The sequence below is a fragment of the Pseudarthrobacter ribosi genome, assembly GCF_055412865.1.
Map to the genome: position 1 here is coordinate 1 of NZ_JBVAYZ010000008.1, position 54,254 is coordinate 54,254.

Annotated in this window: 59 protein-coding genes and 1 pseudogene (1 of these 60 running past the window's edge); 29 read left to right on the forward strand and 31 right to left on the reverse strand. The window is 66.7% G+C overall.

Features of this window, described 5'->3' with window-relative positions; translation table 11 throughout:
• The 3 genes and pseudogenes from ACZYZ5_RS10240 to ACZYZ5_RS10250 all read left to right on the forward strand — a co-directional run.
• A pseudogene (locus ACZYZ5_RS10240) lies at positions 1 to 253 on the forward strand (hypothetical protein); the annotation flags it as partial.
• Entirely contained in the window at positions 246 to 1,373 is a 1,128-nt protein-coding gene (locus ACZYZ5_RS10245; RefSeq protein WP_463901498.1) for an XdhC family protein, read from the forward strand. The pseudogene ACZYZ5_RS10240 and the gene ACZYZ5_RS10245, both read left to right, overlap by 8 nt.
• Positions 1,374 to 1,446: 73 nt before the next feature.
• Entirely contained in the window at positions 1,447 to 1,998 is a 552-nt protein-coding gene (locus ACZYZ5_RS10250) for a DUF5134 domain-containing protein (RefSeq protein WP_463901499.1), read from the forward strand.
• A gap of 15 nt (positions 1,999 to 2,013) precedes the next feature.
• Here the strand turns inward: ACZYZ5_RS10250 and ACZYZ5_RS10255 are convergent, their stop codons facing one another.
• From ACZYZ5_RS10255 to ACZYZ5_RS10270, 4 genes are read right to left on the reverse strand one after another with little or no spacing between them, the layout of a single operon-like run.
• Positions 2,014 to 3,060 carry a glycine betaine ABC transporter substrate-binding protein gene (locus ACZYZ5_RS10255; protein WP_463901500.1) on the reverse strand — a complete coding sequence of 349 codons (1,047 nt, stop codon included), beginning with the start codon at positions 3,058 to 3,060 and terminating at the stop codon, positions 2,014 to 2,016.
• Positions 3,061 to 3,870 (reverse strand): ABC transporter permease, encoded by an 810-nt coding sequence (locus ACZYZ5_RS10260; protein ID WP_463901502.1) that lies wholly within the window; start codon positions 3,868 to 3,870, stop codon positions 3,061 to 3,063.
• Positions 3,871 to 3,914: 44 nt separating this feature from the next.
• Positions 3,915 to 5,195 carry an ATP-binding cassette domain-containing protein gene (locus ACZYZ5_RS10265; RefSeq protein WP_463901503.1) on the reverse strand — a complete coding sequence of 427 codons (1,281 nt, stop codon included), beginning with the start codon at positions 5,193 to 5,195 and terminating at the stop codon, positions 3,915 to 3,917.
• Positions 5,188 to 5,847 carry an ABC transporter permease gene (locus ACZYZ5_RS10270; RefSeq protein WP_463901505.1) on the reverse strand — a complete coding sequence of 220 codons (660 nt, stop codon included), beginning with the start codon at positions 5,845 to 5,847 and terminating at the stop codon, positions 5,188 to 5,190. Before ACZYZ5_RS10270 ends, ACZYZ5_RS10265 begins: the two co-directional genes overlap by 8 nt.
• Positions 5,848 to 6,300: 453 nt before the next feature.
• Here ACZYZ5_RS10270 and ACZYZ5_RS10275 point away from each other — a divergent pair, with 453 nt between their 5' ends.
• Positions 6,301 to 6,921 carry an L-threonylcarbamoyladenylate synthase gene (locus ACZYZ5_RS10275; protein ID WP_463901507.1) on the forward strand — a complete coding sequence of 207 codons (621 nt, stop codon included), beginning with the start codon at positions 6,301 to 6,303 and terminating at the stop codon, positions 6,919 to 6,921.
• An 11-nt stretch (positions 6,922 to 6,932) separates the two neighbouring features.
• On the opposite strand, the gene ACZYZ5_RS10280 is transcribed toward ACZYZ5_RS10275, so the two are convergent.
• Together ACZYZ5_RS10280 and ACZYZ5_RS10285 are read right to left on the reverse strand one after the other, a co-directional pair.
• Entirely contained in the window at positions 6,933 to 7,226 is a 294-nt protein-coding gene (locus ACZYZ5_RS10280; protein WP_463901509.1) for a hypothetical protein, read from the reverse strand.
• 195 nt (positions 7,227 to 7,421) lie between these two features.
• Positions 7,422 to 8,006 (reverse strand): helix-turn-helix domain-containing protein, encoded by a 585-nt coding sequence (locus ACZYZ5_RS10285; protein WP_463901511.1) that lies wholly within the window; start codon positions 8,004 to 8,006, stop codon positions 7,422 to 7,424.
• Positions 8,007 to 8,128: 122 nt separating this feature from the next.
• On the opposite strand from ACZYZ5_RS10285, the gene ACZYZ5_RS10290 reads away from it, so the two are divergent.
• The 5 genes from ACZYZ5_RS10290 (at position 8,129) to ACZYZ5_RS10310 (ending at position 12,777) form a co-directional block, all read left to right on the forward strand.
• The gene (locus tag ACZYZ5_RS10290; protein WP_463901513.1) at positions 8,129 to 9,193 is read left to right on the forward strand and encodes an NAD(P)/FAD-dependent oxidoreductase; all 1,065 of its coding nucleotides are present in this window, start codon (positions 8,129 to 8,131) and stop codon (positions 9,191 to 9,193) included.
• Between the two features lie 5 nt (positions 9,194 to 9,198).
• Complete coding sequence (locus ACZYZ5_RS10295) at positions 9,199 to 10,026, forward strand: class I SAM-dependent methyltransferase (RefSeq protein WP_463901515.1); 828 nt, start codon at positions 9,199 to 9,201, stop codon at positions 10,024 to 10,026.
• Between the two features lie 63 nt (positions 10,027 to 10,089).
• A complete protein-coding gene (locus ACZYZ5_RS10300; RefSeq protein ID WP_463901517.1) occupies positions 10,090 to 10,680 on the forward strand; it encodes a dihydrofolate reductase family protein in 591 nt (196 codons plus the stop codon).
• Between the two features lie 380 nt (positions 10,681 to 11,060).
• On the forward strand, positions 11,061 to 11,492 hold the full coding sequence (locus ACZYZ5_RS10305) for a LexA family protein (RefSeq protein WP_463901519.1): 432 nt from the start codon (positions 11,061 to 11,063) through the stop codon (positions 11,490 to 11,492).
• Positions 11,485 to 12,777 (forward strand): Y-family DNA polymerase, encoded by a 1,293-nt coding sequence (locus ACZYZ5_RS10310; RefSeq protein WP_463901520.1) that lies wholly within the window; start codon positions 11,485 to 11,487, stop codon positions 12,775 to 12,777. Before ACZYZ5_RS10305 ends, ACZYZ5_RS10310 begins: the two co-directional genes overlap by 8 nt.
• Before the next feature lie 39 nt (positions 12,778 to 12,816).
• Here ACZYZ5_RS10310 and ACZYZ5_RS10315 read toward each other — a convergent pair whose 3' ends face one another.
• On the reverse strand, positions 12,817 to 13,761 hold the full coding sequence (locus ACZYZ5_RS10315) for an AfsR/SARP family transcriptional regulator (protein WP_463901805.1): 945 nt from the start codon (positions 13,759 to 13,761) through the stop codon (positions 12,817 to 12,819).
• Positions 13,762 to 14,105: 344 nt separating this feature from the next.
• Entirely contained in the window at positions 14,106 to 15,086 is a 981-nt protein-coding gene (locus ACZYZ5_RS10320) for a S1C family serine protease (RefSeq protein WP_463901522.1), read from the reverse strand.
• Positions 15,087 to 15,266: 180 nt separating this feature from the next.
• Between ACZYZ5_RS10320 and ACZYZ5_RS10325 the strand changes: the two genes are divergently transcribed.
• Positions 15,267 to 15,770, forward strand: coding sequence for an HtaA domain-containing protein (locus ACZYZ5_RS10325; protein ID WP_463901524.1), 504 nt, complete (start codon positions 15,267 to 15,269; stop codon positions 15,768 to 15,770).
• A gap of 32 nt (positions 15,771 to 15,802) precedes the next feature.
• Here the strand turns inward: ACZYZ5_RS10325 and ACZYZ5_RS10330 are convergent, their stop codons facing one another.
• Positions 15,803 to 16,069 (reverse strand): hypothetical protein, encoded by a 267-nt coding sequence (locus ACZYZ5_RS10330; RefSeq protein ID WP_463901525.1) that lies wholly within the window; start codon positions 16,067 to 16,069, stop codon positions 15,803 to 15,805.
• 248 nt (positions 16,070 to 16,317) lie between these two features.
• Here ACZYZ5_RS10330 and ACZYZ5_RS10335 point away from each other — a divergent pair, with 248 nt between their 5' ends.
• A complete protein-coding gene (locus tag ACZYZ5_RS10335; RefSeq protein WP_463901527.1) occupies positions 16,318 to 16,620 on the forward strand; it encodes a DUF4193 domain-containing protein in 303 nt (100 codons plus the stop codon).
• Positions 16,621 to 16,834: 214 nt separating this feature from the next.
• Here ACZYZ5_RS10335 and ACZYZ5_RS10340 read toward each other — a convergent pair whose 3' ends face one another.
• From ACZYZ5_RS10340 to ACZYZ5_RS10350, 3 genes are all read right to left on the reverse strand, one after another.
• On the reverse strand, positions 16,835 to 18,700 hold the full coding sequence (locus tag ACZYZ5_RS10340) for a glycoside hydrolase family 15 protein (RefSeq protein ID WP_463901529.1): 1,866 nt from the start codon (positions 18,698 to 18,700) through the stop codon (positions 16,835 to 16,837).
• A 142-nt stretch (positions 18,701 to 18,842) separates the two neighbouring features.
• Positions 18,843 to 19,190, reverse strand: a complete 348-nt coding sequence (locus tag ACZYZ5_RS10345) for a GNAT family N-acetyltransferase (RefSeq protein ID WP_463901531.1) — start codon at positions 19,188 to 19,190, stop codon at positions 18,843 to 18,845.
• A gap of 72 nt (positions 19,191 to 19,262) precedes the next feature.
• On the reverse strand, positions 19,263 to 20,261 hold the full coding sequence (locus tag ACZYZ5_RS10350; protein ID WP_463901532.1) for a pirin family protein: 999 nt from the start codon (positions 20,259 to 20,261) through the stop codon (positions 19,263 to 19,265).
• A 61-nt stretch (positions 20,262 to 20,322) separates the two neighbouring features.
• Between ACZYZ5_RS10350 and ACZYZ5_RS10355 the strand changes: the two genes are divergently transcribed.
• Positions 20,323 to 20,994, forward strand: coding sequence for an alpha/beta hydrolase family protein (locus tag ACZYZ5_RS10355; RefSeq protein ID WP_463901534.1), 672 nt, complete (start codon positions 20,323 to 20,325; stop codon positions 20,992 to 20,994).
• Between the two features lie 19 nt (positions 20,995 to 21,013).
• Here ACZYZ5_RS10355 and ACZYZ5_RS10360 read toward each other — a convergent pair whose 3' ends face one another.
• Positions 21,014 to 22,297 (reverse strand): class I SAM-dependent methyltransferase, encoded by a 1,284-nt coding sequence (locus tag ACZYZ5_RS10360; RefSeq protein WP_463901536.1) that lies wholly within the window; start codon positions 22,295 to 22,297, stop codon positions 21,014 to 21,016.
• Positions 22,298 to 22,444: 147 nt separating this feature from the next.
• Here ACZYZ5_RS10360 and ACZYZ5_RS10365 point away from each other — a divergent pair, with 147 nt between their 5' ends.
• Positions 22,445 to 22,810, forward strand: a complete 366-nt coding sequence (locus tag ACZYZ5_RS10365) for a hypothetical protein (protein WP_463901537.1) — start codon at positions 22,445 to 22,447, stop codon at positions 22,808 to 22,810.
• Between the two features lie 38 nt (positions 22,811 to 22,848).
• Here ACZYZ5_RS10365 and ACZYZ5_RS10370 read toward each other — a convergent pair whose 3' ends face one another.
• Together ACZYZ5_RS10370 and ACZYZ5_RS10375 are read right to left on the reverse strand one after the other, a co-directional pair.
• Positions 22,849 to 23,079: a zinc-ribbon domain-containing protein gene (locus ACZYZ5_RS10370; RefSeq protein ID WP_463901539.1), complete on the reverse strand. Its 231-nt coding sequence runs from the start codon at positions 23,077 to 23,079 to the stop codon at positions 22,849 to 22,851.
• A gap of 7 nt (positions 23,080 to 23,086) precedes the next feature.
• A complete protein-coding gene (locus ACZYZ5_RS10375; RefSeq protein WP_463901541.1) occupies positions 23,087 to 23,803 on the reverse strand; it encodes a TetR/AcrR family transcriptional regulator C-terminal domain-containing protein in 717 nt (238 codons plus the stop codon).
• Between the two features lie 220 nt (positions 23,804 to 24,023).
• Here ACZYZ5_RS10375 and ACZYZ5_RS10380 point away from each other — a divergent pair, with 220 nt between their 5' ends.
• Complete coding sequence (locus tag ACZYZ5_RS10380; protein ID WP_463901543.1) at positions 24,024 to 24,296, forward strand: hypothetical protein; 273 nt, start codon at positions 24,024 to 24,026, stop codon at positions 24,294 to 24,296.
• 108 nt (positions 24,297 to 24,404) lie between these two features.
• Positions 24,405 to 25,325 (forward strand): amidohydrolase family protein, encoded by a 921-nt coding sequence (locus tag ACZYZ5_RS10385; RefSeq protein WP_463901545.1) that lies wholly within the window; start codon positions 24,405 to 24,407, stop codon positions 25,323 to 25,325.
• A 7-nt stretch (positions 25,326 to 25,332) separates the two neighbouring features.
• Here ACZYZ5_RS10385 and ligD read toward each other — a convergent pair whose 3' ends face one another.
• Positions 25,333 to 26,355, reverse strand: a complete 1,023-nt coding sequence (gene ligD / locus ACZYZ5_RS10390; RefSeq protein ID WP_463901547.1) for a non-homologous end-joining DNA ligase — start codon at positions 26,353 to 26,355, stop codon at positions 25,333 to 25,335.
• Positions 26,356 to 26,576: 221 nt separating this feature from the next.
• Between ligD and trxB the strand changes: the two genes are divergently transcribed.
• On the forward strand, positions 26,577 to 27,569 hold the full coding sequence (trxB, locus tag ACZYZ5_RS10395) for a thioredoxin-disulfide reductase (protein WP_463901549.1): 993 nt from the start codon (positions 26,577 to 26,579) through the stop codon (positions 27,567 to 27,569).
• A gap of 67 nt (positions 27,570 to 27,636) precedes the next feature.
• Positions 27,637 to 28,959, forward strand: coding sequence for a nicotinate phosphoribosyltransferase (locus ACZYZ5_RS10400; protein WP_463901551.1), 1,323 nt, complete (start codon positions 27,637 to 27,639; stop codon positions 28,957 to 28,959).
• Positions 28,960 to 28,968: 9 nt separating this feature from the next.
• On the opposite strand, the gene ACZYZ5_RS10405 is transcribed toward ACZYZ5_RS10400, so the two are convergent.
• From ACZYZ5_RS10405 to hrpB, 3 genes are all read right to left on the reverse strand, one after another.
• The gene (locus ACZYZ5_RS10405; protein WP_463901553.1) at positions 28,969 to 29,268 is read right to left on the reverse strand and encodes a hypothetical protein; all 300 of its coding nucleotides are present in this window, start codon (positions 29,266 to 29,268) and stop codon (positions 28,969 to 28,971) included.
• Positions 29,265 to 29,537, reverse strand: coding sequence for a hypothetical protein (locus ACZYZ5_RS10410; RefSeq protein WP_463901554.1), 273 nt, complete (start codon positions 29,535 to 29,537; stop codon positions 29,265 to 29,267). Before ACZYZ5_RS10410 ends, ACZYZ5_RS10405 begins: the two co-directional genes overlap by 4 nt.
• A 105-nt stretch (positions 29,538 to 29,642) precedes the next feature.
• Complete coding sequence (gene hrpB, locus ACZYZ5_RS10415) at positions 29,643 to 32,324, reverse strand: ATP-dependent helicase HrpB (RefSeq protein ID WP_463901556.1); 2,682 nt, start codon at positions 32,322 to 32,324, stop codon at positions 29,643 to 29,645.
• Between the two features lie 159 nt (positions 32,325 to 32,483).
• On the opposite strand from hrpB, the gene ACZYZ5_RS10420 reads away from it, so the two are divergent.
• A complete protein-coding gene (locus ACZYZ5_RS10420; RefSeq protein WP_463901557.1) occupies positions 32,484 to 33,998 on the forward strand; it encodes a CYTH and CHAD domain-containing protein in 1,515 nt (504 codons plus the stop codon).
• A gap of 21 nt (positions 33,999 to 34,019) precedes the next feature.
• Here ACZYZ5_RS10420 and ACZYZ5_RS10425 read toward each other — a convergent pair whose 3' ends face one another.
• The 5 genes from ACZYZ5_RS10425 to ACZYZ5_RS10445 all read right to left on the reverse strand — a co-directional run bounded on the left by ACZYZ5_RS10425 (position 34,020) and on the right by ACZYZ5_RS10445 (position 38,205).
• The gene (locus ACZYZ5_RS10425; protein WP_463901559.1) at positions 34,020 to 34,529 is read right to left on the reverse strand and encodes a universal stress protein; all 510 of its coding nucleotides are present in this window, start codon (positions 34,527 to 34,529) and stop codon (positions 34,020 to 34,022) included.
• Between the two features lie 167 nt (positions 34,530 to 34,696).
• On the reverse strand, positions 34,697 to 35,242 hold the full coding sequence (locus ACZYZ5_RS10430) for a P-loop NTPase family protein (RefSeq protein WP_463901561.1): 546 nt from the start codon (positions 35,240 to 35,242) through the stop codon (positions 34,697 to 34,699).
• Positions 35,243 to 35,390: 148 nt separating this feature from the next.
• On the reverse strand, positions 35,391 to 36,395 hold the full coding sequence (locus tag ACZYZ5_RS10435; RefSeq protein WP_463901563.1) for an isopenicillin N synthase family dioxygenase: 1,005 nt from the start codon (positions 36,393 to 36,395) through the stop codon (positions 35,391 to 35,393).
• A 95-nt stretch (positions 36,396 to 36,490) separates the two neighbouring features.
• Entirely contained in the window at positions 36,491 to 37,486 is a 996-nt protein-coding gene (locus ACZYZ5_RS10440) for an NAD(P)-dependent alcohol dehydrogenase (RefSeq protein ID WP_463901565.1), read from the reverse strand.
• Entirely contained in the window at positions 37,483 to 38,205 is a 723-nt protein-coding gene (locus tag ACZYZ5_RS10445) for a DUF2306 domain-containing protein (RefSeq protein WP_463901567.1), read from the reverse strand. Before ACZYZ5_RS10445 ends, ACZYZ5_RS10440 begins: the two co-directional genes overlap by 4 nt.
• A gap of 105 nt (positions 38,206 to 38,310) precedes the next feature.
• Between ACZYZ5_RS10445 and ACZYZ5_RS10450 the strand changes: the two genes are divergently transcribed.
• Positions 38,311 to 39,042: a TetR/AcrR family transcriptional regulator gene (locus ACZYZ5_RS10450; RefSeq protein ID WP_463901569.1), complete on the forward strand. Its 732-nt coding sequence runs from the start codon at positions 38,311 to 38,313 to the stop codon at positions 39,040 to 39,042.
• A gap of 79 nt (positions 39,043 to 39,121) precedes the next feature.
• Entirely contained in the window at positions 39,122 to 40,099 is a 978-nt protein-coding gene (locus ACZYZ5_RS10455; RefSeq protein WP_463901571.1) for a dienelactone hydrolase family protein, read from the forward strand.
• 292 nt (positions 40,100 to 40,391) lie between these two features.
• On the opposite strand, the gene ACZYZ5_RS10460 is transcribed toward ACZYZ5_RS10455, so the two are convergent.
• On the reverse strand, positions 40,392 to 41,408 hold the full coding sequence (locus ACZYZ5_RS10460; RefSeq protein ID WP_463901573.1) for a hypothetical protein: 1,017 nt from the start codon (positions 41,406 to 41,408) through the stop codon (positions 40,392 to 40,394).
• Between the two features lie 69 nt (positions 41,409 to 41,477).
• A complete protein-coding gene (locus ACZYZ5_RS10465; protein ID WP_463901575.1) occupies positions 41,478 to 41,780 on the reverse strand; it encodes a DUF4193 domain-containing protein in 303 nt (100 codons plus the stop codon).
• Between the two features lie 428 nt (positions 41,781 to 42,208).
• On the opposite strand from ACZYZ5_RS10465, the gene ACZYZ5_RS10470 reads away from it, so the two are divergent.
• Positions 42,209 to 42,547, forward strand: a complete 339-nt coding sequence (locus tag ACZYZ5_RS10470; protein WP_463901577.1) for a YnfA family protein — start codon at positions 42,209 to 42,211, stop codon at positions 42,545 to 42,547.
• Positions 42,548 to 42,627: 80 nt separating this feature from the next.
• On the forward strand, positions 42,628 to 43,323 hold the full coding sequence (locus ACZYZ5_RS10475; protein ID WP_463901579.1) for a DsbA family protein: 696 nt from the start codon (positions 42,628 to 42,630) through the stop codon (positions 43,321 to 43,323).
• A 36-nt stretch (positions 43,324 to 43,359) separates the two neighbouring features.
• On the opposite strand, the gene cls is transcribed toward ACZYZ5_RS10475, so the two are convergent.
• From cls to ACZYZ5_RS10490, 3 genes are all read right to left on the reverse strand, one after another.
• A complete protein-coding gene (cls, locus tag ACZYZ5_RS10480; protein ID WP_463901581.1) occupies positions 43,360 to 44,826 on the reverse strand; it encodes a cardiolipin synthase in 1,467 nt (488 codons plus the stop codon).
• A gap of 68 nt (positions 44,827 to 44,894) precedes the next feature.
• Positions 44,895 to 45,281 carry an SHOCT domain-containing protein gene (locus ACZYZ5_RS10485; protein WP_463901583.1) on the reverse strand — a complete coding sequence of 129 codons (387 nt, stop codon included), beginning with the start codon at positions 45,279 to 45,281 and terminating at the stop codon, positions 44,895 to 44,897.
• Positions 45,282 to 45,420: 139 nt separating this feature from the next.
• Complete coding sequence (locus ACZYZ5_RS10490; RefSeq protein ID WP_463901585.1) at positions 45,421 to 47,994, reverse strand: helix-turn-helix transcriptional regulator; 2,574 nt, start codon at positions 47,992 to 47,994, stop codon at positions 45,421 to 45,423.
• A 220-nt stretch (positions 47,995 to 48,214) separates the two neighbouring features.
• Between ACZYZ5_RS10490 and ACZYZ5_RS10495 the strand changes: the two genes are divergently transcribed.
• From ACZYZ5_RS10495 to ACZYZ5_RS10515, 5 genes are all read left to right on the forward strand, one after another.
• Entirely contained in the window at positions 48,215 to 48,775 is a 561-nt protein-coding gene (locus tag ACZYZ5_RS10495; RefSeq protein ID WP_463901587.1) for a potassium channel family protein, read from the forward strand.
• A 343-nt stretch (positions 48,776 to 49,118) separates the two neighbouring features.
• Complete coding sequence (locus tag ACZYZ5_RS10500; protein ID WP_463901589.1) at positions 49,119 to 49,547, forward strand: DUF6325 family protein; 429 nt, start codon at positions 49,119 to 49,121, stop codon at positions 49,545 to 49,547.
• Between the two features lie 29 nt (positions 49,548 to 49,576).
• Positions 49,577 to 49,900, forward strand: a complete 324-nt coding sequence (locus tag ACZYZ5_RS10505) for an SHOCT domain-containing protein (RefSeq protein WP_463901591.1) — start codon at positions 49,577 to 49,579, stop codon at positions 49,898 to 49,900.
• Positions 49,901 to 50,078: 178 nt separating this feature from the next.
• Entirely contained in the window at positions 50,079 to 51,497 is a 1,419-nt protein-coding gene (locus tag ACZYZ5_RS10510) for a hypothetical protein (protein WP_463901593.1), read from the forward strand.
• Between the two features lie 122 nt (positions 51,498 to 51,619).
• Positions 51,620 to 52,051 carry a transposase gene (locus ACZYZ5_RS10515; protein WP_463901595.1) on the forward strand — a complete coding sequence of 144 codons (432 nt, stop codon included), beginning with the start codon at positions 51,620 to 51,622 and terminating at the stop codon, positions 52,049 to 52,051.
• On the opposite strand, the gene ACZYZ5_RS10520 is transcribed toward ACZYZ5_RS10515, so the two are convergent.
• Positions 52,040 to 52,870, reverse strand: a complete 831-nt coding sequence (locus tag ACZYZ5_RS10520) for a class II glutamine amidotransferase (protein ID WP_463901597.1) — start codon at positions 52,868 to 52,870, stop codon at positions 52,040 to 52,042. The genes ACZYZ5_RS10515 and ACZYZ5_RS10520 overlap by 12 nt on opposite strands.
• Positions 52,871 to 52,977: 107 nt before the next feature.
• Positions 52,978 to 53,355 (reverse strand): PLDc N-terminal domain-containing protein, encoded by a 378-nt coding sequence (locus ACZYZ5_RS10525; protein ID WP_463901599.1) that lies wholly within the window; start codon positions 53,353 to 53,355, stop codon positions 52,978 to 52,980.
• A 325-nt stretch (positions 53,356 to 53,680) separates the two neighbouring features.
• Between ACZYZ5_RS10525 and ACZYZ5_RS10530 the strand changes: the two genes are divergently transcribed.
• Together ACZYZ5_RS10530 and ACZYZ5_RS10535 are read left to right on the forward strand one after the other, a co-directional pair.
• Positions 53,681 to 54,121, forward strand: coding sequence for a hypothetical protein (locus ACZYZ5_RS10530; RefSeq protein WP_463901601.1), 441 nt, complete (start codon positions 53,681 to 53,683; stop codon positions 54,119 to 54,121).
• An 82-nt stretch (positions 54,122 to 54,203) separates the two neighbouring features.
• A protein-coding gene (locus ACZYZ5_RS10535; protein ID WP_463901603.1) for an SHOCT domain-containing protein crosses the window boundary here: on the forward strand, positions 54,204 to 54,254 show its start. The gene runs 336 nt beyond the window's last position; only the first 51 of its 387 coding nucleotides appear in the window; its start codon is at positions 54,204 to 54,206; its stop codon lies beyond the right edge, outside the window.

Here is a 54,254-nt window from a genome sequence, read left to right on the forward strand (position 1 = left end):
GCCCGCAGCGGCCCCGCCGGTGTCCCCACCCGCCGGGCGCCGGGCTGCTGCCGCGCCTGCCCCGGCGCCCGCCGCCGCCGGCAGCTTGGACGCCCTCAGCCTGGCGACGAGGATGGCGGCAGAGCAGCTGTCCAGCCCGGGGAAGGTCCTGGCACTCGTCGCGGTGGTGGCGTGTGTTTCCTACTGGGCGGGCCGGTGCTCCGCCTTCCGGCTGGTCCGGGCGATCGGAAGACTGAAGACCGACCGTGCGTGATGTCCTGGCAGCCATGATGCCGGGCTGGCAGAAGGGTGACACCGCCGGCCTGGCCACCGTGGTGAGCACTTTCAAGTCAGCGCCGCGGCTTCCCGGCGCGTCGATGCTCGTGACCGCGGGCGGGGAAGCGGTCGGCTCGGTCTCCGGCGGCTGCGTCGAAGGTGCCGTGTACGAGCTGGCCACCCAGGTCAAAGGGGACGGCGTTCCCGTCCTGGTGCGCTATGGGATCAGCGACGACGAAGCGTTCGCCGTCGGCCTGACCTGCGGCGGAATCATCGACATCTTCGTCGAGCCGGTGTCCCGGCGCAGCTTCCCGGAACTTGACGCAGTCCGGCAGGACATCGCCGGGGAACGGCGCGTCGGGGTGGCCACGGTGATCGAACACCCGGACAGCAGCTGGCTGGGACGGCACCTGGTCGTGCGGCCGGACGGCTTCGAAGGTGACCTCGGTTCCGAGCGGGCCAACCACGCCGTGGGTGACGACACCCAGGGCCTGCTCGCCGCCGGCCGGTCCGGCGTCCTGAGCTATGGCCCCGACGGTGAGCGGCTGGACACCGGCATGCGGGTCTTCTTCGCGAGCTACGCCCCGCCACCGCGGATGCTGGTCTTCGGCGCGATCGACTTCGCCTCGGCGCTGGCGCGGCTGGGCACCTTCCTGGGCTACCGCGTCACGGTGTGCGATGCCCGGTCCGTTTTCGCAACGCCCGCACGCTTTCCCGATGCGGCGGAGGTAGTCAATGCCTGGCCGCACCGCTATTTCGCCGAGCAGCTGGAGATGGGACTCGTGGATGAACGCACCGTGATCTGCGTCCTCACGCACGATCCGAAGTTCGATATCCCGCTCCTGGACGTTGCCCTGCGCGGCCCGCCGCTCGCCTTCATCGGCGCCATGGGATCGCGCCGGACCCACGCGGACCGGATCGCCAGGCTGCGCGACGCCGGCCTGGGCGAGGAGGCGCTGGCGCGGCTGCACAGTCCGGTGGGCCTTGACCTCGGCGCCCGGACTCCGGAGGAGACGGCAGTGTCGATCGCCGCGGAGTTCATCGCCAAGCAGTGGAGCGGCAGCGGGGAGCCACTCCGGCACCTCGACGAGCGGATCCACCACGACGAGCAGCACTGACCGGGCCTCGTGGTCGGAAATGAGGTCCTGCGCTGGGCGCTGACGGCACTGCTGCTGGCGACTCCATGCCGCGATGATGGCCGCGATGGTGCCCATGCTCGTCCCCGGACTGCCGTGGCCCGCACTCCCCCAGATCCTGTTCTTCGGCCTGGCCGCATGGTGGTTCGCCCTGCGTGCCGTCTCCCGTCGCACTGTGCCCGCCGGGGTGTGTGCGCCCGCCGCCGGGCCGGGGCACGGCCACACGGGACGGGCCGGCCGCGGCACGCTGCTCTACAACGCGCTGGCCATGGCCGCCATGGCCTACATGCTGGGCGCCATGGACGCGCACGCCGCCGGCGCCCCGCTGGCGGATCCTGAAGCCGCGGGACTTCCGGGGCGGGCGCCGCACCACGCCGGCCCCGCCGTCGGTCTGCCGCTGCCGGGTTCCCTGGCTGGGTCGGAGCAAGGCTGGGAAAGCCGGCCCGCCGTCGTCCTGGCGCTTGCCTTCGGGGTGGCGGCAGCCGTCTGGGGCCTGCTCCTGCTCCGGCGGCTCCGCACGCCCGGCCGTCCGCGCAGCGGCGACGCGTTCCTGGAGCGCGCGGGAGCGGCGTCGATGGCCGTCATGTTCGCGGCGCTGGCGATCTGACGAAATCTTCCGCAGCTAGGGCGCCCCGGTCAGAAACCCCTGCTCCTTCATCCAATCGAAGGCGACATCCGCAGGCTCCTGGCCGTCGACGTCGACCTTCAAGTTCAGGCCACGCATCGTCGTGTCCGTCAGCAGGGGGGACATCTGCGCAAATATCCCTTCAAGTTCCGGGTGCGCAGCCAGGGTCTTGGAATAGAACACCGGCGCTACGTTGTAGGCGGGGAAGAACTTCTTGTCATCGGTGAGCACTGTCAGGCCCAGCGCGTCGATCCGGCCGTCGGTGGCGAACACCTCGCCGAGGGTACACACACCGTTGTCCGTGGCACTGTAGACGGCCCCGACGTCGTACAGGCCGATGTTACGCTCCGGCACCCCGGAATCGGAGCCCCGGTCCAAGCCGTAATGCTTGAGCATCGGTCCGAAGCCGTCGGGCCGGGAGTTGAACTCCGGCTCGACGCAGAACGTCCGCTGGCCGACCGGCAGCTTGGCGATGTCCGACAATGTGCTCAGGCCGTACTGCGCCGCGGTTTCATTCGTCACGGCGAGCGCATAGGTGTTGTTCAACGGAGCCTTGGCGCCCCAGCTCAGGCCGTTGTCCACGTCCTCGTCATGCACCGCCTGCCACTGGGCGTCCTGCTCCGGGATGCCTGACGGGTGCCCCATGAACGACAGCCAGGCAGTGCCCGTGTACTCCCAGATGATGTCTGCTTTCCCGGCAAGCATGAGGGAGCGCGTGGGCTGGCTGCCCGGAACGTTCGTCAGGTCCGAGACGGTAAACCCGGCGGCCTTGGCGGCGAGCACGGCCATCTTGCCCAGGATCAGGCCCTCGGTGTTGTTCCGTCCGGTAACCGTCAGCTCCGCCCCGGCCGCACCGGCGACGGGCTTGATGGTGCCCGGGCCCGCCTCGGGAACGTAGGATGCGGCCGGTGCCAGCCCGCAGCCGGTCAGGAGCGACAGCGCCGCCACGGCCATGGCCAGTGCACCTGACCGGCGCAGCCGGGCGGTGCCCCGCTTCTTCGTCCGCCGGGCTTCAGTCGGATTCTTCGCTTCAAAAGTCTGCATCTACAGTCCCCTCGGACGGGCTACGTGTTCGAAGACCCGTCCAATCCAGTCAATAAACAGCGCCAACAGGGCAACCAACAAGGATCCGACCACCAGGACCGCAGGCAGATTGAGCTGGACGCCCGTGGTGATCAGAATCCCGAGCCCTCCCCCGTTGATGAAGGTTGCCAGGGCCGCGGTCCCCACGAGCAGCACCAACGCCGTGCGGATCCCGGCGAGCATAATCGGGACCGCCATCGGCAGTTCCACTTTGAACAGGACGGCGGCAGCCGTCATGCCCATTCCGCGGCCTGCCTCCACGAGCCGCGGGTCCACGTGCTGGATGCCCACCATGGTGTTCCGCAGGACCGGCAGGACCCCGTACAGGACGAGTGCAATGACGGCGGCCCAGAACCCGAATCCCAACCAGAACGCTAGGAGCACAACGAGCCCGATGGAGGGAGCAGCCTGGCCGATGTTCGCCAGGACCAGCACCGGCCCGCTCAGGAAGCGCAGGCTCTTGCGGGTCAGCGCAATGCCGAGCGGAACTGCCACGACCAGCACGATCGCGGCCGCCAAGAGCGTCAGCTGGAGATGTTCCAGGGTGTGCGCCCACAGGGCGCCGGGAGACAGGGTCGTCAGTTCCGCAGGCGACAGGTCCGCGAGGAGCAACCATCCAATCAGGCCAAGGAGGACGGCGATGATGCCCAGCAGCTGGTAGCCCAGGGCGTGCCAGGACCGCTGGCCGGTGCCGGCGTCGATGACGGCGTCAGTCCCGACGGCGGAGTCGCCGTCGAGCGCCTCCGTATCCAGCGGTTCGCCTTCCGGCATGGCGGCGTGCTCGCCCGCGCTCGGGGGGCGTTGCCCGGCAGGCCTCATTGTCCGGTCCGTCCGTGGCCGGCGGCCAACGGCTCGGCAGGTTCCGCTGCGGGGATGGTGCCGGTGTTGGTTCCCACCGGTGCATCCAGCGATTCCAGCGCGGCCGACTCGTGGGCTTGGGTGATGGCCGCCATGACGGTCTGGACGTCGATGACGCCCTCGAAGACGTCTCGTCGGCCTGTCACGAGGGCCGCACCGGCGCTGGAAACCAGCATGGTGTCCAGCGCATCGTTGAGCGTCGCCCGGCTGCCCACGACGGGCAGCTTCGGATCGGGGACCGGGCTAATCGTCTGCAAGCGGCTGAGCTGGCGGCGTGACAGCCACTGCAGGGGCCGCTGGCGGGCATCCACGATAACGGCGTGTCCGTGGCCTGCGGTCCTGATGCGTTCCAGCACGTCGGCTGCGGCTTCACCGGGCCGGCCGGTGACAGCTTCGGCGAGCGGCGCGTCGCTGACCCGGGTCAGCGTCAACTGCTTGAGCCCCGCGCCCGAGCCGATGAAGTTCTCGACAAATTCGTTGGCCGGGTCCCCGAGGATCCGTTCAGGGGTGTCGTACTGGACCAGCCGGGCGCCCTCGTCAAAGATTGCGATCCAGTCACCGAGTTTCACTGCCTCGTCGAAGTCATGCGTCACGCAGACGATTGTTTTTTGCAGGTCGGCCTGGATCTGCAGCAATTCGTCCTGCAGCCGCTGCCGGGTGATTGGGTCCACCGCGCCGAACGGTTCGTCCATCAGGAGCACGGGCGGGTCGGCGGCGAGCGCGCGGGCCACGCCGACGCGTTGCTGCTGACCGCCGGACAGCTCTTTGGGGAAGCGGTTCCGGTAGACACCCGGGTCCAGCGACACAAGCTCCAGAAGCTCGTCGACGCGGGCGGCGATGCGTTCCTTGTCCCAGCCCAGCATCTTCGGCACGATGGCGATGTTGGCCGCCACGGTCATATGGGGGAACAGGCCGCCGGCCTGGATGACATAGCCTATTTTGCGCCGGAGCTGGTCACCGTCCTTTTTCGTGACGTCCTCTCCGTTGAGAACGATCCGACCGTCGGTGGGCTCGATGAGCCGGTTGATCATTTTCAGGGTGGTGGTTTTCCCGCAGCCGGACGGGCCCACGAACATGACCATTTTCCCCGCCGGGATCTCCAGGGTCAGGCCGTCCACAGCGGGCTTGGCCTGACCGGGGTAGCGTTTGGTGACCTTGTCCAGCAGGATGCGGGCCCCGGTGATTCCTGCGGCGTGCAGCGGCTGTGCTGGAGTGGATGTTGGGGCAGTTTCAGACACGGATACCTCGCGGAGTTGTCAGCCGGCCGAGGCCGACGAGAAGGAGATCAAGGATGACGGCAAGAATGACGACGCCGACGACGCCGGTCGCAACCGACTCGAACGAATTGGCGCCACCCAGCCGGGAAAGTCCCGAGAAGATGAAGCCGCCCAGGCCGGGACCGAGGGCATACGCGGTGATCGCAGCCACACCCATCACCATCTGGGCGGACACCCGCACGCCGGCGAGGATGACCGGCCACGCCATGGGCAGTTCCACCTGCAGTAGCGTGTGGAAGCGGCTCATGCCTATCCCCCGGGCGGCCTCGACGACGGTCGGGCTGATACCGGACAGACCGACGACGGCGTTGCGGAGGATGGGAAGGGCCGCATAGAACGCCACGACGATCACGGCGGGAACCACACCGAATCCGAAGGGCGCAACGAGCAGCCCGATGAGGGCGAAGGAAGGGATGGTCAATCCGATCGCGGAGACGGAGTTCGCGGCTGAGACCAACTTCTTGTTCCGGTAGACCAGAACGGCCATGCCCACGGCAAGGACCGTAGCCAGGATCAGGCACTGGGCCACGAGACTGAAATGCTGCCAGCCGGCGAACAGGATCTGGTTCAACCGGTCGGAGATGAATTCCACCACAAATAGGCTCTCTTTCATTGGTCGCATATCAATTCCGGGTGGATGGCAAGAGACATACGTTGCGAGGCGGTAGTTTGTGGGCGGAATTCCTCTCGGTCCGCCCTTCGCGGCGCGCAGGCGAATTCGCCATTACCGGGCCGCCATGGTGCCGGCGTTCGGCACGGTTACCATTTCGATTATTGTGAAGACGGTGCACCCGAGGGACGCCTCGGAGTGAAAGCACTTGGGCCCTTTGCGAGGTTGCCGCGGACGAGGGCCATAGCCAACTTTACTTCCTCAAGCCCTCGGCCATCACGGATCAGGCCGAAATGGCAGCATTCGGGCCGTTTCCGTTCGCACAAAAAAGTGTGAGATATGTCCCGTTACGTGCCGGCGGAGAACGAGAAGTTCAGCCCGGGCGCGTGGGAATGGAGGCTGCCGGACGTGCCGGGCGCTAGCCGCCCGGGCCGCCGTCGGGCGTAAGCTCATCCCATGGCGAGATACTTCGATGTTCACCCCGAAAACCCCCAGGCGCGCTCCATCAGCCAGGCCGTGGAAATCGTCCGTTCCGGCGGACTGATCGCCTACCCCACCGACTCCTGCTACGCGCTCGGCGCGCAGCTGGGCAACAAGGAGGCGCTGGACCGGATCAGGACCATCCGCCACCTCGATGCCAAGCACCACTTCACCCTGGTCTGCAAGGACTTCGCCCAGCTGGGCCAGTTCGTGCAGATCGACAACGACGTGTTCCGCAGCATCAAGGCCGTCACTCCCGGGAGCTACACCTTTATCCTGCCTGCCACCAAGGAGGTTCCCAAGCGGCTGCTGCACCCCAAGAAGAAGACGGTCGGTGTGCGCATCCCGGACAACCCGGTGGTCCAGGCGTTGCTGGCCGAACTTGGTGAGCCGCTGCTTTCCAGCACACTGTTGCTGCCGGATGAGGAAGAGCCGCTGACGCAGGGCTGGGAAATCAAGGAACGGCTGGAGCACGTGGTGGACGCCGTGATTGACTCCGGCGACTGCGGCGCGGAGCCGACCACCGTCATCGACTACTCCAGCGGCGTGGCCGAAGTAGTCCGCCGCGGCATGGGCGACCCGTCCCGGTTCGAATAGGCGCTCTGGGCCTACGCGGTCTCCGCCGAGGTGGCGGCGTCTGACGCCCGGTGTCGCAACCAGCGGCGCGACAGGTCCACCGCCGCCACCAGACCCGCGAGGGGCGTGAGCACGGCCGCGGCGTAGACGAATAGCAACCAGCTCAGAGTGGTCAGGAGCGTCTGGTGGTTGCTCAGCAGGGACAGCCCGCCGAAGAGTCCGATGCCCCAGAACAGGCCCACTCCGGTCAGCACAGCCGCCGAGGGAAAGTACTCGTTCGTGACGGTGCTTTTCACGGTGCTCTGCAACAGTCTCAAGGTTTTCATGGACCCTCCTCATACCTGGCGGTGGGCAAGAGTCCGCCGGGGTCATTCCAAGTATGGGGCCGGCCGCGCCCGGATTTTTGACGAATGACCGCCACGTGACGAAGCTAACTCGGCGGCGGGATATGAGGCCCGGGGCCGCGCCGCCGAATCGTCCTAACTCGTCTGACCGGGCGACAGCGGACCAGGGCTCTCTGGCTATGAGGGCTTGGGCCGCGCGCGAACGTGCATCCGCTCGCCCTGCTGTCCAAACAGGCTGATAAATTCGACGGGTCTTCCGTCAGCGCTGGCGAACCAGTGCGGCGTGTGCGTGTCGAATTCCGCGGCTTCGCCGGGGCGAAGTTCAAAGTCCTTGTCGCCCAGCACCAGACGCAGTCGTCCGTTGAGGATGTAAAGCCATTCGTAGCCTTCGTGAACGCGCGGGTCGGGGTCTGCCCCGCGGGCATCCCCGTCGAGCACCATCTTGAAGGCCTGTAAGCCGCCTGGGCGGCGTGTGAGAGGAACGGCCGTCATGCCGCTATGGGTGATGGGCCGGAGGTGAATTCGCGGATCCCCGCTGGCCGGGGCGCCGACCAGATCATCGAGCGGAACACCGTACAACGTCGCGAGGGGCAGCAGAATCTCGAGGTTGGGCCGCCGCTGGCCGGATTCCAGGCGGGACAGGGTGCTAACCGATACCCCGGACGCGGCGGACACATCTCCAAGGGTGAGGTTCCGTTCCGTACGGAGGGCCCGAAGCCGGGGGCCGACCGCCCCGAGAACATCGTCAAGCTCATTTGCCATACGCCCACTTTGCCATAACGGCAATCATGTTTGTCAAACCGCGTTCATGCGATGGAAGCTGGTTTAACCGCCCAAGGACGCTGGCGGCGAACATTCAGGACGCGACGAAGGACAAACTCTGCATGGACACCACACGGTATGACGTTGTAATTGTTGGCGGTGGCGCGGCGGGACTCAGCGCCGCCACGACGCTGGCCCGGGCGCTGCGCTCGGTGCTGGTCATCGACTCCGGGACTCCACGGAACGCACCCGCGGCGGGTGTACACGGTTACCTTTCCAGGGACGGTATGAAGCCCGGGGAACTCCTGTCCATCGGACGCAGCGAAGTGCTCTCCTACGGAGGCACTGTCGTTGACGGCGAAGCCGTTTCGGCCCGGCGAACGCCCGATGGCTTCGAGGTGATCCTCGGAGATGCCCGTCGGTTCAACGGCAGACGCCTCCTCGCCGCCACCGGCCTGACGGACGAGTTGCCTCCCATCGTCGGGCTGCGGGAGCAATGGGGAAAGGGCGTTGTGCACTGCCCCTACTGCCATGGCTGGGAAATCCGCGGGCAACGGATTGGAGTGCTGGGCACAGGCCCGCTGTCCGTCCATCAGGCGCTGTTGTTCAGGCAGTGGTCCCGTAATGTCACCCTTTTCCTCAACGACACCGTGGAACCCACCGACGAGGAATGGGACAAGCTCGCCGCCCGGTCCGTAACGGTCGTCGACGGCGAAGTGGCTTCTGTTGACGCTGTCGGTGGTGTCCTCACGGGGCTCACGCTCCGCCAGGGCTCCTCATTCGATGTGCAGGCCCTGGCCGTTGGAACACGGATGGAGGCCAGATCCGCGCTTCTGGAATCACTCGGGCGAAGTTCTCAGGTGCACCCGTCGGCGGCCGGACGGTTTATCGAGACCGACGCAATGGGTGGTGCGACGGCGTCCCACGGCGTGTATGCGGCGGGCAATGTCTCCAACCTGATGGCTCAAGTGATCACCGCGGCGGCCGAGGGTGTCATGACCGGAGCACGGATCAACGCCGACCTCATCGAAGAGGAAACCCGGTGGGCCGTTGAGGGGCGCTTCGGCCCCTTCTCGGCCGCCTCGGAAGCAGCCGTCTCTAAGATCGTGCTGGGTCACCGACGCCACGGCCTTGATGATGGGCCGAAAGCCGCCGACATAAGCCCTGCGGCCCCAATAGATAGTTGATCATCATGGATCACCAGACCCGCCGGACACGGCACAACGACCACCAGCCCCGCCAGCACTCTGGCAGTCCTGACCAGCACCGCGCCCTCGACCTCGATGCCGAGGTGTTCGGCGACCACCTCGCTGCCGTCCTGGACCTGACCGGGGTGTCTGCCGCCCGCAGCGTCGTTGACCTGGGCGCCGGAACCGGCGCAGGTAGCCGGCTGCTGCGCGAGCGGTACCCCGACGCCGTGGTGACGTGCGTCGACAACGACCCGCAGATGCTCGAGTTGCTTCGCGAGCAAGGCTTCGCCGTGGTCGAGGCCGACCTGGACGACGGCTTCCCCGTGCTCGCCGGCTCCTTGATCCCGGCGGATGTAGTGGCCGAGGCTCCGGTTGACCTGGTGTGGGCATCGTCCTCGCTACACCACGTCGCCCAACCCGCCCGGCTCCTGTCCGGGGTCCGCCGGGCACTGGCGCCAGGTGGGGTCCTGGCCGTCGTCGAGCTCGCCGCTCTGCCCGGCTTTCTCAGTCATCCGCGCGGAGCGCTGTTGGAGCAGCGCTGCCACGCCGCTGCGGCGGACGAAGGTTGGAACCACCACCCGGACTGGACGACGGTCATCGAGGACGCCGGGTTCCGCGTCACCAAGTCCGAGGTGGCGGCCATCGCATCCGTGACCCCGGCTGCGCGGGAGTACGCCCAGCAGTGGTTCGCGCGCTTCTCGCACCTGGCGGCCCTGACCGCGGACGACCGCGACGCCGTGAAGGACCTGTTGGAGCGGTTCTCCGACGCCGACGTTGAGCTGGAACCCCGCGCCACCCGAACCGTCTGGGTGGCCACCCCAGCCCTCTGATCGAGGGCCCACCACGGCCAATTCAGCCTGACCCTAACTGCCGAGTGGTGGCATGATGGGCGCATGAGCCAAGTCACGTGTGATCTGACCATCTCTCTCGACGGATTCGCCGCCGGTCCGAACCAGAGCCTCGCGGAACCCCTGGGCGAGGGCGGAGAGCTCCTGCACAGGTGGCAGTTCGAAGAACCCGAGTCCAATGGAGCCGAGCGCGAAGGCATCCTCGCGGCCGGCGCCTTCATCATGGGACGGAACATGTTCGCAGGTCCCGGGACGTGGGATGAGAAGTGGCGGGGATGGTGGGGTGAGGAGCCGCCCTATCACGCACCCGTGTTCGTTCTCACCCATCAGCAACGCGAGCCTCTGGAGATGCAGGGCGGCACCACGTTCCACTTCGTCACCGAGGGAATCGAATCTGCGCTGGCCCAGGCGCGGACGGCCGCTGGGAGCAAGGACGTGGCCATTGCCGGAGGAGCGCAGACCGTCCGCCAGTACCTTTCGGCGGGGCTCATCGACGAGCTGAGGCTCCACATCGCGCCCATCGTCCTGGGAGCGGGCGAGCGGCTGCTGGACGGCGTCGAGAACTTCAAGCTTGAGCCGACGGAAGTGAGCGGTACCCGGCTCGTCACCCACGTGCGGTATCGGGCAAGCCGCTGAAAGGCCTCAGATACCGCAACCTCGAACCACAATCTCACCGGTCTTTGGCCGACGGGCGGTCTGCAGGCTGGGCATGTTTCTGACGGAACGTTTTGCGTGGCAATGGCCTGGCTCCTGCGGTGCAATCCGTGTTCCTGCCCGGTCAACGCTCGGGGGCGGAACGTCTGGGGCCACATCCACGCAGGAACCCCTGCCTTCGCGGCGCACTGCCCGGAAGCTGCGCCGCCGGCCGGTCCAGCAGGAGTACTTCGTCAGCCTGCCCGCTCACTAAAACTCCCATTCCCGCGGGTTGGGACAGTGCTAGTGCGCAAAGAATGCTCAATGTCAGCCCCCGGAGCTACACTGGATGTATCGAACATATATTCGAATAAAGGTGTGTTGTGGGCGTAATCATCGGACCCCGCGTGATAGACGCGGGCACTTCTCTTCTCTCGGTCCTGATCTCGCCGGTGCCTGTCGCCGCTGGCTATCCCTCCCCGGCCCAGGACTACTTCGACGGCCGCATCGACCTCAACGAGCACCTCATCAAGGACATCACCAGCACGTACCTAGTGAGGGTGTCCGGCGACTCCATGGAGGGCGCGGGGATCAGCGACGGCGACGAACTGATTGTCAACCGGGCCCTTGAGCCCCGCGACGGTTGCGTCGTCGTCGCAGTCCTCGACGGCGAACTTACGGTCAAGAGGCTGCGCCTGACAGCTTCGGGCGTGGTGCTGCAGGCGGACAACCCTCGCTATCCGGATATCCGGGTCCGGGGCCTGTCTGATCTGGTCATCTGGGGTGTCGCAACCCGCTGCCTGCATCATGTCTAGCGCTGTCTCCGGCCGGGGCAGCATCGCCCTGGTGGACGTGAACTGCTTCTATGCCAGCGCCGAACGCGCCTTCGACCCGTCCCTGGAGGGCCGTCCGCTCGTGGTGCTGTCCAATAATGACGGCTGCGCGGTCACCCGCTCCGCCGAGGCCAAGGCCCTCGGGATCCCCCTCGGCGAGCCCTGGTTCAAGCTCGCACCCCGGGCCAAGGAATGGGGGCTGGTCGCACTGTCCAGCAACTACGAGCTGTACGGGGACATCAGCGCCCGGGTGATGGAGCTCCTCGGCCGCTACTCGGCCTGGCTGGAGGTCTACAGCATCGACGAGGCATTCCTGGGCGTCAGCGGCACCCCGGAGGAGCTGCACCGGCTGGGCCACACCATGAAGACGGCGGTGCGCCGGAACGTCGGTGTTCCCGTCTCCGTTGGCATCGCCGGCACCAAGACCCTGGCCAAGCTGGCCAACAAGTGGGCCAAACACAACCCGGCGTTCGACGGCGTCTGCCACTGGGAGGCCGTGCCCGCCGCCCAGCAGGAGAAGCTCATGGCCCGCCTGTCCGTGATCGAACTCTGGGGAGTCGCGGGGCGGCTGACCAGACGGCTCAATGCCCTGGGCATCCATTCCGTGCTGGACCTCGCGCGGGCGGACCCGGTAACCGTCCGGGACCGCTTCTCCGTGGTGCTGATGCGGACCGTCCTGGAACTCCAGGGAATTGCCTGCATCCCCCTGGAGGAGGAACGGGTCGGCCGCGACCAGCTGATCTTCAGCCGTTCCTTCGCCGCCCCGATCACCACCGGAGCCGGGCTGCGCCAGGTCCTCGGCGTTTATGCCCAGCAGGCAAGTGCCCGGCTGGCCAGGCACGGACTGCAGGCAAAGGTGCTGACCGCGTTCGCTGCCACGTCCTACTACAGCCAGTACGCCAGCTCTTACCCTTCGGTGTGCGTTCCGTTGGCGATGCCCACGGCTGACCCGGTCCTGCTGGCGAGGGCGGCGTACGCGCTGCTCCCCAGGATCGACGACGGCCGCCGGTACGTCCGCGCGGGGATCATGGTCACCGATCTGCGCCCCACCGGAAACCAGGCACCACTGGCGCTCTTCGAGAACCCGCACGAGGAACGCGGCATCGGCTCCCTGCTGGAGGAGGTCAGCCGAAGGTATGGGCGCGGCTCCATCGGGCTCGGCCACGCCGGAATCCGGGGCGGTCCCGACTGGACCATGAGACGTGACATGCTGTCCCCCCGGTACACGACCCACTGGGCCGAACTCCCGGTCGTCAAAGCCGGATGACTGCCCGGCCTGCCGTCTGCCGCAAGGTACAGGCGGGGGTCAGCCGGTCGTAGCCAGCGCCTGCTGCAGAAAGGAGTCGAGAACCCGGCCGGCGTTCTCCTGCATGCGGCGGGCTTCCTCGGCGGCAAGCTGCGTGCACTTGGGTCCGTGCAGCCGTTCGCCCAGGTAGAGCAGGGCCGCCAGGACCTCCGAGAGCTCGGTGTTTCCTTCCGCGCGCTGCCGCAACAATCTCAAGTGGGCCGCCTGCAGGGCCGGCCCCGGGGCGCAGCCCAGGTCCCGGTCGAACAGTCGGCGGCACCGTTCATAGGCGGAAAGGCCCTCCACCGGCAGTCCCGCCTGCTCGTATCCCGCAACAAGGATTGTCCACGCACGTTCGTTGAGAGGTTCGGACCGGACCGCGGTCTGTGCCAGCGAAACGGCGAGCTCTGGTTTGTCGAGAAATGCCGCGGTCTCTGCCGCGAGAATCAGGGCGTCGACTTTTTCGGCTGCGTGGCGTGTCCGTGCCTCCTCCGCCCAGTCGGCGACGAGTTCAAAGCCCAGCAGCGGCTCTGCGGCCAGCTCCAGGGCCCGCATCGAGAGCACATGCGCCTCAGCCGGCTCCGATTGCCGGGCCGCGCGGACGAGGCCGTGGAACTCCGACAGGTCGAGTTCCACCAGCTGAGGATCGAGGACGTAGCCGCCGTTCGCGGTGCGCAGCGGACCCGATTTGGTGTTGCCCGGCTGGATCGCCCGTCGAATGCCGCTGACGTAGCTCTCCAGGGTGGCGACCGCGCCGTCGCTGGCTTGGGGTCCCCACAGAAGCTCCACGAGGCGCGTCTTGGAAACGGGTGTCCCCAGATTCAGCAAAAGGATCTCCAAAATATGCCGCGGCTTGCAACCTCCCATATCCGCAGCTCTGAGTACTGCGCTACTTCGCCGGACCTCGAATGTTCCGAATAGTCGAACTGAAATTGCCGACGTGGAACCGCCCCCGTTATCCACCATGATCTCCGATTTCCCCAAGCCATCATTTTTTTCGTAGTTCGGAGAGCCAGAAGGAATTAGTAAAACAATGTGCTGAGACTCACTTCCTTCGGCCTTCTAGGAAAACCGTGACACGCAAAATGGGGCGCAACAAGGAATGCAGCTACCCGTTCCTTTACCGCGCGGAAAGTCGGGTACACCCGGCAGACCAGCCAAGTATCCGCTGGAAGTAATGTGAGTACCGGGGCTCTCGGGCAAGTATCTTCACTCACAGCGGTCGCCAACTCGGGTAGGCGGCGTTATTGCTCCCTTGTGAACAATGGTCAGGGCCATTTCTGCGTGCCGCAGGTGGTGGCATGGAGCTGTTACTTTTCGGTCATTTCCTCGGGAGTGGCGAGTACCCGCATTTCCGTTCCGTCACGCAGCACCGCCAGCTCGAGTGGTACGCCAATCGCTTCGGCAAACAGCAGCTTTTGCAGACTTTCCGCATTGGAAACGGCTTTTTCGCCGACATTGAGGAGTACATCGCCCGCCCGGAGACCCGATCGCTCGGCCGGTGAACCGGGCAGGACCTCAACCACCAGCAGCCCTTCGCGGTGCCCGGTCCGGACCACTGCACTGGGCTGCAGCTGGACGGGGGTGTTGACGAGGCCGAGATAAGCCCGGCGGACACGGCCGTCCTTCAACAGCGCGGCAATGATCCGCCGCGAGGTGGCGTTGACCGGAACCGCCAGACCCAGCCCGGCGCCGGCCACCGCGGTGTTGATGCCGACGATTCTGCCCCGCGAGTCGGCGAGTGCCCCGCCGGAGCTTCCCGGGTTGAGGGCAGCGTCGGTCTGGATGACGTCCTCGATCATGCGCCTGTTGCGACCGGACCAGACGGGGATGGAACGGCCCAGCCCGCTGACCACACCGGCGGTCACCGAGCCCGAGAGTCCCAGGGGGTTCCCGACGGCGATGACCAACTGCCCGACCTTGAGCGATTCCGCATCGCCAAGCTCCGCCGGGGCCGCCGTCGGGGCCTTGCCGTGAACAACAGCCAGGTCCGAGAGGGGATCCGAGCCGACCACCTCTACCGCGGTGCTGGTCCCGTCGGAGTACACCGCCTTGCCGCGCTGGGCACCACTCACCACGTGGGCGTTAGTGAGGAGGTACCCGTCCGATGTGAACACGACGGCGGAGCCGGCGCCCATGCGGAACTGGCCATGCCGGCCGGCGCTGCCCACCTCGAGCGCGGCCACGTGGGGCGTCACAGCAGCGGCCACGCGAATGACCGTGGCGGAGTAGGAATCGAGCGGGTCCTCGGACGCCTCGGGAGCGGGGACCCGATTGATGGCAGTGGCCACAGCGCACCTCCTGAACTGGTACCTATTCAAGTCAACCACCGGCCCGTCAGGGGTAGTCCGGCGCTCCCTACGCCCTCAGAGAAATACGCCGAATGTCATGCCAGGCGGGCGGCAGTTCATCCTGCGGGCAATCCGCCGCTAGGCTCAGAGGATCAGCCTTTCAGCCACAGGAGAACCTACGTGAACCCAGCGTCCGCTTCACCCGATCCGCTGCCTGCGCTGGGCCTAAGCTGGGGCATCAAGCGCAGCTTCATCGACTACATCAACAGCCTCCCGGACGGGTCCGTTTCAGCGACCGAGGGAGCGGCAGTGACCGGATCGTCGCTGTTCTGCTTCCGCCCCGAATCGTCCGACTACGATGTGGCCCGCGGCACCGGTGTGCTGCGCTTCCGGGGTGACGTCCGGCTCGCCGGCCACCACGGCATGCTGCTGGTTAGGATTCTGGACCCGTGGATCACTTTCACAGGCGACAGCGGAGTGCTCTCCATCAGCACCGGCGACGGCGGCGGCCAGGACCGCACCATTGTTGCATTCCTCAGCCCGACGAAGCCCCGGCACGCGGACGGCTCCCTGGTCTGGGAGCACGTCGATGTCGTCATCTCCCCGGAAGGGTCAGACCTCTTCGACGGCCAGTATGCCGCCGGGCAGCCGATGGATCCGCTCTTCATCCGGGTCACCAGCTAGCACCGCCCTGGTGGACATCAGCCCCGGGGCTCCTAAACGTCGCCGTGGGCTTGTCTCACCGGGGCAGCGGAACCGAACAACCACCCGGAGACGTCGCTGCGCAGGACAAAGTGGGGTCCGCCCGTGGCACTGACACTGCCGGTGGGAACGTAGTACCCGCGGCCCGCGCCCGGACCGCCCGCCGCACGGTCCAGGGCATCGGTGAGCTGCCTCGGCAGATGCCCAGCCGGGCCAAGGGCCCGGAGGCCGTCAAATTCCTCTGGCGTGAGCCTTCCAAGTACTGCGGCGATATCGGCCATCACGGATCCCTTCTGGCGGACGGTGCTTGAAGAATCAGCCTAGGACCGCGGCATGAACGGCACGTGAAATCCGGACGAAGATCATCGAACACCTGCGCGGCCCCGACCGCAGCCACGCGCCGGTGGCGTGGGTGCCGGTGTTGTGAGTGTCACTGCACACAGTCCCTGTACACCCAGCCAATTAACGGATAGATGCTGTACCGTTCAATCCCGGGAAACCCAGAACAACGGAATCGAGAATTAACCAGGTGGCAACCGACTATGACGAAGTCCGATCCGACGTTGCGGAATCACGCAACGCCTCGCTGGAGGCACTTCGCTCCGCGAATGCTCCGGACGCCCGCAGCGTAACCCGCGAGCTCGACGAGGCTGACACCTCTGAAGGCGTGGAACTGCCGGGCGCCGACCTGTCCGGCGAGGAATTGACGGTCACCGTCGTTCCGCAGAAGGAAGACGAGTTCACGTGCTACTCCTGCTTCCTCGTCCGGCACCGCTCGCAACTCGCCCGCGAGAAGGCAGGGCATTCGTACTGCGCTGACTGCATGAGCTAAGAGAGCCCGCTTCACCTTTCCGCCACAACGCCGCCGCGGATGGCCAGTCTGCTTTGACAGCTCCGGCACCGGCACCGGCACGTCCGGGCCCGGAGCCGTTGGCGTCGGCACCGGAACCCCCGCCCGCCCCGGGCCCGCGGGGGCGATCGAGGCCCTCCTCGCCTCGGGGGCCCGGCTCCAGACACCGGCTGAGGGGCAGCCGGGGAGGGCGGCGTCAGACTCCTGAGGCGGCCCGCCGTCCGGCTTTGAGCAGGCGCAGCCCGCTGGCCAGGACGCCGACGTGGCTGAAGGCTTGCGGGAAATTCCCTAGGAATTCGCCCGTTTCCGGATGGATTTGTTCCGGCAGCAATCCCAACGGGTTCGCGCGGCCGCACAGCGTCTCGTACAACGCGTAAGCCTCGTCGAGCCGGCCCTGGCCGGCGAGGTTGTCGACGAGCCAGAAGCTGCACAGCAGGAACGCGCCCTCGCCTCCCGGCAGTCCGTCCGGGGACACCTCGGGGAGGTAGCGGTAGAGCAGTCCGTTGCCGGCGTCCAGGCCCTTGGCTATGGCCTTGGTGGTGGCGACCATCCGCGGGTCGTCGAAGGCTATGACGTTGCGGACGGGCAGCGTCAAAAGTGCCGCATCCAGTCCGCCGGTGCCTCCGAGGTGCTCGGTAAACGTCTGCAGTTCCGGGTTCCACGACTGTGTCAGCGCGGCCTCGCGGATCTCCTTGGCCGCGGCTTCCCACCTCCCCTCCGGGTAGGGCAGCCCGTGCTTGCGGGCAATCTGGATGGCCCGGTCCACGGCCACGAAGCAGAGCGCCGCAGAATAGGTGAACGGGCGGCCCGTGGACCGGATCTCCCAGGGTCCGCTGTCCGGGGTCCGCCACCTGGTGATCGCCAGTTCAACGATGGGGACCAGCGCGGCCCAGAGCCGTGCGTCCACGCGCGCGCCGCTGCTTGACCACTGGTAGGCGATATCGATGATCTCCCCGTAGACGTCGTGCTGCTGCTGGTGGCTGGCGCCATTCCCCCACCGGACCGGGGCAGAGCCGCGGTAGCCGCGCAGCAACGGGTCCTGGACCTCCTCCGGCGGCTGCGAGCCATCCAGGGCGTACATCACGTGGGGTGCGCCGTCCCTCTCAACATTCGTCAGCACCCAGGCGAGGAAGACCTCCGCGTCGCTGCGGTCGCCGATGCGCCGGAACACGTAATTCGAGAAGGACGCGTCGCGCACCCAGGTGTAGCGGTAATCCCAGTTGCGCGGTGCGCCGGGCCATTCGGGCAGGGACGACGTCGCGGCCGCCATGATGGCGCCCGTCTCTGCGTGGTCCAGCAACTTAAGGGTCAGCGCCGAGCGCTTCATCAGGTCCGCCTGGGAACCCTGGCAGTCCAGCGCGGAGGCCCACCGCCGCCAGGCGGCCACCGTCTGGTCGATGAGCTTCCTCGGGTCCGGATGCTGCCGGAGCCGGAACCGCCCTGACCAGTGCAGGGTAGCCGTGAGGGTCTCCCCGGCCCGGAGCGTCAGCTCCGTGGACAGACCCCGCCCGTCCGGAACCAGCTCCACGGACGACCACAGATACACCTCCGACACCCGGCCGCTGTGCCAGTCGAAGCGCCAGCCGCCGGCGAGCTCGTCGAAGGTGGCGCCGGTCTTGGGCACCAGCCGGATACGCAGGCGCACGTCGCCTCCCACCGCCTGGACGTGCCGGAGCAGTTCGCTGCGGCCAGCGGGCACGGGTTCGACCAGATCGGCGCCGGAGCGAAGGGTCAGGCAGTCCGTGATCTGGAGCGTGCCGCGGTCTGAGGCCAAGGTTGTGACCAGGACGCAGGAATCCTCCATATACCGCTGGGCCGCTGAGTGGATGGAGACCGGGGCGATTTCGAAAAAGCCGCCGTTCTCCAGGTCAAGGATTCCCGCGAGGAACGGCGGGCTGTCGAACTCCGGGATGCAGAGCCAGGAGACGGCGCCGTCCCGGCCGACGAGGGCGCACGTGGACCCGTCGCCGATGAGACCATGATCCTCAATGGGCAGGTACCCGTCAAGGCGAACCACCGCGCGCATGTGCGCCGCAGGGAACACGGTTGCGGACTCCTTCACTCTCCTGAATGCCTTGCCGTATTTATTCTCCTCCTGACCGGCCGCGTAGACCACAACTTCGACGGCGGGACGCCGCCGGGGCTGTTGACACCCGGCACAAGGCCGATGTTGTGCGGTGCTGGCCGGGAACCTGGGCCGCGGCTTACCTTCGAGAGCGCTGCGCCAACGCCGTATCGAGAACCGCGAGCAGCGCCGGGGTGGGCAGCTGCACGCTGGCCGCGTAGCGGGTGTTTTTGCGGAGGTACTTTCTGATGAACGGGCACACCGGGACGATCTTCAAACCGGCGGCGGCGGTTTCGTCGAGCGCGTGTGCCGCGAGCTGGCCGGCGAGCCCCTGGCCGCCGTACTCCTCGTCGATGACCGTGTGGTAGAAAATCCGGTGGCCGTCGCCGTCGTCGACGTAGGCTGCCTGGCCGATGACCGTGCCGCCGTCGAGCACCTCATAGCGCGGCCGGTCCGGGTTGTTGCGGATGGTGATGGCGGTCTGCATCGCTCTCGTTTCAGAATGGGATTTGCGCTTGGGCTGGGCCGGCCGCCCAGTGGACAGTCTCAGCGACCGCCCTCAGTCGCGGGGTCGGAGCCGGACGTTGGGGAGTGCAGGCGCCGGCAGCGGCGCGGGTTCACCCGCGGGGAAAGTGCCGAAGCGGAGGCCCGCGGTTTCCGTCCCGGCGGCAACGGGTGCGTCCTCGGCGCCGATTTCCGTCTGCCACTGCGCCCGGTAAGTGACGATTTCATCATGGCTGCGTCCCACAAAGTTCCACCACATCACGATCTGCTCGCCCAGGGGTTCGCCGCCGATCAGGAGTACGCGCAGCGGTTCGTCGCCGGCCGCCATGGTCAGGGAGGTGCGCCCGGCCGGCAGGTAGGCGAGGTGGTCCTTGGCGACCGGGTGGCCATCCACTATGAGGGATCCGGAGTCAACCAGCAGCCCGTGTTCAAAGGACGCCTCGGTATCCAGGCTCAGGGTGGCCCCGGCATCCAGCAGGATTTCAGCGCCGAGCAGCGGTGTGTGGGTGGTGACCGGCGAGGTGGATCCGGCCATGGATCCCAGGAAGACCCGCATGACCCAGCCGGGTCCGGACAGCGGATCGGGTCGGTAGTTCTCAAAGGTGGGCTCCATCTGGCGGGCACTGTCCGGAAGTGCCACCCACAGCTGTGCACCGTGCAGCACGCGGGTCCCGGGGGTGGAAAATTCCGAGTGGCTGATGCCCCGCCCGGCGGTCATCAGGTTGACCTCGCCGGGCCGCACCGCGGCGTGGAAACCGGCCGAGTCGCGGTGTTCAATCTCGCCGGTGAACAGCCAGCTGACCGTCTGCAGGCCCGTGTGCGGATGGCGCGGCACGTGCATGCCCCCCGATTCGCCGACCCGGTCCGGGCCGTAGTGGTCAAGGAAGCACCAGGCGCCGATGAGGCTCCGCTGGCGCTGCGGCAGCGTCCGTCTGACGTCCATGGCCCGCGGCCCGCCCAGCGGGACCTGCCGCGGCACCAGAACTTCCACGCCCACGCAGCTGTCGTCCGTTTCGCACAGGATCTCCTGGGGTGCCACCTCGGTGTTGCTCATACTGACAGCCTAGCCATCGCACGGCGGTCTCCGCAGCCTGCGCAGGCGTCATGATGGAGTTATGACGATCCCCGAGTTGCCCGTCACGATCAGCGTGGGCGAGTCCGCCGTGTCAGGTCTCTACGCCCGTCCGGAGACGCCAGCGGCGACCCTGGTGGTCGCGCATGGGGCGGGGGCCGGCATGGACCACCCGTTCCTGACCGGATTCACCCGCGCCCTGAACGGGCTGGGTGTCGCCACACTCCGATTTAACTTCCCCTACCGGGAAGCCGGGCGGAAATTCCCCGACAAGCCTCCGGCAGCGATTGCGGCCTGGCGCGCGGCCATGGCTGACGCGGCTGCCCGGTCGGCGGGCGAACCCCTCTGGGCCGGAGGCAAGTCCTTTGGCGGACGGATGGCCTCGATGGCGGTGGCCGAGGGGATGTCTGCGGCCGGACTCATCTACCTTGGCTATCCGCTCCATCCCCCGGGCAAGCCGGAGAAGCTCCGCGACGAGCACCTCTACGGGCTGACCCTGCCGACGCTCTTCCTGCAGGGCACGCGCGACCCGTTTGCCACGCCGGAACTGCTGGCGACCGTGGCGGCCCGCATCGGTCCGACAGCAACCGTGGAGTGGCTCGACGGCGGCGGCCACACCTTCGAGGTCAAAGGGACCAGGCGCAGCACGGAGGACGTCGGCGCATCACTGGCGGGATCCGCCGCAGCCTTCATCGCCTCGCACCGCCCCGGCTGAGGCAGAGGCATCCGCGGCGTCAGATCCAGCCGGTCCTGCGCAGCGGCGGTTCGTCGCCGCCGGGCCGCTGCACCAGGATCTGGTTGACGCCGGTCATTCCGGACTCGAAGCCCAGGGCACTGGCGGCCATGTAGAGCCGCCAGACCCGGGCCCGACCTTCGCCGGCCAGCCCCACCGCCTCGCTCCAGTGCTCCTCGAGGTTCCGCACCCAGGCCCGGAGGGTCAGGGCATAGTGCCGGCGCAGGGCCTCGACGTCGAGGACTTCCAGTCCGCCGGATTCGAGCGCTCGCACCATCTCCGCCAGGGCCAGCATCTCGCCGTCCGGGAACACATAGCGCGGGATGAAGGAATCCGGATCCGGGGCGGTGGGCCCGGCGTTCCAGGAAATGGCGTGGTTGAGCAGCCGGCCGCCGGGCCGGAGCAGCCCGTGCAGCCTGGCGACGTACCCGGGCATTTGCTCGCGGCCCACGTGTTCGGACATGCCGATAGAGCTGATCGCGTCAAACGGCCCGTCGGCGACGTCGCGGTAATCCTGGACGCGGATGGACACCCGATCTGTCAGGCCGGCGTCCGCCACGCGCTTGCCCGCCATGGCCGCCTGTTCCCCCGACAGCGTCACACCTACGACGTCGACTCCGTAGTGCTGCGCCGCGTGGAGAGCGAGGCTCCCCCAGCCGCAGCCGACATCCAGCACCTTCATGCCGGGTTGCAGCCCCAGCTTGCGGCAGACCAGATCGAGTTTGGCGTCCTGCGCGGCTTCCAGCCCGGTGCCCTCGTCCTGCCAGACCGCGCAGGAGTAGACCATCGACGGGCCGAGTACAAGGGCGTAGAAATCGTTGCCGACGTCGTAGTGGTGCGAGATGGCCGCAGCGTCACGTTTCCGCGTGTGGCGCCGGCCGGCCCGGACGATCCTGGCTTCCTCTGGCGGTGGCGCCGGGTTCGGCCCCAGGGCGCCGAGCAGGGCCGCGTTCTTCAGGATGGCCGCCAGTTCGCGGACAGTGGGACGCCGGAACGGCCCGGGCTCGGTGAACTTGCCGGCGGAGCTCAGGGCCGCGAAGCTCGCGAAAACGTCTCCCGGGGCATCGATGTCCCCGGCAACGTAGGCGCGGCTGAGGCCAAGCTGCCCGGGCGACCACAGCATCCGCCGGAGGGCGCGCCGCGAGCGGAACTCGATGACCGGCGCGCCGGCTGGGCCGGCCTCCGAACCGTCCCAGGCCTTTAGCCGCACGGGGATGGCCGTTGTGCCCAGTACGACGGAGAGCACTTCCGCCAGCCGTGGTGCCACCCCAGTCTTTTTCGTCATGATCATGGCCTTTCTTCCGGTGCCTTAGTCCACTCCAATCTATTTCGGCGGTCCGCAGCCGAACAGGGGCCGGATGGCCCTGCCGCTTTGCGGTTCCGGGGCCAACGCCTCTGGCGCTCCCCAGCGCAGGGCGCCTATGGTCGTGGCATGACTGAAGCACTCTCGTCTCTCGCGGAGACGTTCAAAAACGTGGGTGTGTCCAGGGCCTATGGACCGGCGGTGACGGTGGACGGTGAAGAACTGATCCCGGTGGCCCTGGTGTCCTTCGGCTTCGGCGGCGGCGACTCCGGGCCTGGCCCCGCCGGCGCAGCTGCCGGCCGGGCCGCCGAAGGGCAGGCTGCCGGAGGCGGCGGAGGCGGCTTTGTGCTCCCGCTGGGCGTTTACTGCCGGGGACGGGACGGACAGGTGTCGTTCCGTCCCAACAGCATCGCCGTCCTTGCCGGGCTGGTTCCGCTCGTGTGTGCCGTTGGGTTCGCGGTCCGCGGGGTGCTGCGCACCCTCCGCCGCCGCTGACTCATTGCGGAGCCCGTGCATTCCTGTGCACGGTGAATTTAGCGTGCCAGGGAGTTCTTCTGCCGCCGCGACAGGCTGTTGACTGTTCCGCAATTCGAGCACGTAATGCGGTAGGACCGCGACGTGGTGAACACCGGGATGAAGAAGAGCGTGAACCTCGTGGAGCGCTCTTCCAGGCCGTGGTGAACGAACCGCCCGCAGCGCTGGCAACTGGCCGGGCGGCCGGGCAGGGGGTGCTGCACGGTCTTGAGTCCGAACAGAATGAACACCGTGTCCTCAGTCCTTCTTGCTCAGCGGGTCGGCGAGGCGGGCCGAGAGCCCGGACAAAAGGATGGTTATCCCCTCATCCAGTTCCGCGGCTCCGTCATAGTCGGCGAGCTGGGGAGCCAGGGCGCGCAGCCGAGGAAACTCCTTCGGCGGAAGGCGGTGCAGGCCAAGACGCAGCAACGCCTCATTCTCGTCGGGGTCCACGATGAACTCCTGGAGTTCGTTGAGGATGTGGCCGTACAGAAAACCGTAGTAGGCCCGGTAGACGTGCAGGGCATTGGTAGCGGTAAAGCCGGCGTCGATCAGCAGACCCAGAATTTGCTCAAGCGGCCGGAGGGTGCCCAGCGGACGGAGACCCAGCGGGGTCGAGAGCGGGCGGGTCACCAGCAACGGCACCACATTGGGATGGCGGAGCGCGAGCAGCCGGAGGTCGTGGGCGATGCGCCGCAGCTGTCCCTGCCAGTCCGGATCGTCATCGAAAATGGCCAGCTCGTCCAGGACGAGCTCGGTGACGCCGTCCAGGAGCGCGGCCCGGTTGGCGGCGTAACGGTACAGCCCCATCGGATCCCGGTGCAGGGCCTGCCCCAGCCGGCGCATGGTCAACGCATCCAGCCCCTCGTCGTCGACAAGTTTCAGCGCGGCGGCCAGAACGACCTCGCGGCTGAGGCGGTTTTTCCGGGCGCCACTGCCGGCTTCGCTACCTGCGGTTTGCTGCGGGATTGTCATGGTGAATGCCACTTCCTCAAGCTTTGGGACAGGCACCGCGACCGCGGCACCACTTGCCTGACACGTAGTCTACGCCTAATATCTACAATGTAGACATACGGGATGACACCCGGTCCCGGCTTTCGGGCCAACCCCTTCGGCGCTTCGTGCACGGCGCCAAAGGTCTCGCTGCTGTAGCCTCACGGCGGCATTCACTGCACAGTACGGAAGAGAGCCGACCATGGCCGCTTCACTGACTTCCTCTGCCCACATCGACCGCTTCCTCTCCGAGGCCACCACCGAAGGCGCCGACGACGGCAACTCGCTGAGGAAGGACCAGCTTTACGGTCTCTACATCAGCTGGTGCCTGTTGCACAACGCCGCACCGGACCCGGTCTCGGGCTTTTGGACCGCCCTGAAGGCCCACCGCATCAAGCCCGGCCGCAGCCGGCTCCGGATGGCGGGACCGGCAGCCACCGATTACATCCTGGCCTCGTATCCGGCACTGAACTGAGCGGAGCCAGGGCCGCATGCATCCTTCAACGCGTTTGCGCGGCGCGCCTGCCCGGATCAGGGCACGGCGCACGGCACGGCGCACGGCACTGCGTGGCAGACTGTTGGCGTGAACAACGCAATGGACGTGCCCGTGGAGACGATGCAGGACGCTGACGTGCCGCAGTGGTGGGGGCGGCTCGGGCTTCCGGGCCTGATCGATATTCATACGCACTTCCTTCCGGAGCGGATGCTGCGTCGGGTGTGGGCGCACTTCGACGAGGCCGGCCCCCTCATCGGCCGGCCCTGGCCCATTACCTACCGCACGGACGAGGCGAGCAGGCTGGCCCGGCTCCGGCAGCTGGGGCTGCGCCATTTCACCGCACTGACCTATGCGCACCGCCCGGGGATGGCGGCTGACCTCACCGACTTTGCCCTCGAGCTGGCCGCGGCAGAGCCCGACTGCGTCCCGAGCGCCACATTCTTCCCCGAGGACGGTGTCCGGGATCAGGTGCGGTCGGCCCTGGACCGCGGCGCCCGGGTCTTCAAGATCCACGCGCAAGTGGGCGGATTCGATTTGCGCGAGCCGGTCCTCGACCCGGTCTGGGGGCTGCTCGCCGAGACCGGCGTTCCGGTCGTTGTGCATGTCGGCAGCGGCCCGGTTCCCCGCCCCGGCTTCACTGGCCCGGACAAGCTGGAGGGTGTCATGCGCCGCCATCCCCAGCTGACCGCCGTCGTCGCCCATCTGGGGGCCCCTGAGTATGGCGAGTTCCTGGACCTGGCCGAGATGTATCCCCGCATTCATTTGGACACCACCATGGTCTTCACGGACTTTTTCGAGGCCGCCGCGCCCTTCCCGCGCGAGCTCCTGCCGCGGCTGGCCGCGATACCGGAGCGGATTGTGCTCGGCAGCGACTTCCCGAACATTCCGTACGCCTATGCCCACCAGCTGGAGGCACTGGAACGCCTCCGCGACAAGGAACCCCGGCTCGACGACGACTGGTTGCGAACCGTCTGCTGGTTCAACGGCCAGCGCCTGCTCGGCGTCTGACCCCGACCTATTCCTTGTTCCTGGCCCGGCTGGGCTGCACCCGCATCGGCTCGCCCGGCATTTTCGGGAAGTCCGGCGGGAAAGGCAGTTCCCCCAGGCCGTCCGAGGCGTCGCGCTCCCACCATTCCAGCAGGACGCCGATGGTTCCCTGCTTCGCGTGCATCTCCGCCCACGGGTCTCCGGTGGCCTTGAGCCGTTGCGGCACCGTGGTGATGGTGAAGTCCTTGGCGGACACGTGCTCCAGCTCGTCCCAGCCGATCGGACAGGAAACCGTGGCACCGGGCAGGGCGCGTGGACTGTAGGCCCCGGCCATGGTGCGGTCGCGGTTCGCCTGGTTGAAGTCGACGAAGATCCTGGTGCCCCGTTCTTCCTTCCACCAGGCCGTAGTGACTTTGTCCGGCATCCGCCGCTCCAGTTCGCGGGCGGCGGCGATCACGGCGTGCCGCACCTCGAGGAACTCATGGCTGGGTTCGATCGGGGCGAACACATGCAGCCCCCGGTTGCCGGAGGTCTTGATGAAGGACTCCAGCCCGGCCTCGGACAGGACGGAGCGCAGTTCCTGCGCGGCAGGCACGGCGTCCTCGAATCCGGTGCCCGGCTGCGGGTCGAGGTCGATCCGGAGCTGGTCCGGGTTGTCCGGGTTGCCGGCCCGCGAGGCCCAAGGGTGGAACACGACCGTGTTCATCTGCACCGCCCAGACCGCCGCGGCAACCTCGTCGATCACGAGCTGCGGATGCGAGCGTCCGCTGGGATAGACCACCATCACCGAGCGCACGAAGTCCGGGGCGCCCCGCGGCGGGTTCTTCGAGAAGAACTGCTCGCCGTCGATCGAGTCGCCGAACCGCTGGAGCGTCACGGGCCGGTTGCCGTTCGCCGTCAGGAAGGCGTCCCCGACGTCGGCAATGTACCGGGCGAGGTCCAGTTTCGTGAGCCCAAGCTGCGGCCAGAGGACCCTGCTGGGGCTGGAGATCCGCAAGTTCCGCTGTCCGCTGGGGCTGTCAACCGTGATAGTGGCTTCGTCCTTGGCCATGGGGACAACGTACTACCAGAGCCGGGACAACTGAATAGCCCGGCCGCGAGATCACGTTTTGCGTCACCTCCGGCCGGTCGCTGGCCGGCGGCGTTGACCCCTTGATCGAAGTGCCGGTTCTTGTTGCACTGGTCTATGTGGACCTCCGGGCCCGCACACGCCACTTCACCCTGCCGCCGTCGTGCGCTGAACTTTTACCCCTTCAACCCCGGGAGACCCGAATGACCGCCGAAACCGCAACCGCTGAACAGCTGATTATCATCGGGTCGGGCCCGGCCGGCTACACCGCGGCGATCTACGCCGCCCGGGCCGGCCTGATGCCCCTCGTCATCGCCGGCGCGGTCACCGCGGGCGGAGCCCTGATGAACACCACCGAGGTGGAAAACTTCCCCGGCTTCCCCGGCGGCATCCAGGGCCCGGAACTGATGGACGGCCTCCAGCAGCAGGCCGAGAAATTCGGCGCGCAGGTGGTGTTCGACGACGTCACCGAGGTCCGGCTCACCGGCCACCTCAAACGTGTGGTCACGGCAGCCGGGGAGACGCACGAGGCCCCTGCCGTCATCCTCGCCACCGGCTCCGCCTACAAGGAACTCGGCCTGCCGGAGGAAAAGAAGTTCAGCGGGCACGGGCTCTCCTGGTGTGCCACCTGCGACGGGTTCTTCTTCCGCGACCAGGACATCATCGTCGTCGGCGGCGGAGACTCGGCAATGGAGGAAGCCACGTTCCTGACCCGCTTCGGGAAGTCCGTCACGGTCGTGGTCCGCAAGGGCGAACTCCGCGCCTCCCGGATCATGGCGCAGCGCGCCAAGGACAACCCCAAGATCAGCTTCGCGTGGAACTCCGCCGTCACCGCCATCCACGGCGACGCCAAGGTCACCGGCGTCACCCTGACGGACACCCGCTCCGGCGAAACCCGCGAACAGGACGCCACGGGCATCTTCGTCGCGATCGGCCACGTTCCGCGCACCGAGCTGCTCACCGGCCAGGTGGACCTCGATGCCGAGGGCTACATCAAGGTGGACTCCCCCAGCACAGTCACCAACCTCTCCGGCGTGTTCGCCTGCGGGGACGCCGTGGACCACCGCTACCGCCAGGCCATCACGGCCGCCGGAACGGGCTGCGCGGCCGCCCTGGACGCCGAACGCTACCTCGCCGCCCTGGATGACGCCGATAGCATCGCCACTGCCCTCGTCGAGGAACCCACCCATGCCTGAGGGCAGCAGGAACCCGACGACGGACGCTCCGGGCTGACCATCAGGGCGGGGAGGACTAGGGTGAATCATGGACACCTCGCCGGTGTGGGACCGCCCCATTTCGTCCCTCTATACCGACCACTACGAACTGACCATGCTGCAGGCGGCCCTCCATTCCGGGGCCGCGGAGCGAAGGACCATATTCGAAGCGTTCGCCCGCGGACTGCCGGAGGGGCGCCGGTACGGGATCGTGGCCGGAACCGGGCGGCTCCTCGAGGGCCTCGCAGGTTTCCGCTTCGGCCCGGCGGAGCTGGAGTTCCTGGACCGGACCGGTGTCGTCAATGCCGACACCCTGGCCCGGCTCGCGGACTTCCGGTTCTCCGGCGACATCTGGGGCTACCCCGAAGGTGAGGCCTACTTCCCCTACTCCCCCGTCCTGATCGTGGAATCCACGTTCGCCGAGGCCTGCATCCTGGAGACTTTCGTGCTGTCCGTCCTCAACCATGACAGTGCCATCGCCTCGGCGGCGTCTCGGATGGTCAGCGCGGCAGGCGGACGGCCCTGCATCGAGATGGGTTCACGCCGGGCCCAGGAGGAAGCCGCCGCCGCGGCAGCCCGGGCGGCCGTCATCGCGGGCTTCGCCGCGACGTCGAACCTGGCAGCCGGCCGGCGCTTCGGCCTCCGGACCGTGGGTACGGCAGCGCATTCCTTCACCCTCCTGCACGACACCGAACGCGACGCGTTCCGGGCGCAGCTGGACTCGCTCGGACCCGGGACCACACTGTTGGTCGACACGTACGACGTCGAAGCGGCCGTCCGGACGGCCGTCGACCTCGCCGGCGACAAACTGGGGGCGGTGCGGCTCGATTCCGGAGACCTGCTGGCGCAGGCCCGGTGGGTCCGTGAGCTGCTGGACAGCCTTGGCAATGTGCACACGAAAATCATCGTCACGTCCGATCTCGACGAATACTCCGTGGCGGCGCTCCAGGCCGCGCCAGCTGACTCGTACGGCATCGGCACGGCGCTGGTCACGGGTTCCGGCGCCCCCACCGCCGGCATGGTCTACAAGCTGGTCGGCCGCACCAACGACGCCGGGGACTTCATCCCGGTCGCCAAGAGCTCCAAGAACAAGATCAACGTCGGCGGCCGGAAGCATGCGGTTCGCCGGCTCGACGGCTCCGGGACAGCCACCCACGAGGTCCTCGGGGTTGGCCACCCTCCGGCGGAGGAACCCCACGGCAGGCCACTGCTGCAGCAGTTCATCCGGGCTGGAGAACTCCTGCCGGGATGGACCGGGCCGGAGGCCGTGGTGCGGGCCCGGAGCCGGCACGCCGCCACCATGGCCGAACTGCCCGCCGCCGTGAACCGGCTCCAGCGCGGCGAACCCGCCATACCGACCATCTATGCGTGAGGGCGGCGCCTATGCGTGAGCGCGGCGCCGTGCGCGCCGGTATCCTGCCGGCAGTTCCGCGGGACCGGCTGGGTGGCCGTTGCGGCGGTCCAGTTCATCGGTGACGAGCCGCAACAGCTTTTCGGCGGACTCCGAGAGATCCCTGCCCTTGTCCGGGGAGGCCAGCTCGACGCACTGAAGCAGCGCCGAGCGGAGACGCACTAACTGTGCGGAGGGCACCAGGGGCCAGCGGCGGAAAGAATCGAACATCAGTTCTGCGCCGTGGGCGTGGGCGAGCCAACCGTATCCGCCGTCCAGTTCCGGCCTCATGCTGCCGGCTTCCGGCCGGCGGTGCCGGCTCCGAGCAGACGGCTTCCCCGCCATCCTGAATCGCGGATCATCGCGACGGCTTCCGGGTCGGCGGCTGTGAGCTTCCGCAGGTCCACGACCGCGTGGAGGCCATAACCAAACGAACCTGCCCGGCGGGCAACTGAAATAAGACTTGCGACGTTCCTGACGGTGAGCTGGCCCACCGGTGATACGAGTGCGGATTCCGAACTGAGGTCGACAGCGACGGTGATGCCGAGTTTGCTATTCATAATAAAAAATCCCCTGCGAAGCATGTACGGCCGACTGCATGACCACCTCTAGGATACCGAAAACGCCGTGAGCCGCGTCACAATCACGTAACAGCCGCCTGTGCTTCAGCTCCGTTTTTTGGTCCGTGCGGTCGCCGGCGCCGACCACGGATCCTCCGGCCAGGGGTGCCTGGGGTACCGGCCCCGCATCTCGGCACGGACCTGGGCGTAGGGCCCGGACCAGAACGAAGCCAGGTCATCCGTCACGGCCAGAGGCCGCCGGGCCGGCGACAGCAGGTGGAACAGCACCGGCACCCTGCCGCCTACGAGGCGTGGCGTCTGGTCCCAGCCGAAGCACTCCTGGAGCTTGACGGCGACCACCGGGCGGGCGCCGCCGTCGCCGACATCGGGGTAGTCGATTTTGACCCAGGAACCGCTCGGCACCTCCAGCCGTTCCGGGACCAGTTCCCCGAGCCGGGCGGCGTCGGGCCACGGCAGCAGGCGCCGCATGGGATCGGCTAGGTCAATCCCGCTCGTGGCAGCGCCGCCGGCTAGCGCCTCGAGTTCCGGTGCGAGCCACTCACCGAGGCGGGCCAGCAACGCCGGCTCGGACACATCCGGCCACGGATCCCCGAGTTCCCGGTGCAGCAGTGCAAGCCGGCGGCGCAAGGCGTCGGCCGCCGCCGACCACCCAATCGTGCCCAGCCCTTCCCTTTCCAGCGCCTGGGCTACTGCCGCACGGCCTTCAGCGGCGGAGGGACGCACCGGCGTGGAGGAAAGGACGATCGCGCCCAGCCGGCGCACCTTCCGGGCCGTGACCCGGCCCTGGCTGAACACGGCTTCCACAGCGTCGCTCAGGAGGTGCCGGGCTGCGGCTTCCGCCGTGTCCGCCGTCAGCGGTGCCGCCGAACGGATGACAGCTCCCGTGCCGGCCGCGTCACGCCCCTGGGCCCGGGAGACTTCGGCGACGGCAAGCCATTCGTGCCCGGACAGGGAGCTTCCGGCCGGGAGCCCGGCCCGGGTCCCTGAGCTGAGCAGGTAGCGCTCCAAGCCTTCTCCGGGGACCCGGCGCGCCACCCGGTCCGGGAACGCGAGGGCGACGACGACCCCGACAGCCTCCCGGGCGGAGACCGCCGCCGTCATGGGTAGGGATACGACGCCGGAGCGCTCCTGGCGTGCGATGGCCTCCATCCGCCGGACGTCGTCCGTCCAGCGCCGGGAGGCCGGATCCTTGCCTGTGCGCAGGCCAGCCAGGAGGCGCGGGAGATCGGCGCCGGGGGCACGCTGGTCCCCGGAGACCAGCGCGACGGCTTCCGCGGCGGCGCGGTTCCCCACGGCAGCTGCCCCGTCCAGCAGGGCCCGGGCAAGCCGGGGATCGGCCGGTACCCTGGCCAGTGCCTTGCCTAGGTCCGTGGCCAGACCATCCGCTGCCACCGCGCCGAGTTCCCGCAACACCTCAACGGCGTCATCCATCGCGGACTGTGGCGGGGCGTCCGGCAGGGACAGCCCCCGGCCGCCGGGCGATCCCCAGTACGCCAGGACCAGCGCGGCGCCGGTGAGATCCGCGACGGCGATCTCCGGCGTCGGGTGGGCCGGGGCGGCGCCGTAGGTTTTTTGGTCGTAACAGCGGACCACCCGCCCCGGTCCCTGGCGGGCTGCCCGCCCGGCGCGCTGCTCGGACGAAGCACGGGAGCAGGACACGTTAACGAGCCCGGACATTCCGCGGCCCGCGTCCCGCCGCGGCTCCCGGGACAGCCCGGAGTCGATGACCAGCCGGACTCCCGGGACGGTCAGCGAGGACTCGGCCAGCGACGTCGACACGATGATCCGCGGGCTGCCGCCGGGTTCCCGCCCGGAAACGGCGCGGTCCTGCTCTGCGGGGCCGATCTGCCCGTGCAACTCCAGGACCTCCGCACGTGTGCGGCCGCGCAGCCGGGCCGCGACGTAGGAAACTTCCCAGGCCCCCGGGACGAACACGAGGGCGTCAAGGTCCAGGCCGGAGGCGAGTGCTTCGGCATGCGAGGAGGCGGCCGTGTCTGCCACATGGTCCAGGAATGCCCGGGTAACTCCGCGCTCATCCAGCCGCGGCACCGCGGCCGGTACCCAGTCCACCGCCAACGGGTGCAGCGCGGACGGACAGTCGACGACGGGCGCCGGGTGGCCGGCGTCGTGGTCCTGCGGGTCGTGGTCCTCCGCGTCGCCGCCCGCGCCGATGAGGGCGGCGAAGCGCGGCGCGTCCAGCGTCGCGGACATGGCGACGAGTGCGAGGTCGCCCCGCAGTTGGCGGACCTCGGTGAGCATGCCCAGCAGCAGGTCGGTTTCCAGGCCGCGTTCGTGGATTTCGTCGAGGATGACGGCGCTGGCCGTCTCCAGTCCCGGATCAGCCAGCAGGCGGTTCAGCAGGATGCCCGGAGTGACAAATTCGATCAGCATGCCCGGGCCGGCCTGGCGCTCGCCGCGGATCGTGTACCCGACCCGCTCCCCTAGCCGGCTGCCGTCCAGCGCAGCGAGCCGCCGGGCTGCAGAGCGTGCGGCGACCCGCCGCGGTTGGGTGACAATGACGCGTGCACAGGCCCCGCGCCCGTGCTGACCTGCTGCGCTTAGGGCGAGGTTGGCCAGCAGCGGCGGGACCAGCGTTGTCTTGCCCGTTCCCGGCGGCGCCTGCACCACGGCGGTCGCGCCCTGGCCGCCGGCCTGCAGCGCCTCGGCCAGATCGCCGAGCGAGGGCCCAAAGGCCAGGCCGGTGCCGATGAACTCCAGCCTGAATGGCGCGGGAGCAGGGGGCAGCGGAACAGCCGGAGTAGTCACACCTCCATTGTCCCTACAAAGCCGGGACGCCGTGTTCCGCACGGAACGGGTGCGGCGTCCCTCGGCGTTCCGGGACTGGGCGCCGCGTCGCGTCGCGTCGCGTCGATCCCGGGACTTTTGACTCATGCGACTCGAGCTCCAGCGGGCCTAGGCTGGGCCATGACCGACTCCGAAATGCTCGAGGTGGAGCGAAAGTACGATGTCGGCGAGGATGATGAACTGCCGGTCCTGGAGTCGTTGCCGGGGGTGGACCGGGTGGGGCCCGCCGAGGACGAGGCCCTCGACGCCGTCTACTTCGATACCGCCGGCCTGGCACTGGCATCCCGCGGGATCACGCTGCGCCGGCGGACCGGTGGACACGACGACGGATGGCACCTGAAACTCCCCGTGGCAGTTGGGGAACGTCTGGAATTCACGGTGCAGTTCGGAAAGAATCCGGACTCCGTGCCCCGGCGGCTGCGGCGGCTCGTCCAGGTCCATACCAGGGACCAGGAGGTGGTTCCGGTGGCAAGACTGAACACCCGGCGCACCACGCAGCGCCTCTTCGCGTCCGATGGCACTGCCCTGGCGGACTTTAGTGACGACCGGGTCGATGCCCAGACCCTGTTGGAGCCGCAGTCACACTCCGCGTGGCGGGAATGGGAAATCGAACTCATCGACGGCCCCAAGCGGCTGCTCACGGGCGCCGACGCGCTGCTCGCCGAGACTGGCCGCCACACGTCGTCGATGCCGTCCAAACTCGCCCGCGGACTGGGCGAACAGTATCCCGCGGCCGGTGAACCCGCACCCGGGCCGGAACCCGAGGGACCGGCTTCGGCGGTGCTCCTTACCTATCTGGCCCAGCAGGTCGAGGCACTCAAGAAGCATGACCCCGGAGTCAGGGAAAACGCGCCGGACGCCGTCCACCAACTCCGGGTGGCCGCGCGCCGGATGCGATCCGCGCTGGCTACCTTCCGGAAACTTGCCGACCCCGGTGTCATCGGATCGCTGCGCTCAGATCTTCAATGGCTTGCCGGCACCGTGGGTGAGGCGCGGGACAACGAGGTGATGGAGGCCCGGCTGCTGGAGTTGGTCAGCGCAGAGCCGCCGAACCTATTGCTGGGTCCGGTGGCGCGGCAGATCGAGGAGCATTTCGCCGCCGCGGCCCACGACGCCCGCGCGAAGGGCCTGACAGCGCTAAAGAGTGCCCGCTACTTCCGGCTGCTCGATTCGCTAGATGCCTTCCTGGCAGAGCCGCCGCTGACCGAAACAGCCGGGAAGGAAGCCCTGCAGACCGTGGGCCGGCTCGTGTCGAAGCAGCGCAAACGCTTGAAAAAGGAGGTGCTTGCCCTCGACGCCGATCCCGACAGTTCAGCCGCGGAAGCTGCACTCCATGAAGTCAGGAAGAGCGCCAAGCGACTGCGCTATGCGGCAGAAGCGGCCGCCCCGATTTTCGGGAAACGGGCCACCACGCTGGCACGTGCCGCCGAAGAGATCCAGGAGAGCCTGGGCGATCACCATGACAGCGTCGTCACCCGGGAGCTGTTGCGCGAATTGGCCGCCAACCATCGCGGGAAAAGTGCGTTCACGTACGGGCGGCTGCATGCCCTGGAACAAGCGGCCGGCGAGGAATCCCGCGAGCGGTTCTTCCGCACGTGGAGCTCGTCTCCGCCCGAGCCTCTCCGCTGGAAATAGGCGCCGACTGGTCCCCCGGCGTCAGCGACCCGGCTGTGGAATGACCAGCACGGGTCTGCGTTGCAGACCGGCCACCTCCGCTTCGACCGATCCCTCCAGCATCCGTTCCACGGCATGGAGCCGTCCGGGGCGTTGTCCCCCGACGATCAGCAGCGAGGCATCCGTGCTTGCCGCCAGCCGCCCAAGAGCCTGGGCAACGGCGCCGTTCAGTACCCGGAAGGACCATTCCTCGCCCGGCGGGCCCAGTATGGCCTGGAGCAGGTCCCGAACCTGGCCCGAGGGAAAGTCCGTCTCAGTGTTGACGGCCGGATCCAGCGATGCGCCTGTCCGCGAGACCGCGGGGTCCCACTCCGTGAGGTAACTGGCCGGATCCACGTAGGCGCAAATGAGGTGTGCGTCCAGCCTTGCAGCCAGGCTGGCGCCTGCCCTGATCAAGGAGTCCGACGGTTCCCAGGCAACTCCCAGCACCACCGGACCGGGTGGCCATTCCCTCCCGGCCGCGGCAGGCCGCTTGTGGCCCGTGGCGTCCATTAGCGGGGGCCCGTACCGTGTGCTGCCAGCACGTCCATAATCGACAGGATAGCCATTGTGCGGAGGCTAGCCCAGCATTTCGCCCGAAAGGCTGGCCCCGATGCTGGGGCGTACCTGGTGCTGCTCATCGTTGTGTCCGGTTGCGCGGGACTGCGGCTGACCCTGGACTATCCCGTAATTGCCTGAGCCAAGTCCTTGACCGGTCTGGAGCTGTCGAGGCGAAGTACCGGACAGGAGAGCATTGCCAGCCATTGTTCGTGGCGGCTGCGATTCCGGCCAGCGATATCGGGGTTGTCATATCCCCGCGCCCAGGACATGAACTCCTCGTGGGCCGCTTCGTCGAGACCGCCGGCCCTGGGTAGCTCCAGCAACCTGGTCCTCTCTCTTGCCAGCAGCCTGGTCATCCTTGTTTCAGGATCGAGGGTCAGGAACACCACTGCGTCGAACTTCGTTATCAGGTCCTCGCCCCAGCCCATAATGGAACCTGAAAGCACCCACGTGTTCCGGGGCACGAAGACTTCCTTCATCAACGAGAGGCGCGCGGCTGGTGCCCGCTGTTCCCTGTACGGCGGTGATGTCGGCCGCCAGAAATAATCGTCGGCGTCTGCATGGGGTATTGCCCACTTATCGGCGATTGCCCGACCGAGTGTCGTCGATCCTGATCCGCTGGCTCCCGTGATGAACAAACGGCAGGGGTCGAGGGTAGTTAGCACGATCGCAGACTACCCCCTCCGCCGGGCAAGCTGAGGGCTCTGCAAGATTCCAGCTGCGCGCCGTCCGTGGCAGTCTGGGGCGCCGTTTTCGGCGCAGTGCCTCACCCTGGTTGTGCCGACGGCGGCGCGAGCGGGCGGCTCAGCTCTCCTACAGGTCCGCGTGGTGCTCGGCGACGACGTTCGGGTGGGCCCGCAGCCGGTAGCGCAGGGCATTGTCCCCGTAGGTTTCCAGGATGGGGCTGTTCGTCGGATCGACGGACAGGCCGCGGGCCTTGGCCTGGAACTCCGGGCTAACCGCGAGCTGCGGCATCGTCGCGTCCAGCGCCGGGTTAAAGAAGAACGGAAGCGATATACGGTCGGTACCGCGCAGGGGCGAGATCACCCGGTGCAGGGTTGCCTTGAGGTACCCGTTGGTTGCCAGTTCGAGCATCTCGCCGATGTTGACCACGAACGTTCCCGGCACCTGGGGGGCGTCGATCCACTGCCCCTGGTACTCGACCTGCAGCCCACCTTTGCCGGGCTCCACGAGCAGCAGCGTCAGGACGCCCCCGTCGCGGTGGGAGCCCACGCCCTGCTTGGGTTCGGGGTTGGACTCCCCCGGATACCGCACAATTTTCAGCAGGGGAAAGGCCCGTGCCGCGAATGCCTCGTCGAACGTGTCTTCGGGCGCCCCGAGGGACAGGGCCAGGGCGCGCAGGAGCGTCAGCGAAACGTCACTCAGCCGCTCGGTCCACTCCTGGACAATGCCGCGCATTTCGGGGAGGGCGTCCGGCCACAGGTTGGGGCCCTCGAGCCGCCAGTAGTCGGCGACGCCCGTCCCCTGCTCCACCACAGCACGCTCGACGCCGATATCGATCTGCTCCCGCCAGTCGACGGCGCCGTCCGTGAGTTCGCCGCCGACCCTGGTGTAACCCCGGAACTGCGGGCTGTTCACGTTCTCGACCGCGAGCTTCTGCTCGTCGGGCAGCTCGAAGAAACGTCGGGAGACGTCGATGATGGCATCCGTCAGATCCTGAGGGACCCCGTGGCCGGCGAGGTAGAGGAAGCCGACCTCGTGCATGGCATTGCGCAGGTCGTCGCGGAACCGCGAGGCCTCCTCCGGGCCAGCGTTCAGTCGGGAAAGGTCCAGGACGGGCAATGATTCGAGGGGCACCTTATTAGTCCTTTTCGATGAACTTGGCAAGCTGTGGGCTGTACTTTCTTCAATGTTACGTAGTTCCGGCTGTTGCGGGGCATTAGCATGTCGAATTAAGACATTTGGGCCGCTGTGCCGGCTGGCATCCGCAGGACTACGTTGCCCCGTTTGCGCCCCGCATCGACGAAGCGGTGGGCTGCGACGACGTCCTCAAGGTCGAAGCTGCGGTCCCTGACCGACCGGTATTGCCCCCGTTCCGCAAGGCGGACGAGGAACGCGAGATCTTCGGCCGTGTACGTCACGCTGCCCGCGGTGACACGTATTCCGCTCGCACGGCTGCGCCAGGGGGCCAACAGGATGCCTTCGAGGTCAGCGACGACGAGCAGCAGCGCCCCGCCGGGATTGATCGATGCCGAGGCCCGCTCGAACGGGAGATTGCCGACACAGTCCATGACGACGTCGTAAGTCCTGCTCTCCGTGGTGACGTCGACGGCGGAGTAGTCGAGCACCCGGTCCGCGCCCAGTGACGCCGGCAGGTCCGCGTTGGCGGCGCTGCACACGCCCGTGACATGCGCACCCAGTTGCTTGGCGAGCTGCACGGCGGCTGTTCCCACGGCGCCGGAGGCTCCGTTGACCAGGACCGTGTCGCCACGTTTGGTGCCTGCGCGGCTGAGGAAGACCTGTGCGGTGAGGCCGCCGAAGACAAGTGTCACGGCCTCCTCGAAGGTCAAGGTGCGGGGCTTGGCCGTGATGGCGCCGTCCGCGGGGACACGGGCATATTCGGCATGCCCGCCAAAGCTGGCGCCGAGCATAGCGATCACCGCGTCGCCGGGCTGGAACTTTGTGACGTCCGCACCAACGGTCTCGACGACGCCGGCGATATCCATGCCCAGCACGCGGCGTCGCGGCCTGAAGATGCCCAGCGTCGGTGCGGCCAGCATCCCCAGCCCGCGGGGAATATCGCGGCTGCGCGCGCGGTGGTCGGCGGCGCTCACAGTGCTCGCATGCACCTGGACCAACACCTCGTTCCTGCCGGGTAAGGGCGTGGCCATCTCCTCGACCCGCACGGCGTCCGGAGTGCCGAACCGCCGGTGCACGGCGGCCTTCATCGCGCCACCGTCGCAGCCGTCCGGACGGAGCGGGTGGCGGAACGGTGCGTGCGGGCGGAGAGTTGGGCACGTCGATGGATGACGTATTCGGCCACGGCCAGGTTGATCACCCAGGCCGCCGTCATCAGCAGCGCCCGGGTCAGCTCATCGGGTGTACCCGCAAGCAGCATCCAGGTCAGAATCACCAGGGCCTGGGTTCCCGCAGCGACGCCGATCGCATAGCCGCGCGTCATCCACCCGCTGTGCCGAACATAATCCTTGTTCTTGAGCGCGATCACCCCGAGGACGATGCTAACCAGCATTGCCGAGCCGAAGAGCAGCCGAACCGGGACGTCGGTGTCGCCATCGGGGAGGGGGTAGAAGGCCGACATCCACAGTCCGGAGAGGGCGGCGAAAAGGCCGGCCGGGATGAGGATGCCTCCGGCGATGCGATGCCGGCCGCGTCTGCCACGCAGTGCGGGAACGAACTGGAACGCCCCGAGCAGGCTGTAGATGGTGACACTGACGATATGGATCACGACAGGGACCGGGGAGGCAAAGAACCTCGCATTCTGTGGCGTGATGGCGGCGGCGCCGGCCAGCTCCGTCATCCGCGACGCCCCGGCGATCACCGGGATGAGGCTCAGGAGGACCAGGGCGGCGGGTACGGCCCACGAGGGTCCGCGACTTGGCCGGGGGCGCCTGGTGGACTCTAGGGCACTGCTGGGTTTTGCTGTCATGGCCTGGTCCTCAGTTCAGGTAGTGTACGCCGTACACCTCATGGCCCTACGGTAGGTGTACGGCGTACACTTGTCAACGGGATGCCGCTAGGGAAAGGTTGTCGGATGACCCAGCAGTTGGAGGCCACGGCCCGCACGCCCCTGAACCGGGAGCGCGTGCTGCTGGCCGCCGTCTCCCTGGCTGATGCCGTGGGCTTCGAGTCGCTCAGTATGCGCCGGCTCGCCGAGGAGCTCGGGGTGGTGCCAATGGCGATCTATAAGCATGTCGCCAACAAGGACGAGCTGCTCGACGGGATGGTCGCGTCCCTCATCGGCGAGATCGATCCCCCGGCGCCGGAACTGGACTGGAAGGGCGCCGTCCGCCGGCGGGTGCTTTCGGCGCGGCAGGCGCTGCAGCGGCACCCGTGGGCCCGCCAGGCCATCGAATCGCGGACCAACAAGACCCCTGCCGTCCTTGACTACATGGACTCATTCACCGGCATGTTCCTGGCCGGCGGCTTCTCCGCCGACCTCACGCACCACGTGATGCATGCCATCGGGGGCCGCATGTGGGGCTTCACCCAGGAGCTGTTCGACGCCCCGGCGGGCCCGACGGCGGCATCCCCGGCAGAGATTCCACCGGAAGCCCGGGCCGCAGTGCTCGAGCAGATGGCGGCCCGCTATCCGAACATCGTCGCGATCGCTACGTCGAGGAACCACGATGAAGGGTCGGTGGTCGGGCACGGATGCGACGACCAGTTCGAGTTCGAATTCGCCCTCGACCTCCTCCTCGACGGTTTTGAGCGGTTGCACGAGCAAGGCTGGTCATCGACGCAGGCGACGCCGGACCGCAGGTAGGCGGCCGTCCCATCCAAGCGTGACCTTGCCGGTTCAGGGAGTTCGGAGGAGGATATGCGCACACTCCGGGAGGCCTTTCATGACCAAGCTTGGCAAGTTTGAGAAGTACCTGATCGAGGAATTCTTCGACGATTACCGCGCGGGCACCCTGAGCCAGCGGACGTTCACGCGCCGGGTGGCGTTCATTACCGGCAGCATGGCCGCCGCTTCGGCGGCCATGCTGCTGGTGGGTTGCACGCCGGAAGAAGTCCCGCGCAGCACCGACCCCATGCCCACCCCCAGCCCGTCGCCGCCGGGCACGGGGACCGGCACCGCGTCCCTGGGCCCGGTGCCGGGGGCCAAGAGCCCGCTCTCCGTTCCCGAGGGAGCGCCCGGTCTCGTAACAGAGACCGTACGGTTCCCTGCCGAGGGAACCGCGATCAGTGCCTACCTTGCCAGGCCGGAGGAGGGGGCAGCCGGACCTGCCGTCCTGATCTGCCACGAAAACCGCGGGCTGACCCCGCACATCGAGGACGTGGCCCGCCGTTTCGCCGCGGCCGGCTACGCTGCCCTCGCGCTGGACCTGCTCAGCAGGGAAGGCGGCACCGCGCGAATGGACCGCGACGCCGTCCCGGGAGCGCTGACGGCGGCCGGCGCCCAACGCCATGTCGCCGATTTCACAGCCGCCTTTGATTACCTGCAGACACAGGACTTCGTTGAAGAGGGGCGGATCGCCATGACCGGATACTGCTTCGGCGGGGGCATTACCTGGCAGGCGGCGACGGAACTTCCCGGGCTGAAGGCGACTGCGGCGTTTTACGGGCCCTCCCCCGACCTGGAGAAAGTCCCGGCCATCAAGCCGGCGGTCTTCGGCGTCTACGCCGAACTCGATCAGCGGATCACCGGCGCTCTGCCGGCGCTAAGGGACGCCCTGGCCGCCACGGATGTTCGCCACCAACTGACCGTCTATCCCGGCGTCGACCACGCCTTCCACAATGACACCGGGCCGCGCTACGTCGAAGCGCAGGCCACCGCCGCGTGGAATGACACGCTGGCCTGGTTCACCAAATACGTCTGAGCCGTTGTCGCACAGCTTTTACCCGGGGTTTACGTGCCTTGCCTTGTGGGTCCCGGGGGCCTTGAAATGTTTGTTGACGCGGAGTCGAAGTTCAGGTTCCGGCTCAAAGGCACCGGCCGGAACCGTGATGGCCGTCTCGGCTGCGCTCCCCGACAAGTCCGCCGCTGTGGCCGGCATCGCCGCCGGGCGGGAGTGCGCCGGGATGGGGCTGATCAGCAGCATCATCGCCCAGATGGACGGGCGCAGCGTAGGCCGGCCGGGAGGGGCGGCGGTCACGTACCCGCAGGGTGGGCTACGGGCGCGTTCCGTCCTCACACCACCGCAGGACCCGCAGCGCTCGCAGGGTGTTCCAGCGGCTGGGCCGCCCGTCACCTTCCTCAAGCTCAAAGTGGACCGGCCCGGGATGCGTGTTTTCCAGCAGCCACGTACCGTCGGGCTGCCTCTTGGACCTAAGCAGCTCGATTGCCTCGGCCAGGCGCGGGTCGGGCGGACCACCGGCGGACCGGAAATACTCCAGCGCCCGGAGCACGTCGTAATACCAGCGGGTCGGAAAGGAGAACTCCAGCCACGCCGGGTCAACGACCTCGCCGGTGCTTTTGCGGCGGAACAGCCGTCGTTCGAGGAGATACTCCTCGCCCCGCCGCCGTGCCTCGAGGGATTCGGCGGAACCGCCGGTTGACTGCTCGTGCGCCAGCAGGCCTTCCAGCACGTTGATCGTTGTTGCGGCCGAGGACACGACGGCGCCGTACTCCGCCCAGCAGTTCCACCCGCCGTCGTCGAGCTGCTCGTTGACAAGACGGGCGACGACGCCGTCGACGTCCTGACCAAAGTAGGCGCCCAGCAAAACGCTCATACCGTTAATGCAGGGCTCGACCTCGCCGCTGAAATAGGGCTGTCCGCCCTCCTCCCAGCGGCAGTTGTCCCGCACAAGAGCCACGGTCCGGCGCATCCGGTCACTGCCCGGTTCGACGCCGAAGTCACGCAACTGCAGGAGGCTGTACGTGGTGGCGGTCCAGGGCTGGACCTCTTCGCCGGCCTCGTCGGGCCCTTCGGAATCGCCCTGGCTGTCGGGGGCGCCGGCTCCATCAGGGGGTCCTGAGTCGGAGTCGCCGCCTTGCGCGGGAAAATACGCGCCCCCGGCCCATTGGCCGTCCTCGCCACGCAGAGCCAGTAACCGGGCACCCCATCCTTCGGTCACCACCCGTGCGCGCTCCGCGGCCACGACGTCGGCGGGCGCGGCGGCAAGATCCTGCAGCACTTGCCATCGAACGGAAGGATCAGAATCCAGCAGCCAGTCCAGTACGGTCATGCGCCGATTGTAGGTGCTCCCACGGTTCCGTCACAGAGTGTGGTGCAGCTGCGGCTTTGTCGCCTGCTCCTAGCCCTCGCAGTCCACGCAGTAGGCGTGGCCGTTTCTTTCCCGCGCGATTTGGGACCGGTGCCGGACCAGGAAGCAGGAATAACAGGTGAATTCATCCTCCGCCTGAGGGATGACCTGAACGATGAGTTCCTCGGCGACGAATTCTCCGCCGGGGACGATCGAGTCATCCAGCGAATCCGTCTCGTCCAGCTCGCGTGCCACGCTGCGGGCGTCCGGAGCATTCGCGGATTGGAGTGCCTCAAGGGACCTGTCCTGCGATTCCTTGACATCGGAACGTACTTCGTCGTAATCGGTTGCCACTGCCGTGATTCTCTCTTCTTCGGATTGCGTATCGGATAGCTGTTCAACAGACGGAACCGCTCGGGTATTCCCCCCACGACAATCCAAGTACTTTACACCCTGGAAGGAGCGGCCGCTGACGGTCTCCTGCTCACAACGGGATTTAGTTTGTACATTCGTTCGATTTACGGCTATATTCTGGTGAGTTTCTTTGGGGGGAATTTATGAACAAAGCGCAGCGCCGCGCTCACGTCGAGGCGCCTTGCCGGGAGTGCGGATCGCGGGTCATCCCGATCTGGAAGGACGAGCGCTCTGCGCCTTCCGGCCAGCCCGACTGGCGGGTGAGTGCCCGGCAATGCAGCCGCCAGGGATGCGTCCTCAATGACACGCAGAACTGGCGGGAATCGTGAGCCGCTGCTGGCCCGCCGGCTCCCTGCCATGATGGTGACGTGACTATCGCAAAATCGGTTGCGCTGTTTGTGCTCGCCGCAGCAGCGGAAATAGGCGGCGCCTGGCTGGTCTGGCAGTCGGTCCGCGAAGGCAAGGACTGGTGGTGGGCCGGGCTGGGCGTCGTTGCACTGGGCGCATACGGCTTCGTGGCGACCCTGCAGCCCGACGCGCACTTTGGACGCATCCTCGCCGCCTACGGAGGCGTCTTTGTGGCCGGCTCGCTTGCCTGGGGCATGATGTTCGATGGATTCCGGCCCGACCGATGGGACATCATCGGCTCCGTGGTCTGCCTGTTTGGCGTGGCCGTCATCATGTTTGCCCCACGAGGCGCCGGCTAGCGATCCGGCGTCGCAGACGCCCGGTTACACACCGCCACAATTGAACCCGCCGCCGCGACCAGGAAAGCTACCCGACAGTGATGACCCAGACCCCGACAAAACCACATCCGACTCCGAGTGACACGGCGAAGAAAATCCGCCTGGTCCTCTGGATCCTACTGGCGGCCATCGTGTCGGCCGGACTCGTCTGGTACGCGGCCGTCACGGCCAGTAGGCCCGCACCAGAAGTTCCGCAGCCTGCGGCCAATGCGCAACTGGTCCGCGGTGACAGCCACCGTCTCACCTCCCCAGCTGTCGAAAAGGCCCAGTTAGTCGAGTTCCTGGATTTCGAATGCGAATCGTGCCGCGCTGCCCATCCGCTCGTCGAGGAACTCAAAAGGGAGTACGGTGACCGGATCACGTTCGTAAACCGCTACTTCCCCCTCCCCGGACATCGCAACTCCGGGACTGCCGCCCTGGCCGTGGAGGCCTCCGCACAGCAAGGCAAGTACGAGCAGATGGCAGCTAAGCTCTTCGAAACCCAAACCCAGTGGGGCGGAAAGCAGGAATCCCAGACTGCCCTGTTCCGCGGCTATGCGCAGGAACTGGGACTCGACCTGGCCAGGTACGACGCCGCAGTGGTGGACGAGAACACCAAGGCACGGATCCGGAAAGACTCCGAAGACGGCACGGCCCTGGGGGTCACCGGCACACCCACCTTCTTCCTCAATGGCAAGAAACTGGTCCTGGACACCGAAGTGGACTTCCGGCAACTGCTCACCGACGCCGCCCGATAGGCGCGGTGCCACGCCCCGGCCCGAGTTGCTCCGACGCTATTGGAGGGACGCGGTCAGGCGGGCCAGATTGTCGAACGCCCTTTGGGCTACGGGCCGCCGGACCCAGTCGTCAAGCTGGAGTTCACGGCTGTTCACCCGGTACCCGTCTTCAATCGTGCGGATTGCGTCCACAAAGCCGCGCCCGTGCGCCAGGACCGACACCTCCATGTTGAGGCTGAAGGACCGGACATCCATGTTGCTGGACCCAATCACGGCAACCTCCTCGTCGATGGTGAAGTGCTTGGAATGCAACACCTTGGGGGCCCGGTAAAGGTAGATCCTGACGCCGGCGCGGAGCAGCGCCTCATAGTACGAACGCTGCGCGTGGTAGACCATGCTCTGGTCGCCGACCTCGGAGACGAAAAGCTCGACGCTGAGTCCCCGAGCAGCGGCCGTGACGATGGCCAGCAGGATGGATTCGTCCGGCACGAAGTACGGACTGGTGATACTGACCCGGCGCTCGGCTTTATGGATGAGCGCGGCGTAGAGCTTCAGATTGTTGTCGTTGTCAAAGCTGGGGCCGCTGGGCAACACCTGCGCGTCGATCAGCGCGGGCCCTGGGTCGGGGACTCGAGGCCGCGAATCCAGCCGCAGCAGCACCCCCGTTTCGCTGTACCAGTCTGTCGCGAAGACCGCATCCAGCTCGCGGACAACGGCCCCTTCGAGGCGCACCATCAGCTCGTGCCACCGAAGTCCGCGTTTGAGGTTGCCTTTCTTGTCGTAACTGGCGTCGATGACGTTCTGCGATCCGGTGAATCCGACTCGACCGTCGACGACGAGGATCTTGCGGTGATTGCGCAGGTCCGGCCGCTGCCACTGGCCATGGAACGGTCGCAGCGGCAGCATGGGGTGATATTCCGCCCCAGCGTCCCGGAGGTACTTTATGGTTTCTTTGCGGCCCGGGAACATGATGCCCGCCAGGTGATCAGAGAGCACCCTCACCGCGACGCCCCGCTCCCTGGCCCGGGCGAGCGCCTGGAAAAACGGTTCCGTGGTCGAATCGAGGACAAGAATGTAGAACTCCACGTGCACGTAGCTCTCGGCCGACTCAATCTCCGCGATCATGGCATCGAAGGTGCCGTCGTAGTCAGGAAGGAGCTCGGCGCTGTTGCCTTTGACCATGGGGAGCGCCCCCAGGTTGCTGTTCAGTGCCACCACCGAATGCAGCCACTCGGGCCAGTCAACACCACGGCTGACCAGTGAAATCCCCTCCGTCCGGGCCAGGACCAGGTCATTTACCTCCCGCTGCTTGTCGCGGCGGGCCTTGGGCAACTTCGAGTACCCAACAAAGAGGTACGCGACTGCACCGAGCAGCGGTATGAAGATAATGGCGAGCACCCAGGCAATCGCCGACGACGGGCGACGGTTCATCGATACGAGGACAGCTGCCACGGCCACCAGGAAAATATGGACCGCCAGCGCGAGTAGGGCGATAGTTTCGGAGTCGTTAAGAAAGTCGCGCACTCACCTGAGACCCTTCTGCCGGGGAAATAACGCCGGTCCCCCGGATTCGGGGGACCTCAAGCACGCCGTCAGACCAGTACCCTGCTCTTGAGCCTCGCAAACTCTTCCGGGCTGATGGTTCCAGCGTCCAGCAGGGCCTTCGCTTTGGAAATCTCGTCGGCGGGGCTCGTGGCAGAGACCCTGCGGATGTAGGAATCAGCTTCTTCCTGGTCTCTCCGGGAACGTTCAATCGACCGCTCGGCCATGCCCTCGCCGCGGGCGGCCAGATAGACCAGCAGTGTCACGAAGGGCAGGAAGCACAGGAAGAAGATCCAGACCGCTTTCCACCATCCGCTCAGCCCTCGGTCGCGAAAGAGGTCACCGATGATTGCAAACACCCCAAACAGGTAGGCAAAGAACACGCATGCGATGAAGAACCACCAGAAGATATCCCAAAAGTTTTCCCAGAAACTCATTTGGCTTCCCTGCTCTCATATCTTGCCGTGCCCCCAGCGAGCCGACCATGGGCTGGTTCAATAATTGTTAGCCCCTTGGCGGTGATGGCCATCATCCCCGGGGGGTGACATTCCGTGCCGGAAATCCGGACCGCACGGCTTAGACGATCCCGCGTTCCGCCGCCGTCTTAAGTGCATCGCGCCGTCCCGCTGCACCGAGTTTGCGGTAGATGGACCGTTCGTGGGTCTTGACAGTGTTGACCGAAATGAACAGCGCCTCGGCGATCTCGGCCGCAGTCATGACTGAGCGCATATAGGCCAGGACCTCGCGTTCCCGGTCGGTGAGGGTCCAGTAGGACCGTGTCCGGAGGTGCGGGTGGCTTTGCGCGTGGTGTGCCATCCGGGCCGCGATAAACGACTCATGGGTGGTGCCCCACACGGCGTGCCGAATCAACAATTCTGCGATGTCATCCCGCCGCTCGGTGAAAGGTCGCAGGACGGACTGGGGCTCGGCGCGATATACAGCGTGTTCGATCCGCTCGTGAGTCCTGGCCTCATCCCGGTTCCCGTGGGCCAGGAGCGCCTCGGTCAGACTCATGCTGGTGTCGACGCAGCGGTTACGGTGCTGACTTGTCAGTTCCCTGGCACAGCGCTGGGCGGCGCTGATTTCGCCGCCGCGACGCAGGAGTTCTGCGAGCAGCATGTCCACCAGCGGCGCGTGCCCGCCGGCACCCATTGGCTCGACGATAGCCAGCGCTGTGTCCAGGTCGCCTTTGGCTTCAGCGAGCTTCGCCCTGGCAATGGTATGAAAGTCATTCCACGAAACACCATAAAGGCCCCGATCGTGGAGGGACTCCAGCGCAGCGCCGGAGTCGGCAAGATGCGATTCGTCGCCGGAGGCAGAGTCAACCAGAACCTGGTACACAACCCCGAGCGCGCCGAGCCCGAACAGCTTGTCCCCGAGGCGCAGGGCTTTGACTAGATGGGCCCGCGCGCCCTTCAGTTCGTCCCGCCAGTAGTGCGCGATGCCGCGCGCCAGCCAGGCAGCCGCCATTCTGTCCTGCGAACTCCAGCCGCGGGCATCCGCCCTCTCCAACGCCTGTGTCGCAAAATCGTCAGCAGTCACGAGATCGCCGGCGACGGCGTACGCCAAAGCCATTTCCGCGTCGGCGAATATTTCCGCCTGCTCCGATTGCAGACCGCTGCCGTCGTCGGCCACGGCCGATTCAAGCAATACGGTTGCCTGGTGTCCGGCGCGGTGCAGCCTGAACTCAGCCTGGGCGAGCAGGAACATGCCGGTGGAAGAGGTGCCATGGTTGCCTTCCGCCGGGAGTTCGGGAAGTGCCCGTACGTCGTCGGCCGGGAGGTGCAAGTCCAACCGGCCGGTGGCGGTGGTTTGCCCCCGCTCGAAGAGACCACGGCAGCTGTCGAGCATGCCCCGCCGCGCGGCATCCAGTTCAGCGGTACGCGCCATGGCACGTTGCCTAAGGTCCGAGGCCCCGCCGCCGTCGCCATCGAGCTCCCTGCAGACGGACCTGATCATCAGTATCTCGGCGTCTGCGCTCCACTTGGCCGGGAGGTCGAGACACAATTGCTCCAGGGCGGGTGCGCCGTTCCGCAACATGTACTCCAGCCAGTGCCCTCCGATTGACACGACAGCCTGGCGGGGCGCCTGCCCCTGCAGCGCTTGGTTCACGCACTCGGAGACGTCCGCGTCCTGGTAGTACCGCGCCGCGATGCGGTGAAGACGTTCGGCAAGGAGCGGGTCCCTCCGTTCCAGTATTCGCCGGCATTGTGCAGCGAACAGGGAGTGCCACCGATACATGGATTCACCGCCGCGGTATTCGTGCTCCTCGATGAACAGACCGTTGCGGAGGCAGGACTCCAGGAGCAGGCCGCCGTCGGGCTGGCCATGAAGTTCGACAGCGAGCCGGCGGCCCAGCCAGTCGCACGTTGTAGCGCGGAGGACAAAGTCCGCCAGTGGCTGGTCCAGCTGGTCAAGCACTTCCTCAGCGATGTAATCGGACAGCGGCAGGTTCTCGGGCGGAGAGTTGGTGGTCCTGCCCGGCACATGGCGGCCCTGCGCCAGTGCGGTGAGGCTTGCGTGGACGGCAACCGGCCATCCGGCAGTCGCTCTCCAGAGAGGTTCGGCATCAAACGGTGCGTCCAGTCCCAGCGAATGGGCAACCTGGGCAACTTCATCCTGCGTTAGGGCGAGTTCAGCAGCACCGAGTTGTCCAAGACCTTCCCCAAACCTATGCCGTTCCAACTGGATGGACGGATGCCCCCTCCCGGAAAGGACCAGCCTCAGGGTGGGCGGAGCCGACGCGGCGAGCACCCCGACGATTCCACGGGCCAGCTCCGGTCCGGCCAGGTGGATGTCATCGATGACAAGCGCCATAGGCTCCGTGAGCTGTTCGAGGGCACCGAGCAGGAGGTCATAGGACGCAGCACGATCGCTGGCGAGGCCCTGATCCAGGGCCAGGAGCGCATTGTTGCCGGGCAAGGGGAGCTGGCCGGCGGCAGCCTGGATGGCCCCAACAACCCCCTGGAAAAGCCGTGCTGGTTGCGCATCGAACCGGTCGAGCGACAACCACGCGCAGGGCAGATCGCAGTTGCGGGCCCAGTCACCCAACAGGGTGGTCTTACCGTATCCGGCAGGGGCGGCGACGACGGTCAGCCGGTGGGCATCTGCGGCCGCGGTCAGGGCGCCGTCAAGCCGCGGGCGTTCCAACGCTCCAAGACCGCGCAAAGGTGGCCGGGTCTTGGAATGCGGACCCGGCACAGATGCAGACACTCGAGTCTCTCCCACGTCATTCATCGTAGAAGCGACGCAATAGGCTCCAACAGGGGCATAAGGACCTTGTGCTCAGCGCCTGGGGCAATCACTTTGGCCCGAATGGCGAAGCCTCCTGGCCCGCGAGCAATTCATCGGCCCGGGAGTACCATCAGTCATGGGCGCTAAGCAGGGAAACCGGAAGAATCCGGTCTTCGTCCGTGAACTCGACAAGGTCTCCAGACGGCATGTGTTCGTCGTCTTCGCCCTGCGCGTGGCGGTTTTCCTGGTTGCAATCCTCTTTTTTTACTTCGCTATTCCAATAGGGGGGTTCAATGACGACAATCCGGCCGGGGCATGGATCCGGCTAGGGGCCGTCCTGGTGTGTTTTCTGACCGCTCTGGCCATTGAATTGCGAATGATCATCGCGGCCGAGGTACCCCAAATACGAGCGGCCGAAGCTGTGGTTGAGAGCATATTGATGTTCCTGTGCCTTTTCGCTTTGTTGTACGTGTCAATGTCGACCACGGACCCTTCCGCATTCACTGAACCACTGAGCAGGACGGATGCCCTGTACTTCACGACGGTCACGTTCGCCACGGTGGGCTTCGGCGACATTACGCCGGTGAGTCAGCTCGCGCGGGCCGTTGTGACGGTTCAGATGATGGCTGGTCTGGGCTCCCTTGTCCTGGTGGCCAAGGTCACTTTTTTCGCGGCAGGCCGGCGGCTCCACGGGTAGTCGCCGAACGATGAGGTGCTGCCACGCCGTTGCTGCCGCCCCGTATACCGTCGGGGCAACGAAAAGGGCGCCGGTCACCCCGAACGGATGAGCGCAGACCCTGTGCATCGAACTCGGCCGCCGCGGGAATGGCCGGGTCCTGAAATTGACGTGCCGACGCCGGCTGCGGCGATCCGGACCAGCTCCCGGGAGTAGACGTGCCGTGCTCGGCAACCCCTCCCGCGGCCCGAGGATTCAATGCGGCTAGACGACAGATCACCCTGCGTGGGTGGGGTTGGGCACGCACGCCGCATGGACAATGATGATTGTCCCGACTGCCCGGCCAGGGGAACAGGAGCTTCACATGAAGATCGGCCCATTGGAAGTGATTATCTGCGCGTTTCCCAAACCGTCCATCGACGCCACCGTCGTCAAAGCACTCAGCGAGACAGTCAAGTCTGGTGCGATGGCCCTGGCGGATTTGGCCCTGGTGAGCCGGGACGGGCAGGGAATTGTGCACGTCCGTGACTTGCAGGATGATCTGCCGGCGGCATGGTCCGGCATGATCCGTGATTCCCGGCCGCTGACTCTTCTCAACGACGCCGACCTTGAGCTGGCGGCCGAGACAATCGGAAACAACGAAATAGCGCTGGTCGCCGTCGTCGAACACCGCTGGGCGCAGCGACTGTCAGAGGAGGTGCGGCGCTCAGGTGGTGTGACGGCTCTGCAGGCCAGAATTCCGCAGGAAGATGCAGTCATCGCCATCGAAGCAGATGGAGTCACCACAAGCTGAACAGTTGCACCGACAGAAGGAACCCTCTCATGCCATTTGCCAGAAGCGGCCGCCCCGGTCTGCTCGGAACGGTTTCTCGAACGGCTGCTATTTCAGGCACGCCACAGGTGACTGCCAATTCAGCAACCCGCAGCTCGGTGCGACGGGAACAGGACACAGCCCTCCAGGATGCTTTGGCCGGGAACGCGGCCCCGAGTGCCCGGACCCCTCCCGTTCCGCGGGCGCCGGCACCTCCCCCACCGGCGGGCGGAGGCGAGCTGGCGGACCAGCTGTTTCGACTCGCCGATCTGCGCAGTTCGGGCCTCCTCACTGATGACGAATTCGCTGCAGCTAAGGCCCGGCTCCTGATGTGATACCTGCCTGGCAAGCCGGGCATTCCTAACCGAAAACAGAAGTTGGAGGTGGTTCCCGTGTCGCGATCAAGCAGTCCTGCCTCGGCCCCTGCGCTGAAGGCGGTGCCGGCTCATCCGGTCTCGTCGGGCTCGAAAGTCGAGCTCGTGCTCCGAGACGCTACCGAGGCGGAGAGCCCTCATGGCACTCCATGATGATTCCAGGATCCCCGGCAGCTCGGAGCACGAAGAAATTCTGCGGTTGCGCGCGGAGGTTGCCCGGCTTCAGCTCGAACGGGACGAAGCCAAGAAGGTAAGCCCGAGGCCTCCCGGAGCGGGTTCCGGTTTGGCACGACGAATAGTTGCCATTGTCCTCGTGGTTCTGACCGGCGTCTTGGCTTGCGCCGCGGTGCCTGCCCTGTTTCTGCGCAGTGAAGTGCTCGATACCGATCGCTACGTGGCCACGGTTGCCCCCTTGGCCTCAGACCCTGCCATCCAGGCGGAGATCTCCAACAAGGTCACCACCCAGATCACCGCGGCGGTGGACATCGAGGGCATCACCCGGGACGCCATGACGGAACTCGGAAAAGTAGCACCGCGGGTCGCGTCAGTGATTAGCGGTCTGGCGCCGGCAATTGCCGAGCAGACCAAGTCGCTGATCCATTCCGCCGTCTCCAGATTCGTCGCCAGCCCGCAGTTCCAGGATCTGTGGATTCAGGTCAACCGGGTGGCGCACCAGGGAATCGTCAACCTAGCTACAGGAAACACCAGCGGCACCGTCGGTATCGACGAGAGCGGCACCGTAACGATCTCTACCAAGGAGATCATTGCCCGGGTCAAGACGCTCCTTGTTGAACAGGGGGTGGACATAGCGGCCAGGATTCCGGAGGTTAACGCGCAGATTACCCTCCTCCAGTCGCCGGAACTGGTCAGGGCCACCGAGGCGATCAGAACCCTTGACCGGACCGCCCCAATACTTGCCTGGATGACGGTGCTGAGCGCTGTGGGCGCCATCGCCGTGGCGCCGCAGGGCTGGAGACGGCGTACGACGAGCCGCGTCGGGCTGGCACTGGCAGTGGCTATGGCACTGTTGGCCGTCGGACTCGCCATTGGGCTGGACATTTTCCTCGGATCAATCCCATCGGCCACAGTTTCCCCCGCCGCGGCTGAAAGCCTCGTTGATACCCTCGTGACCCCGCTCCGAACCGGCGTGCGCTTTGTCTTTGTCGTGGGTCTGCTGATCGCTGTAGCCGCCTTCCTGAGCGGTCATTCGCGCCCGGCCGAGTTTGTCCGGCAGGGCCTTGCACGGGCCGGAGATTACCTGACTGGAAAAGTCGGCGCCGGGCAGGCCAAACCGTGGCAACGCTGGCTTGCCCGCTACCGGCGGATCCTTGAAGCCGTCATCATCGGCGTCGCCGTGCTGGTCCTCATCCTCTGGCAGTACCCGACGGCCGCGGTGGCCATCTGGACGGCAGTCCTTGCCGTGCTGGCGATTCTACTGATCGAACTCCTGTGCCGCCCTGCCGTTGTTGACGGCCATGCAACCGGCGCAGGGCAGGTCGCCGAGCCGGTGGCGGGCGGGCCGCGCGAGGCCTCGCATCCAACACGCCCCCTGCCCTGAGGAACCCGCAGGCACTTGCGGGTCACCGCGATATTAATCCGGTGCGCCGGGGTCGTGAACCGATCCCGGAGCTAGAGCGTGTCTCCCAAATAGGCTGACCGCAGGCTGGAAAAATTGGATGCGTGTCTCGTTTCCAAGTCTTTACCGCGCGGCCGACCGTTCCGGAGCCACCGCCGGTTTCGCGGCAGACGGCATCTGGGACCGCATCCAAGACGGAGCCTGACGGCCACGCCGTCGGCCGTTCCCGGGGCGGGCTGAGCACCAAGCTCCACCACGCCTGCGACGGGAAGGGCCGGCCCCTGAAGTTCATCATCGGACCGGGCCAGGGCTCGGACTCCCGGATATTCCCGCACGTGATTGACGCGATCAACGTCCCGCGGCCGGGAACCGGACGGGCGCGGACCCGCCCCGACGCGGTGATGGGTGACCAGGCCTGCTCCTCCAGGACAAACCGTTCACTGTTGCGGGCCCGGAAGATCACGGCCGTCATTCCAGAACCCAGAGACCAGACTGATCTGGCTGCGTCAATAGGGAGACACGCCCTAGGCAACTGACGGCGAAAATGCGAACAGGTCCTCCCCGGCTGCGTGCACGACAACGCAGGTGGACTCCGGCACTTCCTGCCAGGCCCCGCGAAGATCCCCCAGCGGTTCGGATACCACCAGCCGGGCATCGTCCGAGAGCTCATGAAGCGTGGGGTTGTCCGGGTACTGGACACGCAGGGTTGCGATGTCAGTACTGTGAAAGAGTGACCGGGGCTTGCCCTCGCTGGCGTAGCGGAACGCCCACGTGGTGTCGCCGTCGGTAGTTGCCACCGTCATCTGAATGGCGTGTTCGATGCCATGGCGCCGTGCGGTGTCTTCGATCAGTCCAACTGCTGCAGCGACGGCTCCGCGGGGGTCCTGTTCCAGGCCGAAGGTGAGCGCGAGATAGAAGAACATTTCCGAGTCCGTCGATCCCTCGATCTCGGGATAGAGTCCGGGCTCGACGGCCATGGCCAGGTCACGCTTCATCCTCGGGAAGTCGGTGAGGACGCCGTTGTGCATCCACAGCCACCGGCCGTGGCGGAACGGGTGGCAGTTCGTCTGTTGAACCGCCGTGCCGGTCGTAGCCCGGATGTGCGCGAAGACGCGGCCGGCCGATGCCTGCCCTGCGAGCTCACGCAGGTTGCGGTCATGCCAGGCAGGCTCCGTGCTGTGGAAGACGCCGGGAAATGGCGCGGTTCCGTACCAGCCGACGCCGAAACCGTCCCCATTGGTGGTCTCGACCCCCATACGTGCGTGTTTGCTCTGCATCACGAGCGAGTGGGCGGGCTTGTACAGGAGGTCATCCAATCGCACGGGAGAACCCGAATACGCGAGCCAGCGGCACATGTCATTCTCCTTCTACTCAGGCGGGAATCCGTCAATTCCATCACCGGGCAGGGCGGCCGCGCATCACCTCCCGCGGGTGACTCATCCGCGGCTGCCGGTGTTCCGGGTCACTGGCGAAGCACGCGCTGCTTGAGCGCGGTGAATTCCTCGGCTGTCAGTGCGCCGTCGTCCATCAGGGTCTTGGCTTGGGCGATTTGCTCCGCGGGATTGGTCCCGGCCGTTCGGGGGACGTAGTCGTCGAAGTCATCCCTGGCCACATCGTTCCGGGCCGCCTGCCGCAGGGACATGGACTGCCCGTGGGCTATTAGGTACGCCAGACCGCCGAACACCGGCAGTAAAAGCAGAACCAGCACCCAGACTGCTTTGCTCCAGCCGGTGCGCGTGGAATCAGCGAAAAGGTCCTTAACGATCAGAAATAGAACCACCAAATACGACACATAGAGAACAAACGAAATCATGAGCCAAAAGAAGTCCCAGAAAGTCATGGCCATTCCCCTCAGGAATTACACAACGCATTCAGCAGCAGCCGCCCGGATTAGACTGCACAGCCTGTAGTAGCTTGGGCGCTTATGCCCGCATCTTCCCACAGTCTTCCCGTCGTCGGAACAGTCTTCCGGCCCCGGTCCTGCCCACTTCCCGGTTGCGGGGAATAGCGGGGCCGGCAGCACCCGCCTTGAGCATATACGCGGCTGCGGCGCGGGCCGATATCACCCCCGGCGGGTGATTCATGCGCCCGGCCCGGGGCGAACGATGGTCTTACCTGCTAGTGATTGGGCTGCCAGGCGGCTGCCCATCGGAGAGGAGCTTCCAATGTCGAGACCGCAACCTGTCCTCCAGCGATTGTTGGCACTCGCAGCAACGGTCCTGCTTCTCGCCGGCTGCAGCACTCCCAGCCCGCAGGCCGGCACGTCCGCCCCGCAGCAGACCATTTCCGCAGTCTGCACTGCTGCCGACTCCTTTGCCGACGCCCTGACCGGGTTCAAAGACACCCTTATGCCGGGCGCCACGGTGGAGCAGGTCCGCGCAGCACGGGATCAGGTGGTCAAGGCCTACGACGATCTGGTCTCTGCGATCGGGAGCGAGGCCAAATCTCGTGTAGACGCCGTCAAGTCGGCTGAAGCCAAGTTCACTGCCGCCGTCAACGAGATCGGCGACGACGCAACGCTCACCGAAGCGGCCGACTCTCTTCGTGATGAAGCTGCAAACGTCCAGGCGGCGCTGAGCGATCTCGCGACTGACGTCAAGTGCTGACGCCCCGAAATCTCCGGATGCCTGCCGCCGGCGCCACTTTCAAACCCGTCCTAGCCGCATCAATCGAAAGCAGGGATGCCAAGTGAGTTTCTGGGAAACCTTTTGGGATATCTTCTGGTGGTTCTTTATTGTG

Excerpts from the sequence above, each read along its gene's own strand:
- ACZYZ5_RS10350 (WP_463901532.1), bottom strand. The coding sequence starts at position 20,261 with ATGAGCAACACCGAGGTGGCACCCCAGGAGATCCTGTGCGAAACGGAC.
- ACZYZ5_RS10495 (WP_463901587.1), top strand. The coding sequence starts at position 48,215 with ATGGGCGCTAAGCAGGGAAACCGGAAGAATCCGGTCTTCGTCCGTGAA.
- ACZYZ5_RS10280 (WP_463901509.1), bottom strand. The coding sequence starts at position 7,226 with ATGAAAACCTTGAGACTGTTGCAGAGCACCGTGAAAAGCACCGTCACG.
- ACZYZ5_RS10310 (WP_463901520.1), top strand. The coding sequence starts at position 11,485 with ATGTCTAGCGCTGTCTCCGGCCGGGGCAGCATCGCCCTGGTGGACGTG.
- ACZYZ5_RS10505 (WP_463901591.1), top strand. The coding sequence starts at position 49,577 with ATGCCATTTGCCAGAAGCGGCCGCCCCGGTCTGCTCGGAACGGTTTCT.
- ACZYZ5_RS10270 (WP_463901505.1), bottom strand. The coding sequence starts at position 5,847 with ATGAAAGAGAGCCTATTTGTGGTGGAATTCATCTCCGACCGGTTGAAC.
- ACZYZ5_RS10295 (WP_463901515.1), top strand. The coding sequence starts at position 9,199 with ATGGATCACCAGACCCGCCGGACACGGCACAACGACCACCAGCCCCGC.
- ACZYZ5_RS10420 (WP_463901557.1), top strand. The coding sequence starts at position 32,484 with ATGACCGACTCCGAAATGCTCGAGGTGGAGCGAAAGTACGATGTCGGC.
- ACZYZ5_RS10375 (WP_463901541.1), bottom strand. The coding sequence starts at position 23,803 with ATGACAATCCCGCAGCAAACCGCAGGTAGCGAAGCCGGCAGTGGCGCC.
- ACZYZ5_RS10530 (WP_463901601.1), top strand. The coding sequence starts at position 53,681 with ATGTCGAGACCGCAACCTGTCCTCCAGCGATTGTTGGCACTCGCAGCA.
- ACZYZ5_RS10250 (WP_463901499.1), top strand. The coding sequence starts at position 1,447 with ATGATGGCCGCGATGGTGCCCATGCTCGTCCCCGGACTGCCGTGGCCC.
- ACZYZ5_RS10255 (WP_463901500.1), bottom strand. The coding sequence starts at position 3,060 with ATGCAGACTTTTGAAGCGAAGAATCCGACTGAAGCCCGGCGGACGAAG.
- ACZYZ5_RS10275 (WP_463901507.1), top strand. The coding sequence starts at position 6,301 with ATGGCGAGATACTTCGATGTTCACCCCGAAAACCCCCAGGCGCGCTCC.
- ACZYZ5_RS10345 (WP_463901531.1), bottom strand. The coding sequence starts at position 19,190 with ATGCAGACCGCCATCACCATCCGCAACAACCCGGACCGGCCGCGCTAT.
- ACZYZ5_RS10485 (WP_463901583.1), bottom strand. The coding sequence starts at position 45,281 with ATGAGTTTCTGGGAAAACTTTTGGGATATCTTCTGGTGGTTCTTCATC.
- ACZYZ5_RS10260 (WP_463901502.1), bottom strand. The coding sequence starts at position 3,870 with ATGCCGGAAGGCGAACCGCTGGATACGGAGGCGCTCGACGGCGACTCC.
- ACZYZ5_RS10450 (WP_463901569.1), top strand. The coding sequence starts at position 38,311 with ATGACCCAGCAGTTGGAGGCCACGGCCCGCACGCCCCTGAACCGGGAG.
- ACZYZ5_RS10360 (WP_463901536.1), bottom strand. The coding sequence starts at position 22,297 with ATGACGAAAAAGACTGGGGTGGCACCACGGCTGGCGGAAGTGCTCTCC.
- ACZYZ5_RS10290 (WP_463901513.1), top strand. The coding sequence starts at position 8,129 with ATGGACACCACACGGTATGACGTTGTAATTGTTGGCGGTGGCGCGGCG.
- ACZYZ5_RS10410 (WP_463901554.1), bottom strand. The coding sequence starts at position 29,537 with ATGAATAGCAAACTCGGCATCACCGTCGCTGTCGACCTCAGTTCGGAA.
- ACZYZ5_RS10315 (WP_463901805.1), bottom strand. The coding sequence starts at position 13,761 with ATGGTGGATAACGGGGGCGGTTCCACGTCGGCAATTTCAGTTCGACTA.
- ACZYZ5_RS10355 (WP_463901534.1), top strand. The coding sequence starts at position 20,323 with ATGACGATCCCCGAGTTGCCCGTCACGATCAGCGTGGGCGAGTCCGCC.
- ACZYZ5_RS10455 (WP_463901571.1), top strand. The coding sequence starts at position 39,122 with ATGACCAAGCTTGGCAAGTTTGAGAAGTACCTGATCGAGGAATTCTTC.
- ACZYZ5_RS10525 (WP_463901599.1), bottom strand. The coding sequence starts at position 53,355 with ATGACTTTCTGGGACTTCTTTTGGCTCATGATTTCGTTTGTTCTCTAT.
- ACZYZ5_RS10365 (WP_463901537.1), top strand. The coding sequence starts at position 22,445 with ATGACTGAAGCACTCTCGTCTCTCGCGGAGACGTTCAAAAACGTGGGT.
- ACZYZ5_RS10300 (WP_463901517.1), top strand. The coding sequence starts at position 10,090 with ATGAGCCAAGTCACGTGTGATCTGACCATCTCTCTCGACGGATTCGCC.
- ACZYZ5_RS10400 (WP_463901551.1), top strand. The coding sequence starts at position 27,637 with ATGGACACCTCGCCGGTGTGGGACCGCCCCATTTCGTCCCTCTATACC.
- ACZYZ5_RS10440 (WP_463901565.1), bottom strand. The coding sequence starts at position 37,486 with ATGAAGGCCGCCGTGCACCGGCGGTTCGGCACTCCGGACGCCGTGCGG.
- ACZYZ5_RS10500 (WP_463901589.1), top strand. The coding sequence starts at position 49,119 with ATGAAGATCGGCCCATTGGAAGTGATTATCTGCGCGTTTCCCAAACCG.
- ACZYZ5_RS10330 (WP_463901525.1), bottom strand. The coding sequence starts at position 16,069 with ATGGCCGATATCGCCGCAGTACTTGGAAGGCTCACGCCAGAGGAATTT.
- ACZYZ5_RS10405 (WP_463901553.1), bottom strand. The coding sequence starts at position 29,268 with ATGAGGCCGGAACTGGACGGCGGATACGGTTGGCTCGCCCACGCCCAC.
- ACZYZ5_RS10380 (WP_463901543.1), top strand. The coding sequence starts at position 24,024 with ATGGCCGCTTCACTGACTTCCTCTGCCCACATCGACCGCTTCCTCTCC.
- ligD (WP_463901547.1), bottom strand. The coding sequence starts at position 26,355 with ATGGCCAAGGACGAAGCCACTATCACGGTTGACAGCCCCAGCGGACAG.
- ACZYZ5_RS10445 (WP_463901567.1), bottom strand. The coding sequence starts at position 38,205 with ATGACAGCAAAACCCAGCAGTGCCCTAGAGTCCACCAGGCGCCCCCGG.
- ACZYZ5_RS10475 (WP_463901579.1), top strand. The coding sequence starts at position 42,628 with ATGACCCAGACCCCGACAAAACCACATCCGACTCCGAGTGACACGGCG.
- ACZYZ5_RS10460 (WP_463901573.1), bottom strand. The coding sequence starts at position 41,408 with ATGACCGTACTGGACTGGCTGCTGGATTCTGATCCTTCCGTTCGATGG.
- ACZYZ5_RS10425 (WP_463901559.1), bottom strand. The coding sequence starts at position 34,529 with ATGGACGCCACGGGCCACAAGCGGCCTGCCGCGGCCGGGAGGGAATGG.
- ACZYZ5_RS10520 (WP_463901597.1), bottom strand. The coding sequence starts at position 52,870 with ATGTGCCGCTGGCTCGCGTATTCGGGTTCTCCCGTGCGATTGGATGAC.
- trxB (WP_463901549.1), top strand. The coding sequence starts at position 26,577 with ATGACCGCCGAAACCGCAACCGCTGAACAGCTGATTATCATCGGGTCG.
- ACZYZ5_RS10285 (WP_463901511.1), bottom strand. The coding sequence starts at position 8,006 with ATGGCAAATGAGCTTGACGATGTTCTCGGGGCGGTCGGCCCCCGGCTT.
- ACZYZ5_RS10510 (WP_463901593.1), top strand. The coding sequence starts at position 50,079 with ATGGCACTCCATGATGATTCCAGGATCCCCGGCAGCTCGGAGCACGAA.